Origin of the sequence: Mucilaginibacter pineti (assembly GCF_900101875.1) — a bacterium.
Taxonomy (GTDB): domain Bacteria; phylum Bacteroidota; class Bacteroidia; order Sphingobacteriales; family Sphingobacteriaceae; genus Mucilaginibacter; species Mucilaginibacter pineti.
On record NZ_FNAI01000016.1, the window covers coordinates 1 to 57,671 of the forward strand.

A 57,671-nucleotide genomic window follows, 5' to 3' on the forward strand; every position below is an offset into this window, starting at 1 on the left:
GGCTCTCTACTTTCGCATTTCCCCTTTATCTCCCCCCCTCCAATAACCTTTCTAAGAACAATTCCCCGCTATCTCGTTTGCGGGTTGCAAAGGTAAGGAGAGTTTCCTTTTTTGCAAGTTGTTTTTAACAATTACTTAACAAATGCACATAAGGCACTAATAATCAATCCGAAAAAATTCAGCGAATGGCGAAAAAGATACTTTTTAAGGCCTCCCCAAGTAATAGAGGTCTTAAAAACAGCCAACATAGTACGTAATCATAGGGAACGAAAGATCTATTCTCGGATTTTAATAACATACAATAGATCCTTCACTACGTTCAGGATAATAAACTTTTAGCTTAATCTTCTTAATACTTCCAGTCCCAAGCCATGTCACTGCGAAAAATACTGCTGCTCTTATTATTATATAGTACCTTTACATAAGGTATAATTACTGTACTTATATATGCATGCGCAACAAAAGTAAAAGCGTCTATACTACTATAGTATATACATTAGTTAATACCTTTATATATACTACACATTGCAGCAGCTTAATTACCATTAATAAATCACAATAGTTAAAAGATGTTAAATACTCCTTTGTATATATAAGGAGCCGAAACGGCGTTATATATTAGCACCTAAATAAATAATTGACTGATTTATATTATTCACCTATCTTTGCAAAATGTTTAAAAAGCAACTAACGTTATTAGCCAGTGTTTTAGCCCTGTTATTTATTACACTTGGCGGTTGTAAAAGCAAATACGAAAAGTTAAAAGCAAGTAACGATTACGCCAAAAAATACCAAGAGGCCATTAAATACTATAACAAAAAGGACTATACAAAGGCTTTGGGGTTATTTGATGTTTTGGTTGAGCGTTATCATGGCCGCAGCGGTGCCGAGGATTTGTTTTACTATTATGCCTTCACCAACTATAAATTAAAGGACTATACATCGGCAAGGTTTCACTTTAAAACATTTGCAGATACTTATCCATCGAGCCCAAGGGCCGAGGAATGTCGCTTTTTTTCGGCATATTGTTATTATCTCGATTCGCCAAACTTCTCGCTTGATCAGGAAAATACGGTAAAGGCTATTGAAACCCTACAGTTGTTCATTAATCTTTATCCTAAAAGCGATCGTGTTACCGAGGCCAGCAAGCTGATACAGAACCTGCGCGATAAGCTGGAAATGAAGGCTTACGAAAACGCAAAGCTGTACCTTATTATCAGCGATTATCAATCGGCAGTTATTGCATTTAACAATGCATTACGCGATTATCCGGATACTAAATTTGGCGAAGAGATGGAATATCTGATCGTAAAATCGCAGTATTTATATGCCAGCCATAGCTTTGAATTTAAACAGGAAGATCGTTTTACGCAAACTATTGCCTACGCTGATCAATTTATCGACAAATACCCTAACAGCAAATACAGCAGCGAAGTTAAGGGGTATAATAAAGACAGCCAGGCAGGTATTCAGGAAGCAAAGCGCTATATTGCCGAAGCTACGAACAACAATCGTTTGGCCAAAAAATTAGCATCGAAAGATACGGTGAAAGCACAACCACCATCAGAAAAGAATCAGAATCAAAAAATACCATATTAAAAAAATAAATATGACAGCAAATAACACCAACAAACCAGCGGTAGCAAGCAGCACTGTAACACGTGATTTACGCGAGCTGGATGTAAAAACTCAAAATATATATGAGTCGCTTGTAATTATGTCAAAAAGGGCGAACCAGATATCAAACAACATTAAAGAAGAGTTGCACCAGAAACTTTCTGAATTTGCGTCGTCAAATGATAACCTTGAAGAAGTGTTTGAAAACCGCGAGCAAATTGAGATCTCTAAATACTACGAGAAATTGCCAAAACCATCACTGGTTGCAGTTCAGGAGTTTTTAGACGATAAAATTTACTATCGTAACCCGTCTAAAGAAGCATAAGCTTCGAAAGTCAAAATTTAAAAGTCAAAATTCAAAAGTGATCTGCATGATTGCTTTGGGTTTTGGCTTTTGTTTTTTTAGCTATATTCACATTATTAATTCAGGTGTCTATTTTTGAATTTTAACTTTTGAATTAAAAAAGTGTTAGAAGGTAAAAACATCATATTAGGGGTTTGCGGTAGTATAGCCGCCTATAAATCGGCGCTGCTGGTTAGGCTGCTGGTTAAAGCCGGTGCCCATGTGCAAGTGGTGATGACACCAGATGCCATTAACTTTATTACGCCCCTTACGCTTTCAACCCTGTCAAAAAAACCGGTGCTTGTTGATTATTTTAAAGCAGATACCGGCGAGTGGAACAATCACGTTGAGTTAGGTATCTGGGCCGATATGCTGATCATAGCGCCTGCTACCGCCAATACATTGGCCAAAATGGCTAACGGCCTTTGCGATAATCTGCTTTCGGCGGTGTACCTATCGGCCAAATGCCCGGTGTACTTTGCCCCGGCGATGGATCTGGATATGTGGCTGCACCCGGCTACCCGCAAAAATGTTAACACCTTGCAATCGTTTGGGAATACATTGATAGCTCCCGGTAGCGGCGAGCTTGCCAGCGGTTTATATGGCGAAGGCCGGATGGCCGAACCAGATGAGATAGTCGACTTTTTAGCATCGACATTAAAAAAAAAACTCCTTTTAGCTAATCATAAAATTGTGGTAACCGCCGGTCCTACCTACGAGGCTATTGACCCGGTGCGCTTTATTGGCAACCATTCATCGGGCAAGATGGGCTTTGCTATTGCCGATGAGCTGGCCAGCATGGGCGCCAGTGTTACGCTTATCAGCGGACCAACTGCGCAGATTAGCAAGCAAACGAATATTAAACGGGTTGACGTTACATCGGCTGCCCAAATGCTGGACGCTTGCCTTACCTACTACAAAAATGCGAAGGTCTGCGTAATGAGCGCCGCCGTTGCCGATTATACGCCCGCTACCATTGCGCAGCAAAAGATCAAGAAAAAAGACGGTAGCCTTAACATCGATTTAAAACCAACTGTTGATATTTTAAAAACCCTCGGGCAGCAAAAAGCGGATGGGCAGCTATTGGTAGGCTTCGCGCTGGAAACCAACGATGAGGAACTGAACGCAATAAACAAGCTGGAAAGAAAAAATCTTGATTTTATTGTGCTAAATTCGTTGAATGACGCGGGTGCCGGTTTTAAAAAGGATACCAATAAGATAACCATTATTGACCGTAACCTGCAAAAAACAACGTTCGACCTTAAAAGCAAGGATGCTGTGGCCCATGATATTTGCCTTAAACTTGCCCAACTAATAAACGGATGAAACCAATAACTGTCCTTTGTGTGCTTTTTGCCTTATTCGTATACCGGGCCGCAGCGCAGGATTTGAATGCGCGCGTGCAGGTGGTATCGCCAAAGATACAGGTGAGCAACAAGCGTATTTTCCAAACTCTGGAAAACGCCATGAAGGATTTTTTAAATGGCCGCAAATGGACCGCCGACCCCATACTGCCCCAGGAACGCATCGACTGTAATTTTGTGCTGAATATTACCAACTGGGATGGCGGAAGCGTTTTCAGCGCCGAACTTCAGGTGCAATCCTCAAGGCCGGTTTATGGATCGTCGTACACATCTACATTGCTCAATATTAACGACCGCGATGTTGATTTTACCTATAACGAGGGTCAAACTGTTGACTATAGCGACCAAAATTTTCAAGGTAATTTAAGTTCGGTAATGGCTTTTTACGCCTATATTATTGTAGGTATGGATTATGATACCTTTGCCAGATACGGCGGTTCGCAATATTTTGCTGCTGCCCAAAATGTGGTTACCAATGCACAAACAGGACCGTATAAAGGCTGGAAAGCTTTCGATGGTAATATAAACCGCTACTGGCTTTCAGAAAACCTCAATAACAAGCTGTACGGCCCGTTGCGTAGTTTTATGTATGATTATCACCGCAATGGCCTTGATGCCATGGCCGATAACGCCAGCAAAGGTCGCAAAGCAATATCAGTATTGCTGCCCAACCTGCAGCAGATAGACAGGCAACGCGTTGGCTCCATGTTCCCACTTATTTTTTATACCGCCAAAAGCGACGAATTGGTTTCGCTGTACAGCAAAGCCGACAACCAGGAACGCCTTCAAGCCATGAACCTGCTCATGCAAACCGACCCTGCAAATGGCAACAAATACCAAACTTTACAGAAGTAGAGGTTTGCCTTTCGGATAAGCAACCTGCTCAGCATATCCACGACGACTCACCCCGGCTGCGCGTCGCTGGCCGACCCTCTCTGCAGCTTCGCTGTAAAGAGGGTAAAGACATTTTTTCTTTTATCTACAGTAGTATATCAATTATTCCATTCCCTAAAAACTCAACTAATCCCTCCCCTCTTTGCGGCTTGCCGCAGAGAGGGTGACCGAGCGTAGCGATGATCGGGTGAGTCCTAACCTTAGTTAGTTGCCTCACGCACCTCGATCCCCGCTCCCCGCACCCTCAAAAAAATATTTAACAAATAATTTGCAAATACGAAATCCATCGTAGATATTTGTTGTACGAAATAAATCGTACAACAAATTACAATGAATATTAAACCAACCGAAAGCGAGCTCGAAATTTTACAGGTGATCTGGAATAAAGGGCAATGTACTGTTCGCGATGTGCATGAGGTATTGACTGCAACCAAAGATGCCGGCTATACCACCACGCTTAAATTAATGCAGATAATGCACGATAAAGGCATGGTTGAACGCGATACCACATCAAAAACGCATTTATATAAAGCTTTATTTACCCAGGAGCAGGCGCAAAGCAACGCTTTGGATAAAATATTGTCTACTGTGTTTAAAGGTTCTACCTCAAACCTGGTGATCCAGGCCCTCGGGCAGCACCGCGCATCGGCGGATGAGATTGATGCCATCAAAAATTATCTTAAACAGTTTGATAACAAGTAAAAATTAACCCGTTATGGAAAGTTTATTTTATAACATTAGCCAGGTTTTGGGCATTACGCTTATCCACTCGTTGTGGCAGGGTTTATTGGTTTGGTTTGTACTGCGCGCGTTACTTAGCCTTGTGCCTACATTATCATCGGTAAAAAAGCATGATCTGGCTATGTTTGGCCTGGTTACCATCAGTTCGCTTTTCATTTATACGTTTATAACCCAACTGCAGGCACACACCTGGGTTTACGTTATAGGCGGCGATAATACGGCTATTATGCCACAGCTATTAAAGCCATTTTTACATCCAAATATTGCCAATACCAACGTAAGCAGCTATTACAGCTATGTTATTGAAGGCTATCTGCCCTATATATCTGCGCTTTACTTTTTGGGGTTAATATTCAATTTGCTAAAACTGGGCTTAAGCTGGCAACGCATCAGCTTAATTAAGCGCGGGATGATCCCGGCTGATGGTTTGCAGGAATACGCCGATGGGCTCTGCAAAAAACTGGGTATCAACAAAACCGTATGGATAAACTTTAGCCGCATGGTTGATGTGCCCTGTATGATAGGCTTTTTTAGTCCGATAGTGTTACTACCAATTACTTTGACTACTTACCTGTCTGCAAAAGAGATAGAGGCTATTTTATTACATGAATTATCGCACATAAAACGTAACGACTACCTGTTAAACTTACTGCAGCAGGTTATAGGCATATTACTTTTCTTTAACCCCTTTGCCCAATTAATTAACCGTATTATAAACCAGGAACGCGAAAACCATTGCGACGATATGGTGATTGAAACCACCGCACAGCCATTAATTTACGCCCAGGCACTTTTAAAACTCGAACAAACCAGGCACACCAATTTTCAGCTGGCACTTGCTGCCACCGGGAAAAAACATCATTTATTAACCAGAATTGAACGTATCATGAAAACAAACAAACCAATGGGCAACATACGCCACCTGTTAGTGGGTGTTGCTATAATGGCCGCCAGCATAAGCAGTATAGCATGGTTAAACCCTACTATAAAAAACGGGAAGATCACCGTAAAAAAAGTTAGCTATCCGCCGGTAATAAAGGCATTACTTGCCGATACAGGAGTTAAGAAAGCAAAACCTATTACAAAAACAACGGCACACAAACAGGTAACCACCAAAGCAAAGTCTACGCTTAAAATCAAAACCAGTGTTAATATAGGGCCGCAATATGCAGGATTAAATGATCCTGAAATGGACCGTTTAACGGCCGAGATCAGCAGACATGCCGATGCTATTGGTAAATATTATGATAGTCCTGAGTTTCATCAGCAGCAAAAACTAATGGATGAAAAAGCAAAAAACATCCAGGATTATTATAACAGGCCCGAGTTGCAAAAGATGCAAGCCGAGCAGCAAAAATTGGCCGAGGACTTTCAGAAGAACTGGGGCGAAAACAGTCAATCGGCTAAAATAAGTGCTGAGCTTGGCGAAATAGGTAAGAAAGTTGGTGCCTATTATAACAGTGCCGAGTTTAAGGAGATGAACGAGCAACTGGAGAAAAAGTACAATATTCCCCACAATCATAATTACAACGACGATGCCAAGGACGAAAATTACCGTAAATACCAAGCCGAACTGGACAGCAAAGTTTCGCCGGAGGTAAAACAGCAGGCTAAAGAAATGAAGGAATTGGGTGAGCAAATGCGTAAGCAATATGATTCACCGGAATTTCATAAAAAACGCGACGAGCTAACTGCCATGGGCGATAGCATGAGAAAAGCCTACAGCAACCGCGACATGAAAATTCAGCAAGATGATATGAAAAGACTGGGCGAGCAGATGCGCAAATTCCAGGACAATCCCGAAATGAAAAAGGAACAGGCTAAGTTGCAGGAAGCCAGCAAAAAACTAAAAGAATATATGAATAGTCCTGCTTTCAAAAAACGCCTGAAGGATTATCAAAAACAAATGGATGTAATGCTTAACGACAAGGATAACTCAAAAGACTATAATCCTGTGCCCGCACAAGGCATACCAACCAATTAAGTTTCATCCGATTTCATACATGAGAGACCGCCCTGCATAATGCAGGGTGGTCTTTTTTTGTATATATAGTTTGCCTATATTTAAGGGGGCGCATATAAATGCACACAAAGGGTTTATGAAGAAACTATTATTAATCATCATCGGTATTTTTTGCTGCTCGCTTTCATTTGCGCAGCAATATGTTATTAAAGCAACTATTACCGGTTTTAAGGATAGCGCCAAATTCATTTTAACCGATCTGGATGCTGATGCCCCTGTTGATAGCGCCCTCCTTATAAACAATAAACTAACGCTAACGGGCAAGTTTTTTGATGATATACCCAAAGGCAAATGGCTATCAACAACATATAACGGTAAATTTTATTACGTTAATCTGTTTATGGCCAATGATAAAATAAATGTTACCGGCGATATTAAAGATTTTCCATTCTTTTTAAACGTTAGCGGCCCAACGGAACAAAATCTATACACGCAGTTGAACAAGCAAACAGCCGCTAATTATCAAAAGCGGAATGAACTTGTTGCCAAATACTTTGAAATAAAAGAGGATACCGCACAAGCTAAACACATTTGGAAAGTAATTCACAAGTTAGATGCCAGTACCGATAGTATAAAGCGGAGTTTTATAAACACACATCTTAATTCATACACCGCCCTAACCGAACTTTATTACCTAAATGACTCCTATAACAGGGATACGCTGCAATTAATGTACAAACGTTTATTGCCTGCATATAAGAACAGTATCTATGGTCAGCGGTTTCAAAATTACCTGCTGGTTGGCACACCGTTAAAAACCGGCGATACCTATACCGATTTTGAGGGAATAGATAAAACAGGCAAAAATCATAAACTGTCGGACGTTAAGGGAAAATATGTGCTGCTTGATTTTTCGACAACGTATTGTGGCCCGTGTATGTCGTCGGTTAGTGATATGAAAAAGCTTTCGGAGAAATATGGCGATAAGCTGGCCATTATCACTTTTTCATGCGACGCCAATAAAAACATCTGGCTTGCGGGGGTAAACAGGGATAACCCAAGCTGGCTAAGTTTATGGGATGGTAAAGGCGGTTACGGCAAAACGGTTTTAAAATATGGCGTAACCGGCTACCCTTCTTTTTTCCTGGTAAATCCCGAAGGCAAAATTGTATCTACAAAGGTAGGATACGATGAAGGATCACTCGAAAAGACCATAGCACCCCTATTAGCTAAATAACTTAGTAAATAAATCATTTAATTGCTTTTGCAAAGCCTTAATTTGTAATTTAGTACCGCAAACCAAGCGGATACTTTTATGCTTCAAAAGCTCACGATAAATAATTACGCCCTTATTGATAACCTGGAAATTAGTTTTGATAAGGGGCTTAACATACTTACCGGCGAAACGGGTGCGGGTAAATCTATTATACTGGGGGCGCTGTCGCTGATATTAGGTCAGCGGGCCGAGAGCCGTTATTTTTTCAATCAGCAAAAGAAATGCGTAATTGAGGGCTCGTTTAAAATAAGCGGGTTCCATTTAAGCGCGTTTTTTGAAGATAACGATCTGGATTACGAGGCAGAAACCGTTTTGCGCCGGGAAATTTCGGCAGATGGTAAATCGCGCGCCTTTGTGAACGATACCCCGGTTAACCTTACCGCGCTTAAACAGTTAGGCGAAAAACTGATCGACATACACTCTCAGCATGCCACGCTGGAGATCAACGACCCGGAGTTTCAGCTATTGGTAGTTGATTCGGTTGCCAAACATGGCGACTTGCTGACCAATTATCGAACAAAATTTAAAACCTATAAAAAAGACACCGCCAAACTTAACCAGCTGATTGCCGAAAGTGATAAAGCCAAGGCCGATCTTGATTATTACCAGTTTCAGTTTGATGAGCTGGAAAAAGTAAGTCTGGTAGCCGATGAGCAGGAGCTATTGGAACAGGAGCTGTATGCCCTTAACAATGCCGAAGAAATAAAACGCAATCTGCTAAGCAGCACTTACCTGCTGCAAGAAGGCGAAGCCGCCGCGTTGATACAAATGCGCGAGGCCGGGCAGCAGCTCGCCGCGCTTGAGAAATTCAATCCCGAGATTACCGACCTGCATCAGCGCCTAAACAGCACCATTATTGAGCTGAAAGATATAACCGCCGAAATTGAGAGCATTGAGCAGCGCACCTTTATTAATGAAGCCCGTGCCGCGGATATCAACACCCGTTTAAGCATAATATACAACCTGCAAAAAAAACACCGGGTAAACAGCAACGCCGAGTTGCTGCAAATTCAGGAAGACCTGTCCGAAAAGATAGCGCAGGTACTGTTTAGCGATGAAGCTGTTGAAAAGCTGCAAAAGCAATTAGCTGCCGATAAAACCGGACTGGAAAAACTGGCCGCGCAATTAACTGCCAATCGCCTGAAAGCTATACCGGCTATAGAAAAACAGGTGATTGATACCCTTGCCGAAATGGGCATGGCAAATTCGAGCCTGAAAATAGAGAATATAGTCAGAAAGTCGGAAAGTCCGGAAGTCGGAAAGTCAGAAGTCAACGTTAAAAATCTTTCCGACTTACGGACTTCCGGACTTGCGGACCATTTAACACCAAGCGGCGTGGACCAGATCCGCTTTTTATTTTCGGCCAATAAAGGTCATGCTTTGGCCGAGATGAGCAAGGTGGCTTCGGGTGGTGAACTTTCAAGGCTGATGCTGAGCATTAAATCTATCATAGCGCAATACACTGCCCTGCCTACCATTATTTTTGATGAGATAGACACGGGCGTATCCGGCGAAGTAGCCAATAAGGTTGGGCAAATTATGGAACGCCTGGCAGATAACCTGCAGGTAATTACCATTACCCACCTGCCGCAAATTGCCAGCAAAGGCAAAAACCACTACTTTGTTTATAAAGACGATAGCGCAGCCACCACCTACACCCGCATAAAACAACTAAATAACCAGGAACGCGTACTCGAAATTGCAAAAATGCTCAGCGGCGATAAACCGGGCGAAAGCGCGTTGCAAAATGCAAGGGAGTTGCTTGGGGCTTAGTTTTCAATTTGCACTACGATGCAATGACATTTTACACCATGTCATTGCGAGGTATGAAGCAATCTCACCCTGCAAGATTCATCACTTATCCTGTGGGATTGCTTCGTACCTCGCAATGACAAACTATTTATATTTTATAAATCATGAAAACCCGCTTTCATCTTCCCACATTTTTAATCACGCTGTCTTTAACGTCGGTAATATTTTTAGCAGGTTTTGCTTTTATTAAGCAGCCCGACAAAGGTTTTATTATCGACCATGAAAAAGATGTGATGACCGAGCAGGACGGATCACATAATGGCGGGGGGAAAACAACGGCATTCCTGTTTTTTGAGAAATTTAAAAACGCAAAAATGGCCTTCCGTAAAAGGATCCTTCATCCGGGTTCATCGATAGGTTATCATTTACATGAACAACAGGAAATTTATTATATACTAAACGGCAATGGCATATTGAAAATGAACGGAAAGGACATTGCCGTAAGCACAGGTGATGCTATATTAACACTGCCCGGCAGCAGCCACGGCCTAAAACCAGCAGGTAACCAGGACCTGAGCGTACTCATCACCTATCAAAATTAATCATACCTAAAAAAACAGTAGAAACAAAAAAGGAGCTGCACCAATCGTACAGCTCCTTTTTTGTTTTAATGTGTTAAGTTCTCTTAACTCGCATCATTTGAATCGATCAGTACAACCTTTATGGTAACATCTACATCGGGGTTTTTAGCGGTAGCTTCATTCGGCGACTGCGAAAAAATTGTTATGTTACGAACAGAATGCTGAAAACTATAGGCATACCCGCCTATCGTTTCTGGCACAGCTTCGTAGGTTTTGCCGCCATCAAAGGACATATAAACCAACACGGCGCCAAATTGCTGGAAAGGGCCATCTAATTCGGGCAAATCACCGCCAGAAATATCAAGGTAATAATAAGTACCTAAATTTTCGGAGGTTCCCGCTTTCCAATCGGATGCTGCTTTGTCATAAATGATAGTGCGGTTAGTAGTTGCCGGAGAAACGTACTTTTTAGTACATGAAGTTGCTGCTAATAATATAGTACAGCATACAAGAGTCAAGATTTTTTTCATAAATGTATTTTTATATATTGTAAGAACAATATAAATTAAAAAGGTTTAACGTTTTTTGATTTAATTTATTTCAATATTGTAGCCAAGCAATAAAATACGTATATATGTAGCGCCCCGAATAATAAATACCACATAATACAACAATACCTCTGTTATACCTATACCTGCATGAAAAAGCTTATCCTGCTTTTACTATTTATCATTCCTTCGGTTTGTTTTGCCCAAATAACCATTACCGGTAAAATTTTATATGCAAAGGATAACACCGCCTTTCCGTATGCCAGCGTTTTTTTGAGTAATACCACTATCGGCACAAAAACCTATACCGACGGCACTTTTACACTGCCCGATATCAAACCCGGAAAATACACGCTTGTAGTAACAGCAGTAGGCTATGAACAGTACAGCATAGAATTACTGTTAGATAAAAACCTACAAATAAACGATGTAAAACTGGTTGAAAAACCTATCGAATTAGAAAATGTGGTTATTAAATTTGACCCAAACCGCGAAAAATACATGAATATGTTTATGTATGAATTTGTAGGCCGAAGCGAGAATGCAAAAAAATGTAAAATACTCAACCCGGAGATCATACATTTTAAACTCAACAAAAAAACCAATATGCTTACCGCCACGGCTAACGACTTTATAGAGTTGGAAAATGAGAGCCTTGGTTATAAAATAAACTATCTGCTAAAGGTATTTGAAATTTCAATGACATATTGGAAGGTATCCTACTCGGGCGATTTCAAGTTTGAAAAAATGGACGGGCCTCCCAAAGCCCAGGAAAAATGGGAGAAGAAGCGGAAGGAAACTTATAAAGGTTCGGCAAAGCATTTCTATAAATCGCTCATTGCCGGAGATTTTAAAGAACAAGGCTTTGATGTATATACCGTAGCCCGCGAAAACAAGCCACAGTTTCCAGATTCCAACCTCATCAGCAGGCTCATCGTTAAAGATACGCTACGGATAAAAAATGACACCAATAGCTATTGGCAGCGGCAGCCTCCCCCCATGGCTAATACTACCGAGAAAATACGCCTTATAGAACCAAAGCTAAACCTAAACCAAATTTCCTGCCCTACAGATATTAAGGGAATCTACGGATTGAGGTTTGATGAACTATTAAAATATGTAATGTTTGTGGTGTATTCAAAAAAATCTGCCCCGGCTGCGGTGTTCGACTTTGTAAACACCCGGTTCCAGGTTACAAAGCCGGCCAGCTTTATTGTTTTTGATAAGCCTTATGCTTTGTTTGACAGTAATGGAATTATCACCAGTAAAGGCAGCATATCCTATTCCGGCTATTGGAGTGAGCAACGCATTGGTGATCTCCTTCCCGCCGATTACCTGCCAACTGACTAACGTCAATATCAATTGGCCTGAAACAAAAAACCCGGCTTGCGGCCGGGTTTTGATTTATTTGGTTAAGCATTATTTCTGCTCTTCTTCTTCTGGTTTTTTGCTTTCGCCTTTTTCGTCGATGATGGTGATCTGGCTGGTTTCTTTGTCGAAATCAACTTTCATGATATCACCTTCGCTCAATTCGCCTTTCAAAATTTCTTCAGCAATTGGATCTTCCAGGTATTTCTGGATGGCACGTTTTAACGGGCGTGCACCAAATTGCGAGTCGTAACCTTTTTCAGCAATGAACTCTTTGGCAGCTTCGGTAAGCTCAATTCTGTATCCCAAGCCATTAACACGGCTAAACAGGAACGCCAATTCAATATCGATGATCTTGAAGATCTCGTCTTTACCTAAAGAGTTAAACACGATAACATCATCAATACGGTTCAGGAACTCAGGAGCGAAAGCACGTTTTAAAGCGTTTTCAATAACACCTCTTGAGTGTGTATCGGCTTGTAAGTTTTTGGCGTTTGTGCTGAAACCTACACCTTGTCCAAAGTCTTTCAACTGGCGGGCACCGATGTTTGAGGTCATGATGATGATAGTATTCCTGAAATCAACCTTGCGGCCCAATGAATCAGTCAGCTGACCTTCGTCCAGTACCTGTAGCAATATGTTAAATACATCCGGGTGAGCTTTTTCAATTTCATCCAGCAATATAACTGCATATGGTTTACGACGTACTTTTTCGGTTAACTGTCCGCCTTCTTCATAACCTACGTAGCCCGGAGGCGCTCCAACTAAACGTGATACCGCGAATTTCTCCATGTACTCGCTCATATCAATTTGTATCAGCGCGTCTTCGGTATCAAACATAAAGCGGGCAAGTTCTTTGGCAAGCTCGGTTTTACCAACACCCGTTGGGCCTAAGAATATAAATGAACCAATTGGTTTTTTAGGATCCTTTAAGCCTGCACGTGTACGTTGTATAGCACGGGTCAACTTTTTAATAGCTTCATCCTGACCAATAATTTTGCTGGCAACCGTATCGCTCATGTGCAATAGCTTTTGGCTATCGGCCTGGCCAACCCTTTGTACAGGGATACCGGTCATCATTGATACTACTTCGGCAACATTATCTTCGGTTACAGTATAACGTTTTGATTTTGTTTCGGCCTCCCATACGGCTTTGGCCTGGTCAAGCTCAACCAATAAATTCTTTTCGGTATCGCGTAACTGGGCAGCTTCTTCGTATTTCTGGCTGCGTACAACTTTATTTTTTTCGATCTTGATCTGCTCTATCTTTTGCTCAATATCCAAAATATTTTGTGGTACGTGGATATTGGTTAAGTGAACACGTGAGCCCGATTCGTCCAGGGCATCAATAGCCTTGTCTGGTAAAAACCTGTCGGTAATATAACGTGTAGTTAAGTTAACGCAGGCGTTGATAGCTTCAGGAGTGTAAGTTACACCATGGTGCTCTTCGTATTTTTCTTTGATGCGGTTTAGGATCTCGATAGTTTCTGCTGGGGTAGCCGGTTCAACCATTACCTTTTGGAAACGACGATCCAAAGCGCCATCTTTCTCGATGTACTGACGGTACTCATCTAATGTTGTAGCACCAATGCATTGAATTTCGCCCCTTGCCAAAGCAGGTTTAAACATATTTGATGCATCAAGCGAACCAGAAGCGCCGCCGGCACCAACTATGGTATGAATTTCATCAATGAATAAAATTACATCCGGTGATTTTTCCAGCTCGTTCATTACCGCTTTCATGCGTTCTTCAAACTGGCCGCGGTATTTTGTACCTGCCACTAAAGAAGCAAGATCAAGGGTTACCACGCGTTTGTTGAACAGTACACGCGATACTTTCCGCTGAACAATACGCAATGCAAGTCCCTCGGCAATGGCCGATTTACCTACACCAGGCTCACCTATTAATATAGGGTTGTTCTTTTTACGGCGGGACAGGATCTGCGATACCCTTTCAATTTCCTTTTCACGACCTACGATCGGGTCAAGTTTACCATCTTCGGCGGCACGGGTTAAATCGCGGCCAAAATTGTCCAATACCGGTGTTTTTGATTTTATGTCAGATACCTTTTTAGGCTGGCTAAATGATTCTTCTTCTTTAAAGTCGTCATCGCCGCCGGTTGGTGAACCGGGCATTTCGTCAGTTACATCATTTTTGTGTGATTCCACTTCACCTTTAAATACTTCATAGTTTACATTAAACTGCATAAGTATTTGCGATGCGATGTTATCCTCGTCACGTAAAATAGACAGCAGCAAATGCTCTGTACCAATTACGTCACTTTTAAATATTTTGGCTTCCAGGTAAGTGATCTTTAATACTTTTTCGGCCTGTTTGGTTAGCGGGATACTGCCAATGTGTACGTTTGTTCCAACAGTACCTTTAACAGCATCCTCAACAGCGCGGCGAAGCTTTGCAGTATCAACGTTCAATCCTTTCAGCAATTTAATTGCTACGCCATCTCCATCCCGGATAAGGCCCAGTAAAAGATGCTCAGTACCAATATAATCGTGACCAAGGCGTAATGCCTCTTCCCTGCTATATTGAATAACATCCTTAACCCTCGGCGAAAATTTAGCTTCCATATATACCTTTCATTATTATGAACGTCCTAATCTATTAATTTTGTTTTTACAAACACGACGCTTGACTTAACATTTATCAACAATATTGCCAACATTTTGCGCTTTGCAGAAACAGACATTGATATGATACGCAAGCTATTAAAGTTTGGCTTTAATCAATAATTTTTATCGAAAAATTCAACAATCGCCGAATTCTTTTACAATATACAAACGAAACACCCTATTTTGATACAAAAAATTCAAAATAGTTTAAACATATTAACAATTATTTATAATCCGTTTAAGTGAACTGGCATTTCGTCGTACTGTATGACAATTAGGCATTAGCCCTAATTTGCAGGCTATTTACTATTATGTACGTAAAAATATCCCCAATAGTTGCTACAATACCTAATGTTAACGTAATAATGTTTTAACAAAGTATACAATAATACAAACTGCCAATTTGCCGATGGGATATTTTCAGGTTGAGGAATGGCTTTCTGTAGCAAATTAATTATTTACTGTAGGTATTCCATCAATTTTCGCCCATATTTGTTTCGATATTTACCATGATTAATCAATTATAATGGCAGACGAAAAGATCATATTTTCCATGGCAGGGGTTAGCAAAGTTTACCCTCCGCAAAAAACAGTTTTAAAAAACATTTACCTTTCATTCTTCTATGGTGCCAAGATTGGCGTTATCGGTTTAAACGGATCGGGTAAATCATCCTTATTAAAAATTATAGCAGGCATCGATAAAACCAATATAGGCGAGGTTGTTTTTTCGCCGGGTTACACCGTTGGTTACCTGAGCCAGGAGCCCGAGCTTGATCCTGAAAAAACCGTACGTGAAATTGTGGAGGAAGGCGTTTCTGAAACTACAGCCTTATTAAAGGAGTACGAAGAGATCAACGAAAAATTTGGACTGGAAGAATATTATGGCGATGCCGACAAAATGGATAAGCTGATGAGCCGCCAGGGCGAATTACAGGATCAGATAGATGCGGTGAACGCCTGGGAACTGGATACCAAGTTAGAACGTGCAATGGATGCCCTGCGCTGTCCCGAGCCCGACACAAAAATTTCGGTACTATCGGGTGGTGAGCGCCGCCGTGTGGCACTTTGCCGCTTATTATTAAAGGAGCCGGATGTTTTATTGCTTGATGAGCCTACCAATCACTTGGATGCCGAATCTATTGATTGGCTGGAGCAGCATTTACAGCAATATAAAGGAACAGTTATCGCCGTAACGCACGACAGGTATTTCCTTGACAACGTTGCCGGCTGGATCCTGGAGCTTGACCGTGGTGAAGGTATCCCGTGGAAAGGAAATTATTCTTCATGGCTTGATCAGAAAGCGAAACGTTTGGCCCAGGAAGATAAAACCGAAAGCAAACGCCAGAAAACGCTTGAACGCGAACTGGAATGGGTACGCATGGGACCAAAAGGTCGCCACGCCAAATCAAAGGCCCGTTTAGGCAATTACGAAAAGCTTGCATCTGAAGAAACCCGGGAACGCGAAGAAAAACTGGAGCTGTTTATTCCGCCCGGCCCGCGTTTGGGTAATGTGGTGATTGAAGCCAATGGCGTGAGTAAATCTTATGGCGATAAATTATTGTTCGATAACCTGAGCTTCTCCTTACCGCCGGCAGGTATTGTGGGCATTATCGGCCCCAATGGTGCGGGTAAAACCACATTGTTCCGTCTTATTACCGGGCAGGACCAGCCAGATGCCGGTACTTTCCGTGTAGGCGAAACCGTTGCTTTAGGTTATGTTGACCAAATGCATGATGACCTTGATCCCAATAAATCTGTTTGGGAAAACGTAACCGGTGGCCTGGAAACCATTATGGTGGGCAACAAGCCATTAAACTCGAGGGCCTACGTAAGTAAGTTCAACTTTAATGGTGCCGATCAGCAGAAAAAAGTGGGCGTACTATCGGGCGGTGAGCGTAACCGTGTGCATTTGTCCATCACCCTTAAAAAAGGATCGAACGTATTGCTGCTGGATGAGCCCACCAACGATATCGACGTAAATACTTTACGCGCCCTGGAGGAAGCCTTGGAAAACTTTGGCGGCTGCGCTGTAGTAATCAGTCACGATCGCTGGTTCCTTGACCGTATCTGTACGCACATTCTGGCTTTTGAAGGTAACTCTCAGGTTTATTTCTTTGAAGGTAACTATTCCGATTACGAGGAAAACCGCAAGAAACGCCTGGGTGATGTGGCGCCAAAGAGGATCAAATATAAGAAGTTGACCGTGTAAGGGGAAAGTCCCCCAGCCCTCCCCTGAGGGGGGGGGCTTTTGATTTGCAACAATCTGAAACATCATCCCAACGTGCAAAGCAATAATACGTGATATTACTTCATAAAAAATTATGACGATAAAGTCAATTTTGCAATCTTTAAATATCACTCCTAAAAACACTTTATTTACTTTACTGTTTTTTACCGGATTGTATTTGTCAGTTTTAGAAATTGAGTTATATCGAAAAACCTTTATACCACTCAGCATCCCTTTATTGATCTGGATACTTACAGGATTATTTATTACTCCGTTCTTTTTAAAAACATTACCTGATTATCTTAAAACTGAAATATTTATTTATCAAATAGCATTTAATACCATTACTTGGGGAGGCATTGTAACCTACCTTTTTATGGCATTAAACTGCTATGGAGCAAGAGCAGACAATACCTCTGCAACATTAATAGCTACAGGATCCGGATATTTAGCCAAAGGAAGATATGGATGTGGAGAGCCCTATAAGGAAGTATATTATAGTGGACTTAATAAAGTACTCATTTTTCCTTGCGGTACTACAATCGAAGAAACCAACACAGTTACCATAACTTTAAATAAAGGTCTTTTCAACTACGATGTGATCGTAGATCAAAAACTCTCAAAGTAGAAGATCAATTTTTAAGGAGTGAAGGACTGTATTTTGCGTAGAGATTGCTTCCTACACTCCCATAGAATTACTCTTTATCAATTCCTTACATCACCTAAACAAAAAAATTCCTAACTTGCCATTTTCTAATATATAATACATAAAGGCCATGACAGAGACGCTGGACATCAAGATCACCAAGACTACGCATTCCCGTTTAGCAGAAACGGATTTTGACAACTTACCTTTCGGAAAAACATTTTCTGACCACATGTTTGTGGCCGATTATGCTGACGGTGAATGGAAAAACCTGCAGGTCATTCCCTACGGCGAGATTGGACTAAGCCCGGCTATTTCTGCATTGCATTACGGCCAGGCATTTTTTGAAGGACTAAAAGCTTACAAACATGCCGATGGAAAAGTAACTATTTTCCGCCCGGACAAGAATGCTATCCGCTTTAATAAATCGGCAGAAAGGCTTTGTATGCCAACCCTGCCCGAAGAAATATTTTTACAAAGTATGGCAGCCGTGGTTGATTTAGACCGCGACTGGGTACCTGCAAAAGCTAACCACGCATTGTATATCCGTCCGTTTATGTTTGCTACCGATCCATTTTTGGGAGTAACACCATCGGCTACCTATAAATACATGGTTATTGCAGGCCCCGTTGGACCATATTTTTCAAAAACACTGCGTGTAAAGGTAGAAACACATTACACCCGCGCCGCCGAAGGTGGTATGGGCTTTGCAAAAGCTGCCGGAAACTACGGCTCCTCTATGCTGCCTGCCCGTAAAGCTACCGAAGAAGGTTTTGACCAACTGATATGGACAGATGCCAAAGAACATAAATACGTTGAGGAAATGGGTGCTGCAAATGCCATGTTCCTTTTGGATGGGAAACTGATTACCGCCGAAGCAAAAGACACCATACTTGACGGTGTAACCCGCGATACGGTTATTGCTTTGGCAAAAGAATGGGGTATCCCGGTTGAAACACGTAAGGTTTCTGTTGCCGAAATTATTGAAGGCGCCAAAAACGGCAAACTTACCGATGCGTTTGGTGCAGGTACTGCCGCCACTATAGCGTCAGTAGGTTCAATAAGTGTTGATGGCGAAGAGTATTTCCTGAGCGATCCAAAAACACGCGAGTTTTCGCAAAAAGTATTGACTACGCTTGACGCCATAAAATACGGTAACGCGCCAGATACCCATAACTGGAATTACCTGGTATCGTAACTTATAAAATCCTAAAACAGAAAAGGGTTGTCCGTTTGGGCAACCCTTTTCTGTTTATAAGCGTACTTTTTATATTCTAAGTATGGTATAAATTTATAGAACTACTAAAAGCTACATCCTGCTGAAGGGGTTATCCCCTCTTTAGTAATAGTTAGTTCGGGCTTGCCATTATGGTAGGTTACAATCCAAATGGTATCAAAATCATTATCATTCCAGGTAAGTTTTTTCGTGCTGAGTCCCAAACCTTTTAAAATCGATTTAATTTCATTGTGTTCCCAAACAATAATGCTTGTGCCTTTTTTGTCTTGAAGTTCGCTGGCTACGTCTTCGGTATCTTCTTCTTCAAACTTGCTGTTAATGGCCAAATTATATTTTATGGCAAATGGCGATATGGTTTGGAACATCCGGCTCCTTGGTGTTGATTTACCCAGGTGTAATGCAGGCACATAAATATGGTCGGGGATCCCGAATTTGGTTTTCAAAACCTCAGCCAGTTTAAGCGCCCGATTTAAGCCCGCGCAAGACAAATTATCGCCATCGGCAGGTTTTTCAGCGTGGCGAATAAATACCAGTTTAGTATTTTTCCCCTGGGCGCAGGCCGCAAAATTAAAAAAGCAGCTAACAAGCAGAATTATAGCCGGTAAAAACGCTGTTCTTTTTATCATAGCTTATTCTACGCTTACGGTAAGGCCTTCCTGCTGTAATATTTTCCGGTAGATCTCCATCTCGGTAAAGGAGCCTTCCAATACGGCACACTTACCTTCTGTATGTACCTTCCAGGCTATCTTTTCGGCTTGCGATTCGGAATAATCGAGGTATTTCATCATACAATGGATCACATGATCAAAGGTATTGAAATCGTCGTTCCACAATATCAGGCGGTGAACTTCTTTAAGTCCTGCCAGTAACTCTTCGAGGGTGAATGTTTCTTCCTGTGTTTCAGTTGGCATATGTAACTACAAATTTACTTAAAAACAACAATAAAAGTGTTAAAATCATGTTCAATGGACTTAAAAATCACGTTACAAAACTCACATACCCCATCCTAATTATCTTAAACCCATGAACAAAGTATTACCATGCCTTATTTTGGCTGTCGCTGTACAACTTTCGGCCAATAACAACGCACATGCGCAAGGTGCTAAAACAGGTACATCAACCCTTCAAACTCCACCCGCAACCATAAATATCGACGGCGATCTGAAAGACTGGGGCGATAGCCTCCGTTACTATAACGACGAGAAAAAACTAAATTATACACTCGCGAATGATAAAACCACGTTGTACGCTGCCATCCGCATTAGCGATAGGATACAACAAATGCAAACACTGCATGGCGGCATTACGCTGAGTATTGACACCCGAGGCAAAAAGAAGGAAACGTTTTCGCTTACCTTTCCGCTGGCTCCGGCAGGAGCTGTGTTGCCATTTGCGCAACATAAAGATGGTGATGGTGAAGTTACAAAAGAAGACCGCGACGAGTTACTGCGCGAAAGGATAACCCAATTGCGCAATATTAAGGTAGAGGGCTTTAAAGATATTGAGGGTGATATGATAACCACATCAAACACCTATGGTATTAAAGCGGCCATTAATTACGATGCCGAGGGAAACCTTGTTTATGAAATTGCTATACCGCTGCAATTTTTCCATGCAGATGATATTGCCAAAAATGAGTGGGCCTTCAACTTTAAAATAAACGGCATCCAACGACCAAAACCCGAAGGCGGCAATGAAAATGGCAGCGGAATGGGTGGCGGCGGCAGAGGCGGACGTGGTGGTGGTGGAATGGGAGGCGGCGGTGGTCGCAGTGGCAGAGGAGGAGGCGGTGGTGGTCGCGGTGGATTTGGCGGCGGCGGCGCTGGTGGAGAAAGCGGCCGAAGCGATGCATCAAAATCAGTTGATTTTTGGGAGAAGTTTTATCTGAACAAAAACTGAATTTAATAGATAAAAAAGCTGTCATCCTGAGTTGTAAAACCCGTGGTCTGTGGAACTTGAAATGACACGGGAAATTATAATAAAACCCTGTCATCCAGAGCGGAGCGAAGGATCTATTGAAGACTGTGCAAATCGAAAATGCATATCGCAAAATAGATTCTCGCTACGCTCAGAATGACAAATTCTCTACCCTACCTTATCCCTACTCTACCTTATAAGTATAAACCTGATGGCCTAAATCACCCTCGGCATCAATTCCTTCAATTAAGATACGGTAAGTTCCTTTACCATCGGTATTAAAAAAGGAGAATGAAGCATTGCCATCCTTATCGGTTACAATGTTCGGGTGCCATGATACGGTAGACCGCAAATCCAACATCTGCGTGTTTGTTTTAGGATCATCATATTGAGGCGAGTAAAATTCACGCGCTTTATAGTACCCTTTAGGTGCATACGTAACAATACCAGGCGCATAACGATTATATACCGATCCTTCGCCGCCTCTTTTTGTAGTTATCACCAGCACCCCTCCATCTCCTCTGAAACCATACATGGCGGTATTGCCAATCGTACGCAAAACTTCAACGCTTGCCACATCAAACGTGCCCATGCTGTTCAGGTAATCTTTTTCCATTTCTATACCATCTAACATTATTGTCATTGGTTTATTTGGGCTGCGGTTTGAATACGGGACCCCGTTTCTGAATATTACACCGCTTACCCGTATTTGCAGGGCCAACGCTAAATTGCCTGAACCCATTTCAAGATCTTTATAGGTAATCACCTGATCGGCATTGCCGGGCCCATTTAAATTACTGGAGTGTGTCAGAACTTGTTTTTTGTCTTTAATTACCACCTCTTTAAGCACGATGGTATGGTTGCCGATACCATATTTAACATCTTCGTTAAAACGCTGCTTGCTGTTTTGCAAATACTTCGATTTTACATCGCTGATGTTTACCTCAACATCGGCTGCATTTTTATTTTTGCCCGAGGCTTGCGGCGCTATATTATCAAGCGTAATATCTACATTTTTACGATCCTTAGCCGTGCGGGCCTGAATTACAAATTTCATACTATCCCTAAAAACCAGGTTTTTGAATACAAACCGACCCTTATCGTCAGATGCTGTATCCAACATAAAAAAGCCGCCACTTGTGGTAAGCAGGGTTATTTTGGCATTAGGTACGGGTTTGCCGCCAAAGGTTTTTATATAACCTGATACTTCCAACGTTTTTTCGGGTTGATAAACTATCGGTTCAAAAGCGTTGGCCAATAACTTTTTCCATTCAAAACGACGATATCCCTGTGTTAACAGCAATACATCCAAATCGGCATTGGTTTTGGCGTTTATGTTGTTAAAGTAATATCCTGGTTTTTCAATGTATCCTTTCAAATCGGACGTAAGAAGGACATTGGAAAATATACTTTCCTCATTACCTTCATCAACCAGAACTTTCGACAGATCAATAACCGATGCAGAAAAACTACCTATTGCAGGTTTGGCATCTGAATCTTTAGCATTAAGGCTGATGGTTACCTTTTGGCGGGGGGCAGATGTTTTTTTATCTGCATTAACAGAAAGTTTAAGGTCATTAACCGGGTTTCTGATAAATATTAAACGCTCGTTCAGCGGCTCGCCAGCCGCAGAAAACAGGGTAAGCTGCACAATACCCGATGGAAACTTACTTTTGGGAATAACATTGGTAAAAGTTTTACCGCCATCGGCGCTGTTGGCTGCATAATAAATTTCGCCGGCACTTTGTGCAACCAGGGTTAGTCCACCTGTTGGCGTAGTACTGCCCGATATGGCAGCTCCGGGTATAACTTTAACAGCAATATCGTCGTCAAATGAATCATCAACACTTAAAACATAACCATTATCCGTTGCCTTGGGCAAAGCAAATTCGCCGGTAGAACCATCCGCATAAGTAATTTTTGCTTTGTATGATTTGCTTGCTTCGGGTTTTAAAGCAAAAACGCCCATACCAAGATGGGTACTGGAAAAGGTAGTTATCTCCTGGTTTTGGTCGTTAACAATAGTTCCTTTAACATCCGCACCCAAGCCATCGGCATTAACTGCTTTAAAAGCAATTTTTGACTCAGCTCCATTTAAAAGGTTACCGCTCTCGGGGAAAAACTGCACATCAACGTTGTTTGACAGCGCTTTTATAGGAATTACTTTGGAGAATGTCTTGTTATTTTCGAGTTTTATATTGGTAACTATATGCCCGGTGGCAGCTAAGCCGGCAGATGTAGTAAAACCTACATTAAAGTTACCGTTAGCATCTGTAGTCCCTCGCCCTTTCGAAACAATTTTACCGTTCAATTCAACATCATAAGTAACCTCGTTACCTGCATAGGCTACTCCGCTGGCAGTAGTGTAGGTTATGGCAGCATTTATTTTTTGCTTATCTTTTTGATTAATAAATGTGTAAGCGGTATTTGTAAAAACCACATTGTTTATACCTTTTGCAACCGTGATAGTTTTATCAAAAAAATAAGCTTCGCCTGCATTACGCATCCAGTTGGTGTAGGCCCGTATACGGTAGTTGCCTTCCTCCAGCGAGTCGGCAAGCGCGAAATCGCCGTAGGCAAGGCCACTGATCAGCGGGAGTTTGATACTGCGTTTTACAGAATCGTTTCCGTCTATCAAGTCTACATTCAGTATCTCACTATATGCCGAAAGTTGGTGTTTATTACCAATGGTTACGTAAGCTTTAAACCAAATATCGTCGCCAATGGCATAGCTGGATTTGTCAAGGTGAAGATAAACTTTTTCTATGGGTTGCTCAGCGCGCCATTTATAAAGCTGATCTACCAGTTTTGTAAGCAAATCATCGCCCGGACCAGTAAAACTTAACATGCCTGCAACAACAGTCATCAGCAATAAACCGGCGGATATTTTCTTGTACTTCATGGGGTTAAATAAAAATATTAAGCTACACAAAAAATAATATATAGCACCATAACAAGTGTGTTACTGTTAGTACGTTTGATTAATGAAGGGGTAAATAACGAAGAAGCAAAACCGCAGGATATCGATTTCAAGAATTGGATAGGTTTTATAAGGCATACAGGTAAAATTAATTACCCGGTTAGACGAGTAATCAACAAATTGGTTTAACGCCAATTAAAATAATTTAAAGGCTGCAACTACTCACCCAATCAACTATTCAACTTGTTTGCGCTACCACTTATTCTTCCACATCATGCTTTCAACAGGGCGGGTGGTGGGGTTATTGTATTTGGCGTTACTTTTAGTGTTATACAGGGTTTCAATCTCGCCTTCTACCACAAAATAAATCAACTGCCCTATGGGCATACCCGGGTAAATGCGTACAGGTTGGGCGCAGGATATTTCCAATGTCCAGGTATTGCAAAAACCAACGTCACCCTTGCCAGCGGTGGCATGTATATCAATACCTAACCTGCCGGTGCTTGATTTACCTTCAAGAAAAGGTACATGGCAGTGCGTTTCGGTATACTCAACGGTTACACCCAAATAAAGGGTATTGGGCTGCAACACAAAACCATCTTTAGGGATCTCAAAACCGTCAATTTCGTTATGTACCTTAGCATCAAGTACCCTGTTGCGGTAAGTTGCCAGGTATTTACCTAAATGTACATCGTACGAGTTTGTGCCCAGGCATTCGCGTTGAAAGGGTTCAATAATAATATGTCCTTTTTCAATTTCTTCGAGAATACGCTTATCAGATAATATCATGGTAGGGCCTAAATTAAAAATTTGATTTGAAGATTTGGCAATTTGAAGATTTGAAAGTGAAAAAACACACATATTTGTTTCTGATATAAAATCTTTTCAACCTGTCCATTTTCAAATCTTCAAATTGCCAAATCTTCAAATTGATATAATTATAAATATTTGACATAAGTTTGCCACCGTTTTTGCAATTTTACTTTATATGGCTATAGCATACAGGCAGCGAATTGATGACGACACCGAATTTGCACTCTGGAAAATTGAAGAGGAGGCTAACGACCTGTACAACCAACTACAACTTAATGAGAATGAGAAGGCTTATGTTGAAAAACTAAGCAACGGCAAGCGCCACCTGCACTGGTTAGGAACCCGCGTATTGCTGCGTAAAATGCTGCGTACCGACGAATATATTGATTGCAAGGTTGATAACCATGGTAAGCCCTATCTTGTTAATTTACCTTACCACATTTCGCTTAGCCATTCGTTTGAGTATGCTGCCGTTATGATCAGTAAAACTCATAAAGTGGGGATAGATATTGAACAGATAAAACAAAAGGTAGAGCGCATTGCCAGTAAGTTTATGCGCCCCGAAGAACTTGCATTTATCAATAACCGGCAAAAAATTGAGCACTTGTATGTTTGCTGGTGCGCCAAAGAGGCCATTTACAAATGCAATGGCGAAAAAGAAGTATCCTTTGCCGATAACATTTTTTTATCGCCATTTAATTTTGAGCACCACGGTATATTAAATGCCAATCTGCATAAAAACGATGTAAATCTTAATTATACCGTAGGTTATCTGCAATACCAGGATTATATGATTGGTTATGTAAAGGGGGATATGTGATGAAAAATAAAAAAGTTTTTTTTGAAGACTGGGGATTGATCGATTATCAGCAAGCCTGGGACAAACAGGAAGAATTGTTCTCGGCCACTGTAAAAACCAAACTCGATAACCGCAACAGCGAATTAGCATATGCCGAAGCTGCCAAAAATTCGGTGGCTACAGATACCTATGCGCCTTTTGAACCTGCCGAAACTTTCAATTACCTTGTATTTTGTGAACACCCGCATGTTTACACATTAGGCAAAAGCGGAAAGGCCGAACATTTACTGCTGGATGAAGCCGGTTTAAAAGAGAAACAGGCCGTGTATTACCCCATTAATCGCGGCGGCGATATTACCTATCATGGCCCAGGACAAATTGTATCATACCCGATACTTGACCTGGATAACTTTTTTACCGATATCCACCTGTACCTGCGTACCCTTGAAGAAGCGATTATACTTACCCTTGCCGATTATGGTTTGCAGGCTGGCCGCTATCCTGGCTATACCGGTGTTTGGTTTGATGCCGATAATGATAACGCCCGTAAAATTTGCGCTATGGGCGTACGCTGCAGCCGTTGGGTAACCATGCACGGGCTGGCCTTTAATGTAAATACCAACCTCGATTATTTTAAAAATATAGTCCCCTGCGGTATTGACGATAAGGCTGTAACCTCCATGCAGCAAGAACTTGGCTATGAAGTTGATATAAATGAAGTTAAAAAAATCCTAAAGCATCATATTTCCGTATTGTTTGATATGGAGATGTTATGATGAAAACAATAATCTTATTTTTATTTTCGATAAGTACGTTAGCTGCATGTACAAAAAAAAGTGAACCCATGCCGGAAAATCCCTATACCCCACCGCCAGTTGTAACCGTACCTATAAGCGATACCTTAAGTTACCTTGCCCTTGGCGACTCGTATACTATAGGCCAGTCGGTTTCTGCAAAGGAGTCGTTCCCTTACCAGCTTACCACCCAGGTACCGGGAAAACTGATCACTACGCCTTATATTATCGCCGTAACGGGATGGACTACCGACAACCTAATATATGCTATTAACCAGGATACCAATGTAAAAGGCAAAACCTACGATATTGTAACCCTACTTATAGGCGTAAACGACCAATACCAGGGCATGACACAGGCTAACTACCGTATAAAATTCGTTCAGCTGTTAAACACGGCTATCCAGTTTGCGGGGGGCAATAAAAACCATGTTTTTGTTTTGTCGATCCCCGATTACGGTGTAACACCATTTGCAAATGGCAATGATTCAAAAATAGGCCCGGAGATAGATCAATTTAACACCATAAATCACGAGGAAACTGCCAAGGCAAATGTTAACTACGTTGACATCACGCCTATATCAAAACAGGCAGCCAATGACCTTTCACTTGTAGCAGGTGATGGCCTGCATCCATCAGCAAAAATGTACAAGCTGTGGGTAGATAAGCTTGCACCCGAAGTTTACCGGGAATTTAAAAAGTAGAGATTCATGTAGAGACGCATAATTGCGTCTCCCACTATATTGAGCAGCTAACGTACGATTTGCATGCGGGAGACGCAATTATGCGTCTCTACAATAAAAATATATTTTGTATTAACACTCCGGCAAACTTATCGGGATATTTATTGCTAATCCACCGTCCGAAGTTTCCTTGTATTTTGAGTTCATATCCAGTGCAGTTTGCCACATGGTTTTTACTACGGCATCAAGGCTTACCTTTGCTTTTTCGGGATTGCTTTGCAATGCTAATTGCGATGCGGTTATGGCTTTTATAGCACCCATTGTATTACGCTCTATACATGGGATCTGCACAAGGCCACCAATTGGGTCGCAGGTGAGGCCAAGGTGATGCTCCATTGCAATTTCGGCAGCCATTAACACCTGTCGTTGCGTACCACCCAAACATTCGGTTAATGCCGCCGCCGCCATAGCTGATGACACACCGATCTCGGCCTGACAGCCCCCCATTGCCGCAGATATGGTTGCACCTTTTTTAAATATACTCCCTATTTCAGACGCGGTAAATAAAAACTGGATGATCTTTTCATCGCTGTTTCCATCGCAAAAAGCAATATAGTATTGCAATACGGCTGGTATAACGCCGGCTGCACCGTTAGTAGGCGCAGTAACTACCCTGCCAAAAGAGGCGTTTTCCTCGTTTACAGCCAAAGCAAAACAGCTTACCCAATCCAGGATATTTTTAAATCCTTCGCCGGTTTCCCTGATGGCGGTAACCCACTCTTCATAGTTGGAGTAGCCGCGGTTACCGACTAATTTACTATTAAGCTTAAAAGCACGACGGGCAACATTTAAACCACCGGGTAACTGACCTGTGGTATGGCATCCGCGGTAGATACATTCTTTTATAGCCTTAAAAATATTTAATACTCCTTGTTTGGTTTCTTGTTCGCTGCGCCAGGCCAGTTCATTTTCCATTACAACCTCAGATATTCTGAGACCTGTTTTTATACACCAGTGCAGCAGATCGGCAGCAGTGTCTATCGGAAACGGAAGATCAACCTCATTCTTTGATTGCGATGAAGCACCCTCCTTTACCACAAAGCCACCGCCTATGGAATAATAAGTTTCTGACATGGCCTTCCCGTTGCTCAAAAATGCCTGGAAGGTTACAGCATTGGGATGAAAAGGCAAACTCTCGTTAAATAAAAACAGCAGATCATCTACAACAGAAAATTCAATAGCTGTAGTGCCGGCAAGTATAAGTTTATGCGAGTTAGTGATGTCGGCTATTTTGGGGGTGATCTGGTCGACCTCAAAAGTTACGGGATCATCGCCGCTAAGGCCTAAGAGAATGGCAATATCGGTACCATGCCCCCTACCCGTTTTTGCCAGCGAGCCATATAACAATATTTTTACCTGCTGAACCAGTGATAATGCGCCTTGCTGCTCAAGCGAAGCTACAAATTGCTGTGCCGCGCGCCAAGGGCCAAGCGTATGTGAACTTGATGGCCCTATGCCAATCTTGAACATATCAAATACCGAAATTTGTTCTCTCTGCATCAGTTCAAAATTATAAATAAAAACCATTACGGCCGATAATAATATGCTGCTTATTAAACTTTTCAAAGTAAAATTTATACTTTGGTTATCGTTTATGAACTGGCTGCAAAACCACCTGATCACCTGTCCTTTTAAATACCTTACCGGTGTTGACTGCCCGGGCTGTGGCTTTCAGCGATCTGTGTTGGCACTCCTGCAAGGTAATCTTCAAAAAAGTTTTGCTTTATACCCCCCAACAATTCCGGTACTCTTATTTCTTACTAACAGCATATTTAGTCAGTACCTTAAGCTGGACACACCCAAATTCCCACTAAAAACCGTTCTGCTGATCCTGACGGGCAGTGTGGTATTGGGCAACTATTGCTTTAAAATATGGATCCTTTACGCGCACTATAATGCATCGGCCGAGGCCACGATATGGGTGTAATCTTTAATAACCACCTCTAAAAAATACATATCATTCATTTGTGCAGGCAGGGAAATTTGCAGATGCTCTTTAATACGCTCGGCCATGTTATGTACTATTACGTAGTTGAGTGTTTTACGGTAATTGTGTAATACATCTGCAATAAGATAAATATCCTTATCAGTTAATTGAGCCACTTCTTTAAAAACCGGCACATATGAATCATCCGAAGGTATAAATACTAACTTGTTCATCTGTGTGCGCGCGTGCGTGCGCACCATGGCAGTACCCGCGGCTATATCACCTATGCGCTGACCATTATCGGTAACAATTGCAGATACCAGCGCACCCAGGTAGGCTGTTAAAGGAAAATCAACCAGCCTTAATGTCCATCGTAATAAATACTGACTAAGTGTAGGCCGGTTACCGTTAAGGCTTATCACCTTAATTTTCATGATGCGTTTACCCACACTTTGCCCGTTTAAAAGCATTTCGCAGGCAAGGTCATAAAAAGCAAATATGATCAGTACAATAATAAAATATATACTCACAACCTCTCTTAATGGACCACTCACGCTCAAAATACTGCCCACTATTGCAAGCGCAACAAATATGGCATAATCAATTGCCAGGGCAAGAATACGCTCACCTATGCCGGCAATTTCATAATCAATATCAATATTTTGGGCAGTAGTAACCTTTATAGTTTGCATCTTAACAAAGATATATTTGTTATTTAAAAATATGATTGCATATTAAAGTTTTGTGAGTATTTTAAACAAAAAAATAACCGTCTAAAAAAAATGCGCGAAGCCCTGTTTATTAAGCAAAGTACAAAAAAATGGAAGGAGTATGAGCATAACAAAACAAACGACCCAGATGAGCTTGCTTCGGCATTTATTGCTATAACTGATGATTTGGCTTACGCTAAAACATTTTATCCAAACTCAAACACAACAAAATATCTAAACGGACTTGCAGCCGGGTTCCATCAATCAATTTATAAAAACAAAAAAGAGAAAACCAATCGCATTGTAGGCTTTTGGCGGTACGAACTGCCGCTGATATTTTATACCTATCGTAAGCAGTTACTTTACTCGTTCGTATTTTTTATAATATTTACCATGATGGGCGTACTATCAGCAAAGTACGATACCAATTTTGTAAAACTGATAATGGGCGATGATTATGTAAACATGACCAACGCTAACATTGCCAAAGGCGACCCATTTGGCGTGTATAAGCAAGGCTCGTCTATACTAATGTTTATACAAATAGCTGCCAATAACGTTAAGGTGGCCATTATATTTTTTGTTTTGGGCATTTTATTTTCAGTAGGTTCGCTATATGTGAGTTTAAAAAACGGCATTATGATGGGTTCATTCCAATACTACTTTTTTAGTAAAGGTTTGGGCCTGCAATCTGTACTGGTAATATGGATTCATGGCACTTTAGAAATTTCATCATTTATTATTGCAGGCGCGGCAGGGTTGATCCTGGGCAACAGTTTACTTTTTCCTAAAACCTATACACGATTGATATCTGTACAAAAAGGTGCTAAAATTGGCTTAAAAATAACTATCGGCATCATTCCCATAATTTTAACAGCGGCCTTTTTTGAGAGTTTTGTAACCAGGCACACCGAAATGCCTGTTTGGCTAAGTACCGCCATCCTCACAGCTTCGTTACTATTTATGGTATGGTACGTTATCCTATACCCTCAATTATTAAACAAAAAACTAAACTATAATCCAATAAATTAAATGAAACAACAACTTGAACTAAGACGCATACGTGATTTTGGTGAAATTATAAATGATACGTTTACTTTTTTAAAGGAAAACTTTAAACCCCTGTTTAAGGCCCTGTTTATCGTTTGCGGTGTTTTTATACTTGCGGGAGGTGCAACTACAGCGCTTACCATGTTAGGTAAAATTGGCATAGGTAATGCAAAAATGAATCCAGGCACTTATGGCAATAAAACGCAGATTTATAGCTTTTTTATAATGGCAATGATAAATGCTGTTATACTGGCATTTGCGCAATTCAGCATATACCTGGTTACGCTTTGCTACATCTCTGTTTACCTGGAAAAAAAGGGCGGAACGCCAACTTTTGCTGAGATCTGGGGATATTATAAATACTACTTTTTACGTATTCTGGGGGGTGGTATATTAATTTTCCTGCTATTTATGTTTGGGCTTTTATTATGCGTTATCCCAGGCTTATACCTTATGCCGCCGCTTTACCTAATATTTCCCATTATTGTAATGGAAAACACATCTTTTGGTTATGGCTTTAACAAAAGTTTTTCGATTATAAAGGGTAACTGGTGGATGGTTTTTGGGTTGATAATTGTAATGGGTATAATTGTTAGTGTTTTAGGCGCTTTAGTAAGTGTACCATTACAGTTAATAACAACAGCTCAATCGTTTTTATCACTTAAAGGCTTAACTACGCCTGTTGTTATTGTCTTTAGCGTTTTGCAAAATGTTATAATGCTTACCTATACCCTGCCTGCAATAGCATTAACTATGTGCTACTTTAGCCTTTCGGAGCAAAAAGACGGCACAGGTATATTAAACCGGATTGACATGTTTGGAAAAAAACCGGATACCCAAACCGATCTGCCTTCCGAACAATACTAAGCCCATGTTAAAACAGCTCTTCGCTTTTCTGTTGGTTATATACTGCTTTCTTTTGTGCGATACCGCATTTGCTGCTGTAAAAAAAACACCTGCCAGGCTGCAAAAAGATAGTTCGACCGTGGTGGTAAAAGGCTTTAATGATAAGGCCCTTAATAAATACCATAGCAGCGAAAGCTTTAACTATGAAGGCCCTGGTTTATCAGAACCATCTGCCTGGGATAGGTTTTGGGCTTGGTTTTGGAATACACTTTTCAGAAAGGTAGGTGGCCCCGTAATTGGTAACATTTTAAAATATGGTTTTGTAGCGCTTGCAATAGGCTTGTTGGTATTTATTATATTTAAGCTTACCGGGATGGATGGCATGCGGTTATGGCAGGGGCAAGTACGTAAAGCAAACCTGGCATATACAGAATCGCTGGAGAACATTCATGAAATAGATTTTGATACCGAATTGGAGAAAGCAATAGCGCTGCACAATTACCGCCTTGCCGTACGCTTATTGTACTTAAAATGCCTTAAACAGCTTAATGATGAGGAACTGATACGCTGGCAAATTGATAAAACCAATTCGATTTATGTTTATGAGCTTAACGATCCCTCATTAAGGCAGGCTTTCTTATTGCTTACCCGCCAGTTTGAATATGTGTGGTACGGCGGTTTTACTGTTGATGGCGACGCATTTAAAAGTATTAACCAGTTGTTTCAAAACTTTAAAAAGCAACTGGCATGAAAGACCTGAAAATATATATCATAGCAATAACTGCGTTGCTTACACTTTACATAATTGCTAATTTAAATCAGCCCAAGCCTGTAAACTGGGCAGAAACCTATATTAACAACGACAAGATCCCTTACGGTACATTTATAGTTTATAACAGGTTGAAAGATTTGTTTCCCAACGCTGTTATATCTCCCCGGCGTCAGCCGGCATATAACGTACTCACCAATGATTCGGTTAAACTGGCCTCTTATATTATCATTTGCGGCAGTATTGATATTACAAAGGTGGATTACGAACAGCTTACAAAACACATAGCAAGAGGTAACGACGTATTTATAGCTGCAAACCGTTTTGGCAGCCTGATAGAGAAAAAACTACATGTAAGCACTAACATCAACTTCAGTGTAAAGGACGAAAATATTGCCGTTAAATTCGTTAATCCTACATTAGATACTACCAAAACCTATCTCGTTGATAGAGGCGCCGGCAATTATTATTTTAGTGAGCTTGATACTTTAAAGGCTACTGTGTTGGGCAGCAATGCCCATAATAAAGCTAATTATATTAAATATCGTTTTGGGAAAGGTAATTTATACCTCCTGACCAATCCTAAAATGTTCAGTAATTACAGCATGCTTAAGTCCCAAGGCGCCGCCTATGCCGCAACCGCACTGTCGTACTTAAAACCTGCGAAACAATTAATATGGGACGAGTATTATACGCGGGGAACTGGCGGTAATGAATCACCAATGCGGGTATTTTTGAGTAACCCACAGTTGAGCAGCGCTTATTATATAGCCCTGTTTGGCTTGCTTATTTTTGTGGTGTATGAAATAAAGCGCCGCCAGCGCATTATTCCTGTTTTGGAAATGCCAACAAACTCTACCCTCGATTTTGTAACCGTGGTTGGTCAGGTTTACTACGAAAAACGTAATAACAGTAACATCGCTCTTAAAAAGACAGCCTATTTTCTTGAGCACCTGCGCGACCACTATAAATTAAAAACAAGCAGGCTGGATGATGATTTTACACAACTGCTGGCAAAAAAAACCGGCATTGATCAACTACTGGCCAGCAATATAGTGAGTGCCTGCATAGTTGTAACAGCCCACGTACACATTACAGACCAGGAGCTGCTGAAACTTAATTATCTTATTGAACAATTTTATATACAATCCAGGTAATATGGAAAACGAATTTTTTGAACAGCGAACCGATATGAGCAAGCTAAGCAAAGCGGTTGAGCAAATAAAGGCAACCCTTGCTACCATTATAGTTGGGCAGCATGATTCTATTGATCTGTTGGTTGCCGGTATTCTTGCCGACGGTCACATTTTGATTGAAGGTGTGCCCGGTGTAGCCAAAACGCTTACCGCCAAACTTATTTCAAAAGCTATCGACGCACAATATTCCCGCATCCAGTTCACACCTGATCTGATGCCTTCGGATATTTTGGGAACATCTGTTTTTAACCCTAAAAGCACGGAGTTTGAATTTAAGCGGGGACCAATATTCGGCAATATTATCCTGATAGATGAGATCAACCGTGCACCTGCAAAAACGCAGTCGGCATTGTTTGAGGTAATGGAGGAACGCCAGATAACCATTGATGGCCATAGCTACAAGATGCAGGAGCCATTTACCGTTTTGGCAACCCAAAACCCGGTTGAGCAGGAAGGAACTTACCGCTTACCAGAAGCCCAACTTGACAGGTTTTTATTTAAGATAGAGATCAAATACCCTACCCTTGAAGAAGAAATAGCTATTATCACCCGCCAGCATCAGCAAAAAACAACAGATCAGTTAAGTCACATTCAGCCGGTATTAACAGCGGCGGATATTATTGAGTTGCGCCAGCAAGTAAAAGCATTACATGTAGAAGCTAAACTTTTAGAGTTTACCGCTAAAATAGTTTTTGAAAGCCGTAACCATAAATCATTGTACCTGGGTGGTTCGCCGCGCGCATCGTTGGCAATGATCAATGCAGCAAAAGCACTGGCCGCCATCAGCGGGCGCGATTTTGTGACGCCCGAAGATATTATTTATGTAGCAGCCCCGGTGTTAAGGCACCGTATTATGCTTACGCCCGATAAAGAAATGGAAGGCGTTAGTCCGGATGACGTTATTGCACAAATCATCCAGAAAATTGAAGTACCCAGATAATACAGCTGCGTGAAAAAAATAGTCGGCCTGCTTTACAAAAATCTCTTTTTAACTAACCGCTTTTTTGCCGGACTGACCCTTTGTGTGGTTTTATTTTTACTGGCGTTCTTTTTCCCCTGGATGGGCATTATCCCAGAATTGGTTTTCTGGACGCTGCTTACGCTTATTTTAATTGACCTCCTTTTACTGTATAAAACAGCCAAAGGAGTATTTGCCAAAAGACACGCTCCCGAAAGGCTCAGCAACAGCGACGAGAACGACTTGGGTATTTATATAGAAAACTGGTATTCGTTTAATATAAACGTGGGTATCATCGATGAGATTCCCTTCCAGTTTCAAAAGCGAGATGTTTGGTTTAAAAGCACTCTTAAGCCGCGCGAACGTAAGCTTATAAACTATGTATTGCGCCCCACAAAACGCGGGGAATATGAGTTTGGCAATATCAGGGTATATGTAAAATCGCCATTGGGTTTTATAAGCCGGAGATACAATTTTGAGCAGACTGAGATGTTACCGGTATATCCCTCGTTTTTGCAGATGCGTAAGTACGAGTTGATGGCCATATCAAACCGGCTTACGGATATCGGTATAAAGAAAATGAGGCGGATTGGTCATAGCCTGGAATTTGAGCAGGTGAAAAATTATGTTGCCGGCGATGACTATCGTACCATCAACTGGAAAGCTACCGCAAGGCAAGGCAACCTCATGGTTAATTCCTATACCGATGAAAAATCGCAGCATGTGTACTGCGTAATTGATAAATCAAGGGCAATGAAAATGCCCTTTGAGGGATTGAGCCTCTTAGACTATGCTATAAACGCCAGCCTTGTACTATCAAACGTAGCTTTGCTTAAAGAGGATAAAGCGGGACTGATAACAGTAGCCGAGAAAATAGGCGCGGTAATACCTGCCGACAGGCGCCCCACGCAAATGAACAAGATCCTGGAGGTTTTATACAGGGAAAAAACACGCTACCTCGAAACCAATATGGAGTTGCTTTACAGCACCATTCGTGGTGTTATTAAGCAACGCAGCCTGGTAGTGTTCTTTACAAATTATGAAAGTTTGCCTGCCCTTGAACGTCAGCTGCCATTCCTTAAAAGAATAGCCCGATTTCATTTGTTGCTGGTAGTATTCTTCGAAAATACTGAGCTAAAAAAATTAAGTGAACAACCCGCTACCGATGTAGAAGGCATCTACATAAAAACTATAGCTGAGAAGTTTGCCTACGATAAAAAACTAATAGTTAAGGAACTTACCAAGTATGGTATTCAATCTATCTTAACATCTCCGCAAAACCTTACTATTAACACCATTAACAGATACCTGGAAATTAAAGCCCGGCAAAAGATATAGGGTTAAAGAGCCAAGAAGTAAGAATTAAGATAAACCTCGCTTTTAAATACCGGAAGCTTTAGTTAAGGTAAGCCGGAGGTTTATACCCTGTTACCCACGAGTCACGCTGCGCTAACCTCGCGGGAGTAGAAGGAATATCCGCATTTGTTCGAAACAAATAAAAATTCTGTCATTTCGACAAGGTACGAGGAGAAATCTTATACGGCATTCATTGAGGCTATGTATTTCGTTGAAGATTTCTCTTTCGCACCACACACCCGCACCCACCCCGCTCTATCGAAATGACAACCTTTCTTAATTCTTGACTCTCTTTCCTATCCTGCTTTAGGAAAGTTAACGCCGGCTGCTGTGAGGTCTTTAAATATCTTTTCCTGCAAGGCTATTTTAGCGGTTAAAAAGTTGGCTGGCTCAACCCATACGTTGATAGTGAAACGTATAGAATCTATCTCCATACCAATAATACCTACACGGGCTTCAGGGTCTGTCAGCAGGTTAGCGGTGGTTTTTATGGCGTTCTTTATAACCTCTTTTATCTTATCGGCATCGTTAGCATAAGCTACTTTTATTTCAAAGTCCAGGCGGCGTTTACCTTCGCGGGTTACATTTACTATCACCTCGTTAAATAACTTTCCGTTGGGGATAATTACCGTTTTATTATCGGCAGTTAGTAAAACGGTATAAAATATCTGGATAGATAAAACCCTGCCATCCTGACCTTGTGCCATGATACTATCATCCAGTTCAAATGGCTTTAGTAAGAGGATAAGTACGCCACCTGCAAAATTCTGGAACGTTCCCGAAAGGGCTAAACCTGCCGCAACACTAAATGCACCTATTATGGTAGTGAAGATGGTCATCTCCAAACCTACAATGTTCATTACCCAAATAATGAGTAATACGTAAAGTGTAGTAATAGAAAGACTTAAAAAGAAAGGTTGTAAGGAGGAGTGTACGCCCCTTTTGAGCATCCGGGTACGGAGGCGGTTTCGCATAAACCTAATTACCCAAAGGCCAATAAAAAATATGATAATTCCACCAATATATTTAGGGCCGTGGTCAATTAGCCAGTTGTGGAAATCTTTGTAGAAATCTTCTACCTTGTAAATACCGTTGTCTTTCATAAACTATGAAAGCAAAGGTAAAAATTTATTATTTACCGTAGATAGTGATAAAAAGCTCGGGGCCTTTAAACAGCAGCCAATCTACTATGGCGCTATGTAATTGTTTTGATTTGTGTGCTATTGTTTTCATTATACTGTGCTGTATTCAAATCCCATGCCTTAAAAGACGTGTTTTAAATTTGTTACGCAAAAATAAGTAATAGTGCCACAGCAAAATATAAAAATTAATCAAATGATTAATTAGTGACCATCCGTTTACGTTTAAATGACTGTTAGCCTGTATCAAAAACAAAATCCCTGTATGGAAAACCATACAGGGATTTGTTAAATATATAAACTGACTGTTAAAACGGTCAGAGGGAGATATTACATCATACCGCCCATGCCACCGCCGCCCATTGGTGGGCCAGCCGGAGCATCTTCAGGATCATCAGCCAATACAACTTCTGTTGTTAACAACATAGCTGCGATTGAAGCTGCGTTCTCTAATGCTACACGACCTACTTTAGTTGGATCGATAACACCAGCCGCAATTAGGTTTTCGTATTTATCGGTACGTGCATTGTAACCAAAGTCGGCAGTGCCTTCTTTAACTCTTTGCACAACTATAGAACCTTCAATACCTGCATTTTCGCAGATCTGACGTAAAGGCTCTTCAATAGCACGACGGATGATCTGGATACCAGTGTTTTCATCTTCGTTTTCGCCTTTAAGATCAGCCAAAGCAGCTACCGCGCGGATGAAGGCAACGCCACCACCTGCAACTATACCTTCTTCAACAGCCGCGCGGGTTGCATGTAAAGCATCGTCAACACGGTCTTTTTTCTCTTTCATTTCAACTTCTGTAGCAGCACCTACGTAAAGTACAGCAACACCACCAGATAATTTGGCTAAACGTTCCTGTAATTTTTCGCGGTCATAATCAGATGTAGTTGATTCGATCTGTGATTTGATCTGGCCAACACGACCTTTGATCTCATCTGCAGAACCAGCACCATTAATGATGGTAGTGTTATCTTTGTCGATAACGATTTTCTCAGCAGTACCTAAGTAAGTAAGATCAGCGTTCTCTAATTTGTAGCCTCTTTCTTCAGAGATTAAAGTACCGCCAGTAAGGATAGCGATATCCTCTAACATAGCTTTACGACGATCGCCAAAGCCTGGGGCTTTAACCGCAGCAACTTTCAGTGAACCGCGGATCTTGTTAACTACCAAAGTAGCTAATGCTTCGCCATCAAGGTCTTCAGCAATGATTAATAATGGTTTACCAGTTTGTACTTGTTTTTCAAGAATTGGAAGTAATTCCTTCATCGAAGAAATCTTTTTATCATAGATCAGGATGTAAGGGTTTTCCAATTCAACTTCCATTTTATCTGCATTGGTAACAAAGTATGGAGAAAGGTAACCACGGTCAAACTGCATACCTTCAACAGTTCTAACTTCGGTTTCAGTACCTTTAGCTTCTTCAACAGTGATAACACCATCTTTACCAACTTTTGCCATAGCTTCAGCAATTAACGAACCGATAACCTCATCGTTATTTGCAGAGATAGAAGCAACTTGTTTTATTTTGTTATTGTCTTCGCCAACAGTTTGTGATTGAGCTTTTAAATTCTCAACAACAGTTAAAACGGCTTTATCAATACCACGCTTTAAATCCATTGGGTTTGCACCGGCAGCTACGTTTTTGATACCTGCAGTTACAATAGCCTGTGCTAAAACGGTAGCAGTAGTAGTACCATCACCTGCAATATCAGCAGTTTTTGATGCAACTTCTTTAACCATTTGGGCACCCATGTTTTCTAAAGCATCTTTAAGTTCGATTTCTTTAGCAACAGTTACACCATCTTTTGTAATGATTGGTGAACCAAATTTTTTGTCAATAATTACGTTTCTGCCTTTAGGGCCTAATGTTACTTTAACCGCGTTGGCTAAAATATCAACACCGCGTTTTAGGGCGTCGCGTGCTTCAACATTGTATTTAACTTGTTTTGCCATGTTTTTTTTAGATTTTAGATCTGAGATTTGAGATGTGAGATAACTCCATTTCAAATTTCAAATCATTTTAATTTTTTAAGTTGTGATATAAGTATTTGAGCATAAGCTGTCTCAAATCTCATATCTAATATCTCACATCTATTTATTAAAGTACCGCGTAAATATCAGATTCGCGCATAATTAAATACTCTTTACCATCGTAAGTGATCTCGGTACCGGCATATTTACCATATAAAACCTGGTCGCCCACTTTTACTGTTAAAGGCTCATCTACTTTACCGTCGCCAACTGCAACGATAGTTCCACGCTGAGGTTTTTCTTTAGCTGTATCCGGGATAATAATTCCCGAAGCGGTCTTCTCTTCGGCAGCTGCAGCTTCTACAACCACTCTGTCGCCGATTGGTTTAATGTTTAATGACATAGTTATATCTGTTTTATTTTATTTAAGTTTCAGCAGCAAATGCTCATCAATTATGCCAAGCAAATACAATGGCTAAAATTGACAGGCTAAACTGTTGTAATGTCAGCAAAAGTATAATTTACTTTTTAGGCTTAACAAATTTTTAACCTGCCCGTGCCATCGTGTCAGTACGGCAATGTAAGCAAAAAGGGCTTTGGGAATTACCCAAAGCCCTTTTTATTCTTTATAAGTGTAAACTTATTTAGTTTTTTTAGGAGCAGGTGCAGATGGCAAGCTAAGCGGCGCAGGTGCGTTATTAGCCGGCTTTGATGCTTTTTCAATCATTTCACGCTGTTCGGCATTAACACCATTTGAGGTTAAGCCGCCTTTTGCTGCAACGTTAATTGCTAATGATAAAACCATTACGCCAACAGCCAGTATCCAGGTACCTTTTTCTAAAAAGTCGCCGGTTTTTTGCACACCCATTAACTGTGATGAACTTGAAAAATTTGATGACAAGCCGCCGCCCTTAGGGTTTTGGATCAATACGATAAGCCCTAACAGAGCACACACAATAATGGTAAGGATAATTAAAATGTACATTTCTTTATTTTATATTAATGCTATTAACTGGTTTTCTTTTCTAACTGTTCAATTTGGTGGGCAAAGTAACGGCTTTTTTCCGGGAATTTCAATATCAATTTTTTATATGTGGCAATTGCCTTATGATATAGCATCTGATCTGAATATATCTGTGCCAGTGTTTCGCTCACCAGGTCGTTCCTGTCTTCGGCACTTTTCTTGGCTTTGTTCTCATTATCCAGCTTATCCATAGCCGGCGGACGGATCTGCGGCTCTTCCTGGATGAACTTTTCAATGATAACATCTTCCTTGCGCTTTATCTCTGGAACATCCGGTTGTGGTGTTTTTTCGAGATCCTGCAGAGATTTATCATGAAAAATATTTTCAAAATATTGTTGCTGTAAAGCATCTGCGGCCTGGTCTTTTAACTCAGCAGCCAAGGCCGGTGCTGGTTGACTTTGAGCAGGTGCTACAAGTGGTGCCGAATATGGCTGGTATGTAGCGGCATATTCTTTACGGGTTTTATCAAGCCACCACATAAAGGTGTAGGGCATTTTTTCGTCATGATATTTTGATATATCAATACTTTCGGCCCCTCCAATTGTGTTTTGTGTAGCTACGATTTCGATTTGTGATGATGCAGGCTCGGGTTGTGCGCCTGAATCGTTCTTGTCGCTCCCGTTCTGATCGGCAATTGAATTATCGAACATAAAATAATCAGAGGCTGCAATATTACCAATGATCAATTTTTCTGTTTCGAAATTAATATCAGCCTCGTTATTTCTTGATTGCCTGGTTACTGTTTGTCCGGCAGCAGGCTCTTCAGCTTTTTGTGGTGTTGTTTCTTCGGGATGGCTACCGTTAAAGCTAATATTTTCAATCCCAACAATCTCATCAAAAACTTCGTCCTCAATATCTTCATTATTTGGGGGTGATGTGATGCCTTCGGGGGTGACACTTATTTCTTTGTCAATATTAGCAGATGCAACCGGCTCATCTTCAACCTTTATCGTATCTGCGCTTCCCTGCGGAATAACCACTTCTATCTCAGGTACAGGCGGTGGCAGATCTTCATGGGCAGGCAATAACTCTTCGTGAGGAGCAGCCGGTAATTCCAGTTCTGGAACAGGCGGCGGTAATTCTGCCTCAACAAATACCGGGGCAATTGCTTCGGGCTTGGTTATAAGATTTTCAGCCGCAATATTCTCTTGCTCCTCATCTACCCGTTGCTCATTTTCGGCCGCGATAGTTTCAGTAGCTGTTCCGCTATTAAAATAATTCTCGCCGGTATCTACTGCGGTATCCTGAAGGTGATTGCTTGAATAACCTTTTTTATAACCTGCAATTTGACCTGCAGATACTACGGGCAGACTATCGGCATCAGTAATTAACTTATGTAACAGGGTGGGGTTAAAATAAGCGGCAGCGTGTTTTACCTCTACAGCATTGCCATTAGTGGCGTGTGCAAACATTGCCCTGAGGATACCGCTTTGCGGAAACTCATACAGCAATTGCTGCAACTCGTACATGTACATTTGGCCATTGTCGGCAGGGTTAGCCAGCAATTCCCAAAATATTTCGTTCTGCCTGTTATTCAAATATTGATCCACGTGGTTGAAAGTACAAAATGCCTACCAATTAGAAAAGGCCCGGTTAAAAATATCGTCGTTTAGTTGTTTAATAATCCCCTGTATCAGGTTTTGTTCCTGTGGTGTTATATCGCCCCTGTAATTTGTGAATTTAGTAAAAGTTTCTTCAAAATTAAGTTTTTTGTCGGCATCGTAAACGAATTTCACCTTTACAGATATGGTTAGCCTGTTTGCATCGGCAATTGGCGCTACGTTGTTTGAAGTGGCCTCGATAGAAACCGGCGCTATGGTATACCCTACAATACTGCCCGACATCGTGGCATCGGCCTCGCCTCTTACAAGGCTTAAACTGGTTTGTGTACGGATCCTTTCCTTTAATGATTCGGTAAAAGTTTGGCTTAAATTGTTAACTACCAGCGCCGCGTTGTTTTCAAAAAACTGCACGTTAATGGTTTTTAAGCCCGGCGGTATCGACTGGTTTTTTAGCGTATAACATGATGAAAATAAACTTAAAGAAAAAACAATAACTACACCAAGCAATTTTTTCATCTATATAATTTGTTTTTTAAAGGTGATGAAGCCATCAACCTATAAATTTAGCTCTTTTATTTTTCTGTATAATGTACGCTCTGATATGCCCAGCTCATTGGCGGCCAGCTTGCGCTTGCCTTTGTGTTTCTTTAAAGCCTTACGTATCAAGTCCGATTCTTTTTCAATCAGCGACAGCGATTCTTCAACTTCCTCTGCCTCATGCGTAATATTATACGCATCTACATTGTTGTTGTTATTAACGTTGGTATTGTTATTATTGGTATTAACGGGCTGCTGTAAAGTAAATTGCGTTTCGGGATTACCGGGAAGTTCAATATCGCGGTATAGCTGGTTAATTGTTTGCGAATGATTGGCATAATTGGTTGATACACCGCCATGTTCAATAATATCGGCCACCAGTTTTTTCAATTCAACCATGTCGCGTTTCATATCAAACAGTACTTTGTACAGGATATCGCGCTCCGAGAAGTCTTCTTTATGCTGATTGTCCAAACGCATTGGCAAATTGCGGTTGCCCGTTTCATGCGGAATGTAAGTGAGCAGCGTTTGCGCGGTGATAATACGATCACGCTCCAGAACGGCCAATTGCTCGGCCATATTCTTAAGTTGCCTTACATTACCCGGCCATGTGTAATTAATTAACACCTGCTGTGCTTCTTCATCAAGTTGAATAGGCGGTGTGCGGTATTTATCGGTAAAATCTGAAGTGAATTTCCTGAAAAGCAGGTATACATCTTCTTTTCTATCGCGAAGGGGTGGTATCTTAAGCGGAACAGTATTCAGGCGATAATAAAGATCTTCCCTGAATTTGCCACTTTTAACCGCGTCATAAACATCAACATTAGTTGCTGCTATTACACGCACGTTCGTTTTCTCAACCTTTGACGAACCTACTTTTATGTACTGGCCAGATTCCAACACACGCAGCAACCTTGCCTGGGTACCCAGGGGCATTTCGGCAATTTCATCTAAAAATATAGTACCGCCGTTTACGGTTTCAAAATAACCTTTACGCTCGCCAACGGCGCCTGTATAGGCGCCCTTTTCGTGACCAAATAATTCTGAATCGATAGTACCTTCTGGTATAGCTCCGCAGTTAACCGCAATGAATGGCCCGTGTTTACGCGGACTCATCTGGTGGATAATATGCGAAAACACCTCTTTACCACTCCCACTTTCGCCGGTAATAAGTACAGAAATATCCGTAGGCGCCACTTGGTTGGCAATATTTATAGCCCGGTTAAGCAATGGCGAATTACCAATGATCCCGAAGCGTTGTTTTATTTCTTGTATTTCCATTTGTTCAATTTGAAAATTTGGCGATTTGAAAATTTGAAAATCACCTCATCTTCAAATTTTCAAATCTTCAAATTATTCTACTACCTTCCCTATCAATGTAGCCGATGTGCTTTTTTCAACAAGCACGTTAACATATTGGCCTGGCTTATAATTCTCTCCTACCGGGAAAATTACCATAGCATTTTGATCGCTGCGGCCGCAATAGTCTTTGTCTGATTTTTTGGAAAACCCTTCAATCAATACTTTTTCAACTTTACCTATCCGCGCTTGCATCCGGTAAAAAGAATATTCCTGTTGCTTGGCTACAATTTGTGTTAAGCGTTTTTGTTTTATTTCCTCAGGAATATCGTCGGCATAGCGTTTTGCGGCTAAAGTACCGGGGCGCTCGCTGTATTTAAACATGTAGGCAAAATCATATTTAACGTAATCCATCATTGATACGGTTTCGTCATGCTCTTCATCTGTTTCGCTGCAAAAACCGGTAATTACATCTGTTGATATAGCACAATCCTTAATGATACGGCGAATGGCGTCAATCCTGTCGATATACCAGGCACGGTCATACGTCCGGTTCATCATTTCCAGTATCCGGCTATTTCCCGATTGTACCGGCAGGTGTATATAGTTACAAATATTATCGTATTTGTTGATAGCGTAAAGCACATCATCAGTAATATCTTTAGGATGCGAGGTAGAGAATCTAACTCTGAGCTCGGGATTGATCAATGCTACCATTTCTAAAAGGTTGGCGAAGTTGGTAACAGGTGCGTCAGCCTTAGCCTCAGCCTCACCTAAATCCTCTCCAAGGGAGAGGACTTTATTGTCCTGCGATGCAGTATCTCCATCAAGCTCATTAGAACCCTCTCCATTGGAGGGGGCAGGGTGAGGCTGCTTCCATTTATACGAGTCAACATTTTGCCCCAGCAAAGTAACCTCGCGATAGCCTTTGTTAAACAGGTCTTCACACTCGGCCAGTATTGATTTGGGGTCGCGGCTGCGTTCGCGACCGCGGGTAAAGGGTACTACGCAAAACGAGCACATGTTATCGCAACCACGCATAATTGATACAAATGCGTTGATACCATTGCTATTTAACCGTACCGGGCTTATATCGGCATAAGTTTCCTCCCGTGATAACAGCACGTTAACGGCTTTCTGTCCGCTGTCAACCTGATCTATAAGGTTTGGCAGATCGCGGTATGCATCGGGGCCAACCACAACGTCAACCAGTTTCTCTTCTTCTAAAAATTTTGATTTCAGGCGTTCGGCCATACAACCCAAAACACCTACCACCAGGCCCGGATTTTTTACTTTCGAAATTGTAAATTCTTTAAGGCGGTTACGTACGCGCTGCTCCGCATTTTCACGAATAGAACAGGTGTTTATGAAAATAACATCTGCCAATGTATGGTCTGTAGTTGTTTCAAATCCTTGTTCTGATAATATAGAGGCAACTATTTCACTGTCGCTAAAGTTCATAGCGCAGCCATAGCTTTCAATATAAAGCTTACGCCCATTATTTTTACCCACAACAGGCTCCAAAACTAAAGCTTCGCCCTGTCTACTCTCATCATGCACCTTATCCGGAAGAACCAAATCCATCATCTATTTTAAAAATTAGTTCGCAAAAATAAACAAAATTTAAATACATAAGTGACATATTGGCAGTATTTAATATAGTTTATATTATCCGCCATTAATGTATCAGTAATAGCCATAAAAAAGCGGACAGCCCTTTTGAGAACTGCCCGCCTAAATTTTTCATTAAAAAATATTACGGTGCTATTGTAGCAGTAGCCGTGGTTGTATTTGTAATTTGCCATATAGCGGCACCGGGAGTAGGGAAGCTTACACCTTTTGTATTGCCCTTGGTAGCGGCATCTAAACCAAAGTAATAAAGCGGATGGCCTTTATAAACTAACTGGCTTTTTCCAAACACGGTAATGGTACTAAAATCGGCGGTATTAAAAACAGATGGTACGGTTCCAATAGCCGAAGCTTCTACAATTGGCCAGTTGGCGTCATGTACCGGATCGTTGTTGCTGAATTTATTGGTATTAGGCAAATCATGCGTAAACATATATACTGTACGGCCGTTTACGCCTGTTAGATTTGTGATGTGCCATCACCAGCGGTTCCTGTAGCCAGGTATTTTAGTCCATCGTTGCCTACCAACTGGCCTGCGGCCAGCATAACCGTATAATCCGCTTTAGCTACAAACCAGGTTTTGCCAACACCATCGCCATTGACATCGCCAGCTGCTTTATCATTTTGATAGTAGTACAACGGCCAGCCCTTGTAGGCAGTTTGTTTTGATCCATCGGTACGGGTTATAACTGTAAAATCTGTAGACGACAAGCCGGTGCCCAAAGTAGGGTTGGCTTTGTAAAACGGCATCCATACTACAGCGCAGCCGCCATCGCAGCTTGAGCCTGTACCTGAATCATCTGCAAAAAAGTAAAGCGAATTACCTGCATTGTCGGTTAATATGGTGGTAAATTTGGCGTTAGCGGTAAGCTGTACACCAGTTATTGCAACCGGCTTAGGCATAGTAGTTTGGTTATCATTTTTCTTGCTGCATGCAGCCACAAATAGCATTATGATAAATGTACTTGCCAGGATCACGTGATTTTTTGCTTTCATTTTGATTGATGTATAATGAGTAAAAATTTATTTGGTTTATACATCGATAACGACTTCAAATTGCCAGCGGTTGCTTTAAGCGAGGACTAATTATTCCAATAGGTTGTAATTGATTGATTATCAAATTACTAAATCAAGAAAAAAACAGTATCCCTTAACCACTTAAATCAATCTAAAGTGTTAAATTCCTGCTGATGCAAAAACAAAATAAACTTTAATACGCTGTAACATAATGTTAGTAACTTGCCGTTAGAGCTTTACGTTAAATACAGTCATCACAACAAAAAAAGCAAAGGGAATCCAATACATGCAGTTAAAGTTTTTAAAGCACAAGTGGCAAAAAGTAGTATTCAAATTTGTGCTGATTCCTGTGGTGGTGATTTTACTTTTGGCTATAGTTGTTAATCGGTATTGGTCGCCAATTTTGGCTAATAAGGTGCGCGATGTTGTTTTAACCAGTACAGACAGTTTGTACAAGGCAGATTTTACCGACGCCGAGTTACATGTGTTACAGGGTAAGATTGTTATTTATAACTTAAGCCTCATACCCGACACGGCTGTTTATAACCGGAAAAAGAAGCAGCACCTTGCCCCTAACAATCTTTTAGAGCTGCATGTTAAACGGCTTTCGTTATTGCATGTACATCCGTTTAGTCTTTATTTTAATCATAAGCTTAATATTGGGCAGGTTGTTTTAAACCAGCCTCAGCTCAATATCACCTATCAACGTAACCATACTAAGGATACTGTTGTAAAAGACCACCGCACTGCCTGGCAAAAAATTTCAAAGAGCCTGCAATCGGTTCATATTGGGCAAATACTTTTGAACGATGTAAAGTTTAAATATGAAGTTTATACCGGGCACAAAGTGGTGGTATCTGAACTGAAAGAGATGAATTTAACAGCCTCCGATCTGCTCATCGATTCGGCTACCCAAACAGATAAATCTCGCCTGCTGTATTGCAAGGACATTGTTACCGAACTAAACAATTATAGCGGTAAAACCACAAACGGCCTTTATTCTTACAAAATAAAATACCTCAAGCTTTCTACCCGAACTTCGCACCTAGATATTGAAGGTTTACACCTTGAGCCTGCAACAACAAACATATTCTTCAACAAAAGCCATAGCGACCGCTTTGGCATCGGGATAGATTCCTTGCAGCTCAACAACTTCGATTTTTTAAGTTACCATAAATACCGCACCATCACGGCATCAAGCCTGATACTTAATGGCGGCGATATCAACATCTTTACCAATCCCAACAAGATCAAAAATCCATCTTTAGATAAGGTAAATAGCTTCCCCAATATGATGGTGCGCAAGATAGATGCTGATATTAAGATAGATACCGTTCGGCTGCACCGTGTAAACATAGCTTATTCTGAATTTAACAATAAATCGAATAAAACGGGCAGCATCAGTTTTAACAATACCAGCGGTCATATCTATAACATTACCACCAATAAGGAGGCGATAGCGAAAAACAACATTACCGCCGTAAAGCTTACCACCTATTTTATGAATCGCGGCCGGCTTGATGTAGGCTTTAATTTTAACTTAACCGATGAAAATGCGGCCTTTTCCTACAAGGGCTCTTTAGGGGCAATGAACATGGGGGTGCTTAACCAGGCCACCATGCCATTGGCTATGGTAAAAATTACCTCAGGTACGGTAAAACAGTTTAATTTTGATATACAGGCAAACAGCAAAGTATTTAAAGGTAAGGTAACATTGCTGTACAATGATTTGAAGGTGGCGATCCTGAAGGCGGATACAGCTAACGATCGTTTTAAACGCCAATCGCTGATCTCTATATTTGCTAACCTGTTTGTTATAAAACACAACAACCCGGATAAGGATAATGAGGCCCCGCGCTCGGCCAATGTGGTTTATGTGCGGCCCAAAGACTCCCCGTTCTTTAAAACCATGTGGAAAACCCTTTTAGACGGAATTATGCCATGTGTTGGTCTTGATGCCAAAACGCAAAAGGCAACAGCACAAAAAATGGCCGAACACCGCAAGAACAAACAAAACCGCCTCGATAAGAAAGCCGAACGTAAAAAACGTAATGCAGAAAAAGAGCGGAAGAAGAAGGGTAAGAAGTAAGATTATTTGTAGCTGAATTTAATTCCTTTTTCTTTGACAATTTGCTTCAATCTTGCTATATCCTCTTTTAACTCAAAGCCATCTTTTGGCAAATAATGTATCCCCTTAACACCCGTACGCAATAAAAAATATTTTTCACGCTCAATCAACCGACTAATATATTGCCAATTACTTGTATTACTGAATGTATCGCCTTTTACTTCAATTTTGTCTTCATTAATCACATAAACTAATGGCTCCCTCAATGTGGCAACCCGTTTCATATTTCGTTTACTTGTCAAATAAAGGGCGCCAGGCAAAATAATAGCGAACCAAAGGATAAAATAATAAAGAATCCATTCCTGACTTCGCCAGGTAAATGAAATATCAGGGTAAGCGGCACCCTCCAGTATTATAAGCACAGCCAGCATAGTTATAAATAAGCGTGGTTTAAAGGTCATTTTTAAAACAATCTTAAAGTAAGTCTTAAAATCTATAGCACTGTGTATGGTAATATCTTGCATGAAAAATGTTATTGCAGTAATAATTTCAAATTGACGCCAAAATTGGTAAATGCCGTATTAAATGTTTGCGATGTATACGGCCGGGTAAGGTTTGAATCGTAAAACAGGTTAAGATTAAAGCGTTGGTTTATCACGTAATCAATAGATGGCCTTACGGTTATATTTTGTGCACCGGAAGATATTTCGGCCGCTTCTACATCCGCACGGTATATCAGCGTTTTGTTATCCCGCAACGAGAAGTCGACCTTGAAGTTCACATCTTTCGGACTGGTTTCCCCCTCGCTGAACCAGCCGAACGGGAAGTGGAAGTTTTTGGTATGATAACCAAAACCCAATACTATTATCCGCTCGTTTTGCTGTGCCAGCTGGCTGTTCAATAAACTTAAACTAAGCGAGCGGCTTTGGCGGTACTCTGCATTGGCGGTCATGCTATTTTTAAACCTTACACTGGCACCCAGCAACGGCACAAACTGTTCAAATATGGTAACCTGCGAAAACTGGTACAGCGGCAAAAAGTCGTTGTTTAAATCCTTTGCGCTCGATGCGCCGTTAGCCTCCTGGTATTGCAGCAGCGAGGTAAAACCATTCACGTTATATGACGACCGATAGCCGTGACTCAGATCAAACGAATCAAAAATATCTTGCAGGAACGGAATTTTACTTAAACCGTTGTAAGTAATTTGCCAGTTAGGGATAGGGATCTTAGGAAACTGCGACAAGTTACTGCTGGTAGCTTTTTTACCGGTATAAGCAGCCAAAAACGCAGGCACTAACACATTCTGCGAGTTTGGCCCATAACCGTCAACAAAGCCATTTGCATCCACAACTCCTGTGGAATTTGGATTTTGCGCTGCCAGTTTTTTGGATATAATAACCCGGTTATCTAACAAGGCCTGGAAAACCGGCGAAGTATTGTTTACTCCCGTTGATTTCTTAAATGCCGTACCAATCGTTAAAAACGAGATACTATAATTCCCCGTAGTTACCGGGCTCAGTGTTTCAATACTTTGTGTTGATTCCAGGTATTTAAAATTGGCCTGGTAATTATGATCCTGTGTTTTAAATGCAATCAGTTCTATCCGCAGATCCTTTATCGGTTCAATTATCCCCCTGAAATGCATATCCTCGTTAAGCGTGGTTACATACAATTGATTTTGCAAGGTATCAGACGTGATCCATCCCCGAGCTAAAGCTTTCGGTCGTATATCGGCCTGGCTGCCTAATAAGAATCCCAGGCCCGGCGCGCTGTACGCACCATCTTGCCCAAAAAAGCCAGATTGCGGCAAGTATCCCGGTAAAAATGTTCCTTGGGTACGGGTGTAAGTACCACTTAAATTTTTTATGCTGGTTAATAACCCTATAAAGAAACCACCGGCCCCGCTTTTTGAATTGGGGTTATTGGCTTTACGTATAAAAGGGAATTTATTATACAGGGCCGCCATATTAAGGGTTGGGTTTAACTGTATCGCCCTTGAATTCTGGATGCTGTTACCAACATCATACGACGGATCATTTATAGCGAAAAGCGGCTGTGTTTGCCAGTTAAAGTGCGTGCTGTAACGTGCAATAGCCGATACCCAATCCAGTCCAGGTATTTTGTTAAGTGGTAGCGTATAGTTAAGGTTGATGGTGTGGTTGTAATTGGTAGTACGGCCCAGCTTTTTGAGGTTATCCCAAAGGGTATCTCTTTTTAAACCGTTGATACGACCCGCAGGCTCATCAACTACCGATAGGTTGGTGGCATCGATATCAAGCTGTAACGATTTCGACAAATTCCACCCGATACCGTAAACCCTGGTTATATTAAAGTACTTGTTAAAGGTAGTTGTCGGTACAGGAATAAAGTTATTCGGGTCGTTATCGCGCAACGTATTTTCTGAATAAAAACGATCAAAGTTGATGCTGAAATTTAACCGCGACGGCAATATGCTAAAATTGATATCGCGCAGCAGGGCCAGCATATTACTCTTGATGATCTTAGCAAACGGATTATAATATTTAGGCTGATTGGTATAATTATAGGCCAGCGTTAGTCTATAGGTATGTTCCAGATCGCTTTGAGTTGTAAAATCATGATGGGTATATTCAGTAAAGGCATAACTGGCGTTCAGGTTTTCAACGTCCCAAATATGGTTTGGTGACGATGGGTTTGTTTTGGCTTTATGCACGTTGGTAAAGTTGATACTCCTGCGTAATGTATAATCAATAGCAGCATTCTTTATCGAGTCGCGTTCTTGCGAACTGGTAGCGGCAGCAAGCGAGGCCTTCAATTCAATATCCGGCGCGCCGGGGTCATATTGCGGCAAGCTCCGCTGCGATGACAGGTTTATATAAGCCGGGATATGGATGCCGCTTTTATCCGGGAAAAATTTACCCAGTTCGGCCGTTGCCGATATATCATAACTTTGGTCGTCGCTGCGGCTGCGGTCGTTTAACCGCGAATCCAGCGCACCAAACCCTACGGTAGTTTTACTGCCCGATACGGTGATGTCGGCAAAATCTGCAAGCTTGGCATCCAGCCGGGCTGTGGCTGCCCAACCACCGCGCTGGTCAAAATCGGTAAGCCGCAACTCATCAAACCAAACAGTACCAGATTTATCAAGCCCATCATCAACCACAGTCGACGCATTGCCTTTGTATGGGTTACGTACACCCAGCATAATGGTACGCAGCCTGCTTAAATCGGGCTGGCCTTTTATATAAACTACTTTATCGCCTTCAGTATATTTAAAAACCTCGTTATAGGGAACGTTGGAGTGATTGCGTTTTAATTTTGCACGGGTAAGCAAATCAAGCTCCAGATCAATTTCATTTACGGCGGGCCATATCGCATCCGGGTCGCGGGTGCCGGGCTGGGTAACTTTAAGCGGCACTCCGTACTCATAATAGTTATCCTGGTAATCCACACCTAAACGTATAAACGCATTCAGGTCGTTATCCTTCAACAGATCGCCTTCGGCATGAACAAACATCTGGATGCGTTTGTATGAACGCAGGTCATTATAAAACGTACGGAAAGCGGCCCTTGAATAACCATCACGCAGGCTTTTAACAGTTATCGACAACGATTGCTCATTTAACTTGGTATTAGTTTGCAGGTTATTGTAATTACGCTGACGCTCGATACCCGGCGGTACCACGTAAGGGATAGGCGTGCGGTTACCATTTTCTTCGATGTTTACAGCCTGTACATCAATTGATGAATTATCTATCGGCGGGTTGGTGATAACGGGATCGGCAATAACATTAAGCGGGTTCCGCTCCACATTAAATGCACGCCATTCGCCACGCACCAATTGCAGGGTAGCAAAACGTAAAATGGCAGTATCGGCAAAGTTTGTCATGAACATCCGCATAAAACGGATGGCTTTGAAATCCTGAATGTTACCAACTTTACTTTCATAATTTGTAATAGGAATACGGAACTGGTACCAATTTACCAGCTGGGTTGTGCCATTTGGCAGTTTTACCGATGCCGTAACTTTATCACTTATGTTATTTTGCCCAACAATCATATCAGCCGGACGAATGGAAACTTTATATTGAAAATAAGCATCCTCCTGGCTCATGTTATTGTCCCTATTAATATCCTCACCATCGGGCAATGAAGTTGATGCCGAATTTTGGATACCAAGTTCAGCTTGTGATTGTTCGGTTGTTTTTGAGTTGCCGTCGGTACCGTTATAGCGACTGTAACGGTCAAGGATACCTGCTTTGGCATCATCAAGCTGCTTGCCCTGGTAGTATTGATAATCATCAGATGACGGATCGGCAGAGAAAGCATTGGCGGCCTGCGCATTCAGCTGCCCTTTAACCTGGTTAACTATCGGCGCAAATTTAACCGCCTCGTCCTTGTCATTCAATCCATCCAAACCTACATCCTGTAACTTGCGCGAATCGGGATTGTTATCAAAAGCATTGATAACCGGTTGTAACCTCGATACCCTACCCCAGTTTGTTTCGTCAACCTGTGTAAGATCGCCGTTGATTGGCAGAGCATTTTCCAAACTCTTGCGACCATCCTTCAATATATCTTCAGAAATGCTGCCAAGGTTAAAATACAGATCGCCACCTGCCGAATTTGGTTTATAAATAAACGGATCAAGTACCCAAAACTCTATATATGATACATTTAGTGATTCAAAATCATTTGTTTCCAGTTTCCTGAACATACCACCCCAGCGTGCCTTTGGGTTTTGTAGTGTACCATCGTTATTAATACCATTGGCAGCATAGTTATAAGGCCCGCGAATGGTTGGGTAAAAGGCCATATTCAACGTGGCCAAACTCAATGGCTGCCCTGTAGTTGATTGTTTGTATGGAAATACCTCCTGCTCAATTACCTGCCGTACATAATGGTTAGACAGCTCGGTCTTTGAAACAGGCAGGGTGCCGGAATTGGTATAAAATATAGGGTCGATATTATAAAATGCAAGTCGAGCCCTGTTAAAGCCATAGCTGAGATCATTAAAAGAGCCCGATTCTGGAAAAAGCTGTGGCGTACCCGAAATTTGCCAGGCATTGGCACTTTTTATATCAATGATAGATTGGCTGTTCTCAAAATCGTCCAAATATGATGTCCCATTTTTTGACCCTGCAAAATTCAACGCACCGGGGCTGCCTGGCATCAGTTGCGCAAATTCGCCCGAAAAGGTAATTGACGAAGGTACCTTGGTATGAATGAATGGCAACTTATCAACCAACCGGGTAAGAAAACGGGAATCGGAACTATAATTGGCATCAAAACCCCAAATGGTATTTGATATGGATTCCTCGCCGGCAGTTTCGTTTTGTGTGATGGGTTGCTCTGTAAGGTGCATCAACGTAGCACCGAGTGACAATTTATCGTTAACGTGGTAATCAAATCGCGACCCATATAATGATTTTTGCTGAACCCCAAAAAGTTCATTATTCTCCAGTTTTACGCTGATGGGCTGGCCAGATGATAATAAAGCCTGGTTCAAGATCCTGATACGGCCCGCATTGTAGTCAACAGTATAATCAGTACCTTCTGTAAGTTTCACTTGCCCTGCGGTTACGTTTACAGAACCCTGCGGAATGTTCACCGCGTTAAGCTGATACTCCGAACCGCCTGTTGACGTATAGGTACCCTTTATCACATACCGGTTAAGCGCCGGAAAATATTGCTGCGCGATAGTTTTGGTAGAATCATACAACGGCTGGTAAACATACCGCTTCGCCAGATCGCCCTCACCAGCGGTGAATTTCTTTGCCAGGTCGGAGCCAAAAGGCTCAAGCACCGGAAAAACCACCCGCCCGTTTTGCGAGTCGATGGTGATCCCTTCCAAAAAGTCAAAATAGCCATCGGGCTGTTTATCGCTTTGTTGGTTGAGGTTATCAAGGCCCGTTAGCTGCAGCCATAGCTTGCCCTTTGTGTTTTGTCCCTCTTCCATTACCGTTTTTTCGATACCCGATTTATCATCAAGGCGGGTAACAGTCATTTTAAAATTTGTTGGCGCTATTTGAAAAGCCCCCAGCGAGTAGATGTTTTTCATCATCAGCTTCCAGGTGGGCAAATTGGTTTTCAGCAATTCGTTCTTCAGTAATTTCACAAACAGCACTTTTGGCGTGTTAGGGTCAACCGCTACATCACTGCTAAACTCACCCACCTGGTACTGTACGCCATTTACGGTATATTGATAGGCAACTGCCAGCACCTCATCGTTATTTAGCGGATAGTTTAGCGATATATAACCCAACTGCGAGTGCAAAGTATATTCCTTATCGGTAAGCTTACGGGCGTAGGTAAGTTTTGAATAGTTATCGGTAGCGCCTGTAGTTTGGAAATATTGTGCTACTGAGTTGGAATTTGTTGAGCGTGCATCCGGCGGTAAGTTATTTAACAGCGAGTTTGATTGCTGTGGAAAACCAGGTCCCTTAAAAGCTGCCGGCAAAGCACTGCCCCCACCCTGAATGAGTGCATTGTTTGGCTTATTCTCGCCTAAATCCAGAAAAGCCAATATATCTCTCGAATCGGTAGTTACGTTAGTGCGGTTTGTTGTCCAAACCTCAATTTTGGTAATGTTTATATTTGAACTGATGATGGGGATATTCGCCAGCGCTTTATCATAATTGTTACGAAAGTATTGCGACAGGAAAAAGTGCTTGTTGGCTTCATAATCGGCGGGTGTAAGCCTGAACTCTCCCTGCTGCGAGCCATTGGTTATAGTAATCGTTTTTGATTGCGAACGTTGCTGCGATAGAATACTTGTGATATCCAACCGGCCAAATTTCAGTTTGGTTTTTACCCCAAAGAGTGCCTGGCTACCGGTAATTAACGTGGTATTCAGCGGCATACTTACCGTACCTGCTTCTATCTTTTGAATAATTTCATCGGGCGAGCCGGTATAGTCCAGCTTTATCTGGTTCTCAAACTGAAATTGTGCATCGGTATTATAATTGGTGGTGATCTTCAACTTATCGCCTATGTTACCGGTAACATTCAGCTGGATCTTTTGGTCGAAATTAAAATTAAACTGACTGCGCTGCCGCGTATTAAACAACGGATTGGCGTTTTTATTTACCTGCCCAGCCAATATCATCTCCGCCGATCCCTGCGGACGGATATCGATAGTTTGACTACCAAAAATTTGCTCAAAGGTACGGCTGCGTACTTTTATTGCCGGTATAAAACCCGGCTGCTGCGAATCGTAAGCATAATCATCAGAAAGTTGTTTATAATATGAGCGCTGATTTGATCTTTCTTTCAGCTTTAGGTATTGTGCAAAGGTTAGGTATTGGGGTGCCCGGTAAAGTAAATTACCAACACGTTCGTATAAAATATACCGGTTCGATTCGGGGTCGTACTCAACGGTACGTACCAGATTCGGAGGGTCGGGATTGAAAATACCTTCCCTGAGCCTAACGTTTTTGGGTTGGGATAAGTTATTGGTTGCGTTGGTCTGGGTTGTGTCGTTCCTTTTTACCAGTGTTTTTTGTTGTGCGTATGCACCCTTCAACCCACCAAAAGCAAGCAAAAACAACACACTTATAATAATATTATAAGTAAATATTCTTATCAAAAGTCAAGTAGAATTTTATTCGTAATTATAACGTTTTTAGTGCAAACTTAATCAGCTGTTCAACAGTTAAATCGCCAGTATTTTTATTTATTTCCTGATCTAATACTTTTTCGGCGGTATTACGTGCAAAGCCAAGCATAACAAGGGCGCTAAGCGCCTCGTCCTTAGCTGTTTTATTTATTGGTACAACGGTAAGGGTATCTGGCCCTTCCTTGCGTAGTTTATCCTGCAATTCTAAAATTACCCGCTGGGCTGATTTGGGACCAATCCCCTTTATTCGCTGTATAACCGCTACATTACCGCTAACTATAGCTGCCTGAATTTCGGCAGGGGTTATAGATGACAGCATCATGCGCCCCGTATTTGGCCCTATTCCAGATATAGATACCAGGTGCAAAAACAGGCGGCGCTCACCGTCATCAGCAAAACCGTATAAGGTAAGCGCATCCTCTTTTACGTGCTGCCAAATAAATAGTTTGCAATGTTCGGCCCCACCCAGCCGCGAATAGGTATTTAACGAAATATTGATGTGATAACCTACCCCACCCGCGTCAATAACAACGTGCGACGCACCCTTAAACACCAGTTTACCACTAATATAATCGTACATAAAATATTATTATTTCCCTATTAATTTTTCAAAAATACCAACCGGCTTTTCATCATGGGCCTTTGCCTGCGCATTTACTACTGCAATGGTTATCATGTTCACAATTTCACGAACCGAGCTGCCTAATTGCAATACGTGTACCGGCTTCTTAAGTCCCAATAATATCGGCCCAACTGCCTCTGCGCCGCCAATTTCCTGTAACAGTTTATAAGCGATGTTACCCGATTCCAGATTAGGAAATATCAAGGTATTGGCCGGTTTACCGTTCAAGGTCGAAAAAGGGAAATTATCTGCCAGCAGATCTGAATTCAAGGCAAAGTTGGCCTGCATATCTCCGTCAACTACCATATCTGGATAGTTCTTGTGTAATATACTTACAGTTTCCCTTGTTTTCTCTGGGATCTCGCCTTCGTTTGAGCCAAAGTTGGAGTAGGATAGCAAGGCCACCCTCGGAGCTATATTGAATCTTTTAACAGATCGTTCTATCAGTACGGTTATATCAACCAGTTCCTGCACAGTGGGGTTTACATTTACAGTGGTATCACCAAAAAACACGGGGCCTTTTGGGGTTATCATCATGTACATACCCGCAACACGGTTTACACCTTCTTCAGTACCAATGATCTGAAGGGCGGGTTTTATAGTGGTTACATAATTTTTTGTTAAGCCGGAAATAAGCGCATCAGCCCTGCCAAACTGAACCATACTGGCACCGTAATAGTTACGGTCGGTCATTAGTTTTTTGGCCTCATACAAGGTAATCCCCCTACGCTGACGCTTGTTGAACAGAAAATCCACATATTCGTCCATGTGCTCGCAACCTTCGCGCGGGTCAATGATCTGTACATCATCCAGCTCCAGATCGTTATCGCGCATTATTTTCTTTATCGTATCTACATTCCCCAATAAAATAGGGGTAGCAATACCTTCGTCCTTTACAATCTGCGCGCTTCTCAGGATCTTGTAATTATCAGCCTCGGCAAATACCACGCGTTTAGGGTTTTGCTTAGCCTTATTAGTGAGGTTACGCAGCAGCTTATCGTTGGTGCCTAAACGGTTCCTTAACTCTTCAGCGTAACCTTCCCAATCCGTAATTACTTTTCGTGCCACACCGGAGTCAATAGCTGCCTTAGCCACCGCCATAGATACCTCCGTGATAAGCCTTTGATCCATCGGTTTAGGAATGATGTAATCCCTGCCGAATTTCAAGTTGGTTATATTATAGGCCAGATTAACTGCTTCGGGAACCGGCTTTT

At 41.6% G+C, this 57,671-nt stretch carries 47 protein-coding genes (1 of these 47 running past the window's edge); 25 read left to right on the plus strand and 22 right to left on the minus strand.

The genetic code is table 11. The annotated features are described in order from the left end of the window. Positions 1-672 precede the first annotated feature (672 nt). From BLS59_RS25495 to BLS59_RS25535, 9 genes are all read left to right on the plus strand, one after another. Complete coding sequence (locus BLS59_RS25495; protein WP_091154510.1) at positions 673-1,599, plus strand: outer membrane protein assembly factor BamD; 927 nt, start codon at positions 673-675, stop codon at positions 1,597-1,599. 10 nt (positions 1,600-1,609) lie between these two features. After that, positions 1,610-1,942: a DNA-directed RNA polymerase subunit omega gene (locus BLS59_RS25500; RefSeq protein ID WP_091154513.1), complete on the plus strand. Its 333-nt coding sequence runs from the start codon at positions 1,610-1,612 to the stop codon at positions 1,940-1,942. A gap of 141 nt (positions 1,943-2,083) precedes the next feature. Then, positions 2,084-3,286: a bifunctional phosphopantothenoylcysteine decarboxylase/phosphopantothenate--cysteine ligase CoaBC gene (gene coaBC / locus BLS59_RS25505; protein ID WP_091154517.1), complete on the plus strand. Its 1,203-nt coding sequence runs from the start codon at positions 2,084-2,086 to the stop codon at positions 3,284-3,286. After that, a complete protein-coding gene (gene porD, locus BLS59_RS25510; RefSeq protein WP_091154520.1) occupies positions 3,283-4,179 on the plus strand; it encodes a type IX secretion system protein PorD in 897 nt (298 codons plus the stop codon). Before coaBC ends, porD begins: the two co-directional genes overlap by 4 nt. Before the next feature lie 369 nt (positions 4,180-4,548). Then, a complete protein-coding gene (locus BLS59_RS25515; protein WP_091154524.1) occupies positions 4,549-4,920 on the plus strand; it encodes a BlaI/MecI/CopY family transcriptional regulator in 372 nt (123 codons plus the stop codon). 13 nt (positions 4,921-4,933) lie between these two features. Continuing rightward, positions 4,934-6,943 (plus strand): M56 family metallopeptidase, encoded by a 2,010-nt coding sequence (locus BLS59_RS25520; RefSeq protein ID WP_091154527.1) that lies wholly within the window; start codon positions 4,934-4,936, stop codon positions 6,941-6,943. Between the two features lie 115 nt (positions 6,944-7,058). Continuing rightward, positions 7,059-8,159 carry a TlpA disulfide reductase family protein gene (locus tag BLS59_RS25525; protein ID WP_091154532.1) on the plus strand — a complete coding sequence of 367 codons (1,101 nt, stop codon included), beginning with the start codon at positions 7,059-7,061 and terminating at the stop codon, positions 8,157-8,159. Between the two features lie 78 nt (positions 8,160-8,237). After that, positions 8,238-9,971 (plus strand): DNA repair protein RecN, encoded by a 1,734-nt coding sequence (gene recN / locus BLS59_RS25530; protein ID WP_091154534.1) that lies wholly within the window; start codon positions 8,238-8,240, stop codon positions 9,969-9,971. Positions 9,972-10,114: 143 nt separating this feature from the next. Then, the gene (locus BLS59_RS25535) at positions 10,115-10,552 is read left to right on the plus strand and encodes a cupin domain-containing protein (protein ID WP_091154537.1); all 438 of its coding nucleotides are present in this window, start codon (positions 10,115-10,117) and stop codon (positions 10,550-10,552) included. A gap of 83 nt (positions 10,553-10,635) precedes the next feature. Here BLS59_RS25535 and BLS59_RS25540 read toward each other — a convergent pair whose 3' ends face one another. Beyond that, entirely contained in the window at positions 10,636-11,061 is a 426-nt protein-coding gene (locus BLS59_RS25540) for a hypothetical protein (protein WP_091154540.1), read from the minus strand. 168 nt (positions 11,062-11,229) lie between these two features. Between BLS59_RS25540 and BLS59_RS25545 the strand changes: the two genes are divergently transcribed. Continuing rightward, on the plus strand, positions 11,230-12,429 hold the full coding sequence (locus BLS59_RS25545) for a carboxypeptidase-like regulatory domain-containing protein (protein WP_091154544.1): 1,200 nt from the start codon (positions 11,230-11,232) through the stop codon (positions 12,427-12,429). A 69-nt stretch (positions 12,430-12,498) separates the two neighbouring features. Here the strand turns inward: BLS59_RS25545 and BLS59_RS25550 are convergent, their stop codons facing one another. Then, positions 12,499-15,033 (minus strand): ATP-dependent Clp protease ATP-binding subunit, encoded by a 2,535-nt coding sequence (locus BLS59_RS25550; protein WP_091154547.1) that lies wholly within the window; start codon positions 15,031-15,033, stop codon positions 12,499-12,501. Between the two features lie 568 nt (positions 15,034-15,601). Between BLS59_RS25550 and ettA the strand changes: the two genes are divergently transcribed. From ettA to BLS59_RS25565, 3 genes are all read left to right on the plus strand, one after another. Further along, entirely contained in the window at positions 15,602-17,284 is a 1,683-nt protein-coding gene (gene ettA / locus BLS59_RS25555) for an energy-dependent translational throttle protein EttA (protein ID WP_091154551.1), read from the plus strand. A 112-nt stretch (positions 17,285-17,396) separates the two neighbouring features. Further along, positions 17,397-17,930: a hypothetical protein gene (locus BLS59_RS25560; protein ID WP_091154554.1), complete on the plus strand. Its 534-nt coding sequence runs from the start codon at positions 17,397-17,399 to the stop codon at positions 17,928-17,930. A 148-nt stretch (positions 17,931-18,078) separates the two neighbouring features. Further along, on the plus strand, positions 18,079-19,146 hold the full coding sequence (locus BLS59_RS25565; protein WP_091154558.1) for a branched-chain amino acid aminotransferase: 1,068 nt from the start codon (positions 18,079-18,081) through the stop codon (positions 19,144-19,146). A gap of 104 nt (positions 19,147-19,250) precedes the next feature. Here the strand turns inward: BLS59_RS25565 and BLS59_RS25570 are convergent, their stop codons facing one another. Together BLS59_RS25570 and BLS59_RS25575 are read right to left on the minus strand one after the other, a co-directional pair. Further along, on the minus strand, positions 19,251-19,811 hold the full coding sequence (locus tag BLS59_RS25570; RefSeq protein WP_205411352.1) for a histidine phosphatase family protein: 561 nt from the start codon (positions 19,809-19,811) through the stop codon (positions 19,251-19,253). A gap of 3 nt (positions 19,812-19,814) precedes the next feature. After that, on the minus strand, positions 19,815-20,096 hold the full coding sequence (locus BLS59_RS25575; RefSeq protein WP_091154562.1) for an ATP-dependent Clp protease adaptor ClpS: 282 nt from the start codon (positions 20,094-20,096) through the stop codon (positions 19,815-19,817). 112 nt (positions 20,097-20,208) lie between these two features. On the opposite strand from BLS59_RS25575, the gene BLS59_RS32090 reads away from it, so the two are divergent. Further along, positions 20,209-21,084, plus strand: coding sequence for a DOMON domain-containing protein (locus BLS59_RS32090; RefSeq protein ID WP_205411353.1), 876 nt, complete (start codon positions 20,209-20,211; stop codon positions 21,082-21,084). A 202-nt stretch (positions 21,085-21,286) separates the two neighbouring features. Here the strand turns inward: BLS59_RS32090 and BLS59_RS25585 are convergent, their stop codons facing one another. Together BLS59_RS25585 and dcd are read right to left on the minus strand one after the other, a co-directional pair. Beyond that, positions 21,287-24,004, minus strand: coding sequence for a TonB-dependent receptor (locus BLS59_RS25585; RefSeq protein WP_091154565.1), 2,718 nt, complete (start codon positions 24,002-24,004; stop codon positions 21,287-21,289). Between the two features lie 270 nt (positions 24,005-24,274). After that, positions 24,275-24,811, minus strand: coding sequence for a dCTP deaminase (gene dcd / locus BLS59_RS25590; RefSeq protein WP_091154882.1), 537 nt, complete (start codon positions 24,809-24,811; stop codon positions 24,275-24,277). Between the two features lie 199 nt (positions 24,812-25,010). On the opposite strand from dcd, the gene BLS59_RS25595 reads away from it, so the two are divergent. The 3 genes from BLS59_RS25595 to BLS59_RS25605 all read left to right on the plus strand — a co-directional run bounded on the left by BLS59_RS25595 (position 25,011) and on the right by BLS59_RS25605 (position 27,132). Next, positions 25,011-25,655: a 4'-phosphopantetheinyl transferase family protein gene (locus tag BLS59_RS25595; protein ID WP_091154568.1), complete on the plus strand. Its 645-nt coding sequence runs from the start codon at positions 25,011-25,013 to the stop codon at positions 25,653-25,655. After that, positions 25,655-26,410, plus strand: coding sequence for a lipoyl(octanoyl) transferase LipB (gene lipB, locus BLS59_RS25600; RefSeq protein WP_091154570.1), 756 nt, complete (start codon positions 25,655-25,657; stop codon positions 26,408-26,410). The genes BLS59_RS25595 and lipB overlap by 1 nt, the downstream gene beginning before the upstream one ends. Positions 26,411-26,478: 68 nt before the next feature. Beyond that, positions 26,479-27,132 (plus strand): SGNH/GDSL hydrolase family protein, encoded by a 654-nt coding sequence (locus tag BLS59_RS25605; protein WP_240315341.1) that lies wholly within the window; start codon positions 26,479-26,481, stop codon positions 27,130-27,132. 111 nt (positions 27,133-27,243) lie between these two features. Here the strand turns inward: BLS59_RS25605 and BLS59_RS25610 are convergent, their stop codons facing one another. After that, the gene (locus tag BLS59_RS25610) at positions 27,244-28,671 is read right to left on the minus strand and encodes an L-serine ammonia-lyase (protein ID WP_091154885.1); all 1,428 of its coding nucleotides are present in this window, start codon (positions 28,669-28,671) and stop codon (positions 27,244-27,246) included. Between the two features lie 94 nt (positions 28,672-28,765). On the opposite strand from BLS59_RS25610, the gene BLS59_RS25615 reads away from it, so the two are divergent. After that, entirely contained in the window at positions 28,766-29,098 is a 333-nt protein-coding gene (locus BLS59_RS25615; protein WP_091154888.1) for a DUF2752 domain-containing protein, read from the plus strand. Here the strand turns inward: BLS59_RS25615 and BLS59_RS25620 are convergent. After that, positions 29,062-29,790: an RDD family protein gene (locus BLS59_RS25620; protein WP_091154577.1), complete on the minus strand. Its 729-nt coding sequence runs from the start codon at positions 29,788-29,790 to the stop codon at positions 29,062-29,064. The two genes, BLS59_RS25615 and BLS59_RS25620, sit on opposite strands and share 37 nt — an antisense overlap. Positions 29,791-29,880: 90 nt before the next feature. On the opposite strand from BLS59_RS25620, the gene BLS59_RS25625 reads away from it, so the two are divergent. The 6 genes from BLS59_RS25625 to BLS59_RS25650 are packed head-to-tail and all read left to right on the plus strand — an operon-like array spanning position 29,881 to position 35,965. Further along, positions 29,881-30,840, plus strand: coding sequence for a stage II sporulation protein M (locus BLS59_RS25625; protein ID WP_091154580.1), 960 nt, complete (start codon positions 29,881-29,883; stop codon positions 30,838-30,840). Then, positions 30,841-31,725 carry a DUF7847 domain-containing protein gene (locus BLS59_RS25630; protein WP_091154584.1) on the plus strand — a complete coding sequence of 295 codons (885 nt, stop codon included), beginning with the start codon at positions 30,841-30,843 and terminating at the stop codon, positions 31,723-31,725. 4 nt (positions 31,726-31,729) lie between these two features. Then, a complete protein-coding gene (locus BLS59_RS25635; RefSeq protein WP_091154587.1) occupies positions 31,730-32,455 on the plus strand; it encodes a DUF4129 domain-containing protein in 726 nt (241 codons plus the stop codon). Then, entirely contained in the window at positions 32,452-33,630 is a 1,179-nt protein-coding gene (locus BLS59_RS25640) for a DUF4350 domain-containing protein (RefSeq protein WP_091154590.1), read from the plus strand. The genes BLS59_RS25635 and BLS59_RS25640 overlap by 4 nt, the downstream gene beginning before the upstream one ends. Position 33,631: 1 nt before the next feature. Beyond that, the gene (locus tag BLS59_RS25645) at positions 33,632-34,609 is read left to right on the plus strand and encodes an AAA family ATPase (protein WP_091154593.1); all 978 of its coding nucleotides are present in this window, start codon (positions 33,632-33,634) and stop codon (positions 34,607-34,609) included. Positions 34,610-34,618: 9 nt separating this feature from the next. After that, positions 34,619-35,965: a DUF58 domain-containing protein gene (locus BLS59_RS25650; protein ID WP_091154597.1), complete on the plus strand. Its 1,347-nt coding sequence runs from the start codon at positions 34,619-34,621 to the stop codon at positions 35,963-35,965. Between the two features lie 314 nt (positions 35,966-36,279). Here the strand turns inward: BLS59_RS25650 and BLS59_RS25655 are convergent, their stop codons facing one another. The 10 genes from BLS59_RS25655 to BLS59_RS25700 all read right to left on the minus strand — a co-directional run bounded on the left by BLS59_RS25655 (position 36,280) and on the right by BLS59_RS25700 (position 46,149). Next, entirely contained in the window at positions 36,280-37,086 is an 807-nt protein-coding gene (locus BLS59_RS25655) for a mechanosensitive ion channel family protein (protein ID WP_091154600.1), read from the minus strand. 366 nt (positions 37,087-37,452) lie between these two features. After that, the gene (gene groL / locus BLS59_RS25660; protein WP_091154603.1) at positions 37,453-39,084 is read right to left on the minus strand and encodes a chaperonin GroEL; all 1,632 of its coding nucleotides are present in this window, start codon (positions 39,082-39,084) and stop codon (positions 37,453-37,455) included. A gap of 145 nt (positions 39,085-39,229) precedes the next feature. Next, positions 39,230-39,505, minus strand: coding sequence for a co-chaperone GroES (gene groES / locus BLS59_RS25665; RefSeq protein WP_091154607.1), 276 nt, complete (start codon positions 39,503-39,505; stop codon positions 39,230-39,232). Positions 39,506-39,742: 237 nt separating this feature from the next. After that, complete coding sequence (secG, locus tag BLS59_RS25670) at positions 39,743-40,087, minus strand: preprotein translocase subunit SecG (RefSeq protein ID WP_091154609.1); 345 nt, start codon at positions 40,085-40,087, stop codon at positions 39,743-39,745. Between the two features lie 23 nt (positions 40,088-40,110). After that, positions 40,111-41,676, minus strand: a complete 1,566-nt coding sequence (locus tag BLS59_RS25675) for a hypothetical protein (RefSeq protein ID WP_091154612.1) — start codon at positions 41,674-41,676, stop codon at positions 40,111-40,113. A gap of 21 nt (positions 41,677-41,697) precedes the next feature. Beyond that, a complete protein-coding gene (locus tag BLS59_RS25680; protein WP_091154616.1) occupies positions 41,698-42,204 on the minus strand; it encodes an LptE family protein in 507 nt (168 codons plus the stop codon). Between the two features lie 39 nt (positions 42,205-42,243). Continuing rightward, positions 42,244-43,506, minus strand: a complete 1,263-nt coding sequence (locus tag BLS59_RS25685; RefSeq protein WP_091154619.1) for a sigma-54 interaction domain-containing protein — start codon at positions 43,504-43,506, stop codon at positions 42,244-42,246. A gap of 72 nt (positions 43,507-43,578) precedes the next feature. Then, positions 43,579-45,111, minus strand: a complete 1,533-nt coding sequence (locus BLS59_RS25690; RefSeq protein ID WP_091154623.1) for a MiaB/RimO family radical SAM methylthiotransferase — start codon at positions 45,109-45,111, stop codon at positions 43,579-43,581. 169 nt (positions 45,112-45,280) lie between these two features. Further along, entirely contained in the window at positions 45,281-45,586 is a 306-nt protein-coding gene (locus BLS59_RS25695) for a COG4315 family predicted lipoprotein (RefSeq protein WP_091154626.1), read from the minus strand. 26 nt (positions 45,587-45,612) lie between these two features. Next, positions 45,613-46,149: a COG4315 family predicted lipoprotein gene (locus tag BLS59_RS25700; RefSeq protein WP_091154630.1), complete on the minus strand. Its 537-nt coding sequence runs from the start codon at positions 46,147-46,149 to the stop codon at positions 45,613-45,615. 307 nt (positions 46,150-46,456) lie between these two features. On the opposite strand from BLS59_RS25700, the gene BLS59_RS25705 reads away from it, so the two are divergent. Continuing rightward, positions 46,457-48,259 carry an AsmA family protein gene (locus tag BLS59_RS25705; RefSeq protein ID WP_091154634.1) on the plus strand — a complete coding sequence of 601 codons (1,803 nt, stop codon included), beginning with the start codon at positions 46,457-46,459 and terminating at the stop codon, positions 48,257-48,259. A gap of 2 nt (positions 48,260-48,261) precedes the next feature. Here the strand turns inward: BLS59_RS25705 and BLS59_RS25710 are convergent, their stop codons facing one another. The 4 genes in view from BLS59_RS25710 to BLS59_RS25725 are tightly spaced (at most 25 nt apart) and all read right to left on the minus strand, a layout consistent with a single transcriptional unit that may run on beyond the window. Beyond that, positions 48,262-48,762 (minus strand): YcxB family protein, encoded by a 501-nt coding sequence (locus tag BLS59_RS25710; RefSeq protein ID WP_091154637.1) that lies wholly within the window; start codon positions 48,760-48,762, stop codon positions 48,262-48,264. Positions 48,763-48,770: 8 nt separating this feature from the next. After that, the gene (gene sov / locus BLS59_RS25715; protein ID WP_240315342.1) at positions 48,771-55,805 is read right to left on the minus strand and encodes a T9SS outer membrane translocon Sov/SprA; all 7,035 of its coding nucleotides are present in this window, start codon (positions 55,803-55,805) and stop codon (positions 48,771-48,773) included. A gap of 25 nt (positions 55,806-55,830) precedes the next feature. After that, positions 55,831-56,415 carry a Holliday junction branch migration protein RuvA gene (ruvA, locus tag BLS59_RS25720; protein WP_091154641.1) on the minus strand — a complete coding sequence of 195 codons (585 nt, stop codon included), beginning with the start codon at positions 56,413-56,415 and terminating at the stop codon, positions 55,831-55,833. Positions 56,416-56,424: 9 nt separating this feature from the next. Further along, on the minus strand, positions 56,425-57,671 hold the 3' portion of the coding sequence (locus BLS59_RS25725) for an NADP-dependent malic enzyme (protein WP_091154644.1). 1,066 nt of this gene lie beyond the right edge of the window; 1,247 of the gene's 2,313 nt are visible here — the last part of the coding sequence; its start codon lies beyond the right edge, outside the window; it ends in the stop codon at positions 56,425-56,427.

Coding starts and splice junctions, on each gene's coding strand:
- BLS59_RS25550 (WP_091154547.1), bottom strand. CDS start 15,033: ATGGAAGCTAAATTTTCGCCGAGGGTTAAGGATGTTATTCAATATAGC.
- BLS59_RS25655 (WP_091154600.1), bottom strand. CDS start 37,086: ATGAAAGACAACGGTATTTACAAGGTAGAAGATTTCTACAAAGATTTC.
- BLS59_RS25525 (WP_091154532.1), top strand. CDS start 7,059: ATGAAGAAACTATTATTAATCATCATCGGTATTTTTTGCTGCTCGCTT.
- BLS59_RS25575 (WP_091154562.1), bottom strand. CDS start 20,096: ATGCCAACTGAAACACAGGAAGAAACATTCACCCTCGAAGAGTTACTG.
- BLS59_RS25640 (WP_091154590.1), top strand. CDS start 32,452: ATGAAAGACCTGAAAATATATATCATAGCAATAACTGCGTTGCTTACA.
- BLS59_RS25685 (WP_091154619.1), bottom strand. CDS start 43,506: ATGGAAATACAAGAAATAAAACAACGCTTCGGGATCATTGGTAATTCG.
- porD (WP_091154520.1), top strand. CDS start 3,283: ATGAAACCAATAACTGTCCTTTGTGTGCTTTTTGCCTTATTCGTATAC.
- BLS59_RS25595 (WP_091154568.1), top strand. CDS start 25,011: ATGGCTATAGCATACAGGCAGCGAATTGATGACGACACCGAATTTGCA.
- BLS59_RS25695 (WP_091154626.1), bottom strand. CDS start 45,586: ATGTTTACGCATGATTTGCCTAATACCAATAAATTCAGCAACAACGAT.
- BLS59_RS25710 (WP_091154637.1), bottom strand. CDS start 48,762: ATGCAAGATATTACCATACACAGTGCTATAGATTTTAAGACTTACTTT.
- groES (WP_091154607.1), bottom strand. CDS start 39,505: ATGTCATTAAACATTAAACCAATCGGCGACAGAGTGGTTGTAGAAGCT.
- BLS59_RS25610 (WP_091154885.1), bottom strand. CDS start 28,671: ATGCAGAGAGAACAAATTTCGGTATTTGATATGTTCAAGATTGGCATA.
- ettA (WP_091154551.1), top strand. CDS start 15,602: ATGGCAGACGAAAAGATCATATTTTCCATGGCAGGGGTTAGCAAAGTT.
- ruvA (WP_091154641.1), bottom strand. CDS start 56,415: ATGTACGATTATATTAGTGGTAAACTGGTGTTTAAGGGTGCGTCGCAC.
- BLS59_RS25495 (WP_091154510.1), top strand. CDS start 673: ATGTTTAAAAAGCAACTAACGTTATTAGCCAGTGTTTTAGCCCTGTTA.
- BLS59_RS25535 (WP_091154537.1), top strand. CDS start 10,115: ATGAAAACCCGCTTTCATCTTCCCACATTTTTAATCACGCTGTCTTTA.
- BLS59_RS25520 (WP_091154527.1), top strand. CDS start 4,934: ATGGAAAGTTTATTTTATAACATTAGCCAGGTTTTGGGCATTACGCTT.
- dcd (WP_091154882.1), bottom strand. CDS start 24,811: ATGATATTATCTGATAAGCGTATTCTCGAAGAAATTGAAAAAGGACAT.
- BLS59_RS25680 (WP_091154616.1), bottom strand. CDS start 42,204: ATGAAAAAATTGCTTGGTGTAGTTATTGTTTTTTCTTTAAGTTTATTT.
- BLS59_RS25570 (WP_205411352.1), bottom strand. CDS start 19,811: ATGATAAAAAGAACAGCGTTTTTACCGGCTATAATTCTGCTTGTTAGC.
- BLS59_RS25700 (WP_091154630.1), bottom strand. CDS start 46,149: ATGAAAGCAAAAAATCACGTGATCCTGGCAAGTACATTTATCATAATG.
- BLS59_RS25630 (WP_091154584.1), top strand. CDS start 30,841: ATGAAACAACAACTTGAACTAAGACGCATACGTGATTTTGGTGAAATT.
- BLS59_RS25515 (WP_091154524.1), top strand. CDS start 4,549: ATGAATATTAAACCAACCGAAAGCGAGCTCGAAATTTTACAGGTGATC.
- BLS59_RS25635 (WP_091154587.1), top strand. CDS start 31,730: ATGTTAAAACAGCTCTTCGCTTTTCTGTTGGTTATATACTGCTTTCTT.
- BLS59_RS25500 (WP_091154513.1), top strand. CDS start 1,610: ATGACAGCAAATAACACCAACAAACCAGCGGTAGCAAGCAGCACTGTA.
- BLS59_RS25605 (WP_240315341.1), top strand. CDS start 26,479: ATGCCGGAAAATCCCTATACCCCACCGCCAGTTGTAACCGTACCTATA.
- groL (WP_091154603.1), bottom strand. CDS start 39,084: ATGGCAAAACAAGTTAAATACAATGTTGAAGCACGCGACGCCCTAAAA.
- BLS59_RS25560 (WP_091154554.1), top strand. CDS start 17,397: ATGACGATAAAGTCAATTTTGCAATCTTTAAATATCACTCCTAAAAAC.
- BLS59_RS25705 (WP_091154634.1), top strand. CDS start 46,457: ATGCAGTTAAAGTTTTTAAAGCACAAGTGGCAAAAAGTAGTATTCAAA.
- BLS59_RS25565 (WP_091154558.1), top strand. CDS start 18,079: ATGACAGAGACGCTGGACATCAAGATCACCAAGACTACGCATTCCCGT.
- BLS59_RS25620 (WP_091154577.1), bottom strand. CDS start 29,790: ATGCAAACTATAAAGGTTACTACTGCCCAAAATATTGATATTGATTAT.
- BLS59_RS25645 (WP_091154593.1), top strand. CDS start 33,632: ATGGAAAACGAATTTTTTGAACAGCGAACCGATATGAGCAAGCTAAGC.
- secG (WP_091154609.1), bottom strand. CDS start 40,087: ATGTACATTTTAATTATCCTTACCATTATTGTGTGTGCTCTGTTAGGG.
- BLS59_RS25615 (WP_091154888.1), top strand. CDS start 28,766: ATGAACTGGCTGCAAAACCACCTGATCACCTGTCCTTTTAAATACCTT.
- BLS59_RS32090 (WP_205411353.1), top strand. CDS start 20,209: ATGAACAAAGTATTACCATGCCTTATTTTGGCTGTCGCTGTACAACTT.
- BLS59_RS25545 (WP_091154544.1), top strand. CDS start 11,230: ATGAAAAAGCTTATCCTGCTTTTACTATTTATCATTCCTTCGGTTTGT.
- recN (WP_091154534.1), top strand. CDS start 8,238: ATGCTTCAAAAGCTCACGATAAATAATTACGCCCTTATTGATAACCTG.
- lipB (WP_091154570.1), top strand. CDS start 25,655: ATGAAAAATAAAAAAGTTTTTTTTGAAGACTGGGGATTGATCGATTAT.
- BLS59_RS25540 (WP_091154540.1), bottom strand. CDS start 11,061: ATGAAAAAAATCTTGACTCTTGTATGCTGTACTATATTATTAGCAGCA.
- BLS59_RS25690 (WP_091154623.1), bottom strand. CDS start 45,111: ATGATGGATTTGGTTCTTCCGGATAAGGTGCATGATGAGAGTAGACAG.
- BLS59_RS25625 (WP_091154580.1), top strand. CDS start 29,881: ATGCGCGAAGCCCTGTTTATTAAGCAAAGTACAAAAAAATGGAAGGAG.
- BLS59_RS25585 (WP_091154565.1), bottom strand. CDS start 24,004: ATGAAGTACAAGAAAATATCCGCCGGTTTATTGCTGATGACTGTTGTT.